The organism is Lysobacter olei, from assembly GCF_054777355.1.
Map to the genome: position 1 here is coordinate 259,564 of NZ_BAAHAT010000005.1, position 56,650 is coordinate 316,213.

General features: G+C 66.5%; 49 protein-coding genes and 4 tRNA genes (2 of these 53 running past the window's edge). 29 read left to right on the forward strand and 24 right to left on the reverse strand.

All coding sequences use genetic code 11. The annotated features are described in order from the left end of the window. On the reverse strand, positions 1–1,920 hold the 5' portion of the coding sequence (gene ppsA / locus ACYVBS_RS09545) for a phosphoenolpyruvate synthase (protein WP_460823299.1). It extends 456 nt beyond the left edge of the window; 1,920 of the gene's 2,376 nt are visible here — the first part of the coding sequence; it begins with the start codon at positions 1,918–1,920; the stop codon falls past the left edge of the window. Between the two features lie 155 nt (positions 1,921–2,075). On the opposite strand from ppsA, the gene ppsR reads away from it, so the two are divergent. The 6 genes from ppsR (at position 2,076) to ACYVBS_RS09575 (ending at position 4,061) form a co-directional block, all read left to right on the forward strand. After that, positions 2,076–2,897, forward strand: a complete 822-nt coding sequence (gene ppsR / locus ACYVBS_RS09550) for a posphoenolpyruvate synthetase regulatory kinase/phosphorylase PpsR (RefSeq protein ID WP_460823300.1) — start codon at positions 2,076–2,078, stop codon at positions 2,895–2,897. A gap of 110 nt (positions 2,898–3,007) precedes the next feature. Then, positions 3,008–3,505: a DUF1249 domain-containing protein gene (locus tag ACYVBS_RS09555; protein ID WP_460823301.1), complete on the forward strand. Its 498-nt coding sequence runs from the start codon at positions 3,008–3,010 to the stop codon at positions 3,503–3,505. A gap of 45 nt (positions 3,506–3,550) precedes the next feature. After that, positions 3,551–3,626: transfer RNA gene (locus ACYVBS_RS09560), tRNA-Ala, on the forward strand. Positions 3,627–3,673: 47 nt separating this feature from the next. Beyond that, positions 3,674–3,749, forward strand: a tRNA-Glu gene (locus tag ACYVBS_RS09565). Positions 3,750–3,875: 126 nt separating this feature from the next. Then, positions 3,876–3,951, forward strand: a tRNA-Ala gene (locus ACYVBS_RS09570). Between the two features lie 34 nt (positions 3,952–3,985). Then, positions 3,986–4,061 (forward strand) — tRNA-Glu (locus ACYVBS_RS09575). A 214-nt stretch (positions 4,062–4,275) separates the two neighbouring features. Here the strand turns inward: ACYVBS_RS09575 and ACYVBS_RS09580 are convergent. The 7 genes from ACYVBS_RS09580 to ACYVBS_RS09610 all read right to left on the reverse strand — a co-directional run bounded on the left by ACYVBS_RS09580 (position 4,276) and on the right by ACYVBS_RS09610 (position 13,935). After that, positions 4,276–5,640, reverse strand: a complete 1,365-nt coding sequence (locus tag ACYVBS_RS09580) for a hypothetical protein (RefSeq protein WP_460823303.1) — start codon at positions 5,638–5,640, stop codon at positions 4,276–4,278. Positions 5,641–5,769: 129 nt separating this feature from the next. Continuing rightward, positions 5,770–6,132, reverse strand: a complete 363-nt coding sequence (locus ACYVBS_RS09585; RefSeq protein WP_460823305.1) for a hypothetical protein — start codon at positions 6,130–6,132, stop codon at positions 5,770–5,772. Between the two features lie 246 nt (positions 6,133–6,378). After that, positions 6,379–6,915, reverse strand: coding sequence for an outer membrane beta-barrel protein (locus ACYVBS_RS09590; protein ID WP_460823306.1), 537 nt, complete (start codon positions 6,913–6,915; stop codon positions 6,379–6,381). Positions 6,916–7,123: 208 nt separating this feature from the next. Continuing rightward, positions 7,124–8,320 (reverse strand): Wadjet anti-phage system protein JetD domain-containing protein, encoded by a 1,197-nt coding sequence (locus ACYVBS_RS09595; protein WP_460823307.1) that lies wholly within the window; start codon positions 8,318–8,320, stop codon positions 7,124–7,126. Further along, entirely contained in the window at positions 8,317–11,745 is a 3,429-nt protein-coding gene (locus ACYVBS_RS09600) for an SbcC/MukB-like Walker B domain-containing protein (RefSeq protein WP_460823309.1), read from the reverse strand. The genes ACYVBS_RS09595 and ACYVBS_RS09600 overlap by 4 nt, the downstream gene beginning before the upstream one ends. Further along, on the reverse strand, positions 11,732–12,499 hold the full coding sequence (locus ACYVBS_RS09605; protein WP_460823311.1) for a DUF4194 domain-containing protein: 768 nt from the start codon (positions 12,497–12,499) through the stop codon (positions 11,732–11,734). The genes ACYVBS_RS09600 and ACYVBS_RS09605 overlap by 14 nt, the downstream gene beginning before the upstream one ends. Next, positions 12,496–13,935 (reverse strand): Wadjet anti-phage system protein JetA family protein, encoded by a 1,440-nt coding sequence (locus tag ACYVBS_RS09610; protein ID WP_460823312.1) that lies wholly within the window; start codon positions 13,933–13,935, stop codon positions 12,496–12,498. The genes ACYVBS_RS09605 and ACYVBS_RS09610 overlap by 4 nt, the downstream gene beginning before the upstream one ends. Before the next feature lie 190 nt (positions 13,936–14,125). On the opposite strand from ACYVBS_RS09610, the gene ACYVBS_RS09615 reads away from it, so the two are divergent. Next, positions 14,126–14,551 carry an HU family DNA-binding protein gene (locus tag ACYVBS_RS09615; RefSeq protein ID WP_460823313.1) on the forward strand — a complete coding sequence of 142 codons (426 nt, stop codon included), beginning with the start codon at positions 14,126–14,128 and terminating at the stop codon, positions 14,549–14,551. A 151-nt stretch (positions 14,552–14,702) separates the two neighbouring features. On the opposite strand, the gene ACYVBS_RS09620 is transcribed toward ACYVBS_RS09615, so the two are convergent. From ACYVBS_RS09620 to ACYVBS_RS09640, 5 genes are all read right to left on the reverse strand, one after another. Then, entirely contained in the window at positions 14,703–18,035 is a 3,333-nt protein-coding gene (locus ACYVBS_RS09620) for an error-prone DNA polymerase (RefSeq protein WP_460823314.1), read from the reverse strand. Further along, positions 18,032–19,465, reverse strand: coding sequence for a Y-family DNA polymerase (locus tag ACYVBS_RS09625; RefSeq protein ID WP_460823315.1), 1,434 nt, complete (start codon positions 19,463–19,465; stop codon positions 18,032–18,034). Before ACYVBS_RS09625 ends, ACYVBS_RS09620 begins: the two co-directional genes overlap by 4 nt. 12 nt (positions 19,466–19,477) lie before the next feature. Then, entirely contained in the window at positions 19,478–20,212 is a 735-nt protein-coding gene (locus ACYVBS_RS09630; RefSeq protein ID WP_460823316.1) for a translesion DNA synthesis-associated protein ImuA, read from the reverse strand. Between the two features lie 2 nt (positions 20,213–20,214). Further along, entirely contained in the window at positions 20,215–20,832 is a 618-nt protein-coding gene (gene lexA, locus ACYVBS_RS09635) for a transcriptional repressor LexA (protein ID WP_460823317.1), read from the reverse strand. A 120-nt stretch (positions 20,833–20,952) separates the two neighbouring features. Next, a complete protein-coding gene (locus ACYVBS_RS09640; protein ID WP_460823402.1) occupies positions 20,953–21,975 on the reverse strand; it encodes a glycerophosphodiester phosphodiesterase in 1,023 nt (340 codons plus the stop codon). A 170-nt stretch (positions 21,976–22,145) separates the two neighbouring features. On the opposite strand from ACYVBS_RS09640, the gene ACYVBS_RS09645 reads away from it, so the two are divergent. Continuing rightward, a complete protein-coding gene (locus tag ACYVBS_RS09645; RefSeq protein WP_460823318.1) occupies positions 22,146–22,934 on the forward strand; it encodes a dioxygenase family protein in 789 nt (262 codons plus the stop codon). Positions 22,935–23,102: 168 nt separating this feature from the next. After that, the gene (locus ACYVBS_RS09650) at positions 23,103–23,252 is read left to right on the forward strand and encodes a hypothetical protein (protein ID WP_460823319.1); all 150 of its coding nucleotides are present in this window, start codon (positions 23,103–23,105) and stop codon (positions 23,250–23,252) included. A gap of 22 nt (positions 23,253–23,274) precedes the next feature. Here the strand turns inward: ACYVBS_RS09650 and ACYVBS_RS09655 are convergent, their stop codons facing one another. Beyond that, positions 23,275–23,964, reverse strand: coding sequence for a glutathione S-transferase family protein (locus ACYVBS_RS09655; RefSeq protein WP_460823320.1), 690 nt, complete (start codon positions 23,962–23,964; stop codon positions 23,275–23,277). A 188-nt stretch (positions 23,965–24,152) separates the two neighbouring features. On the opposite strand from ACYVBS_RS09655, the gene ACYVBS_RS09660 reads away from it, so the two are divergent. The 4 genes from ACYVBS_RS09660 (at position 24,153) to ACYVBS_RS09675 (ending at position 28,271) form a co-directional block, all read left to right on the forward strand. After that, positions 24,153–24,860 (forward strand): pirin family protein, encoded by a 708-nt coding sequence (locus tag ACYVBS_RS09660; protein WP_460823321.1) that lies wholly within the window; start codon positions 24,153–24,155, stop codon positions 24,858–24,860. A gap of 12 nt (positions 24,861–24,872) precedes the next feature. Continuing rightward, on the forward strand, positions 24,873–25,457 hold the full coding sequence (locus ACYVBS_RS09665; protein ID WP_460823322.1) for a cytochrome b: 585 nt from the start codon (positions 24,873–24,875) through the stop codon (positions 25,455–25,457). 2 nt (positions 25,458–25,459) lie between these two features. After that, positions 25,460–26,020: a YceI family protein gene (locus tag ACYVBS_RS09670; RefSeq protein WP_460823324.1), complete on the forward strand. Its 561-nt coding sequence runs from the start codon at positions 25,460–25,462 to the stop codon at positions 26,018–26,020. A gap of 121 nt (positions 26,021–26,141) precedes the next feature. Next, complete coding sequence (locus ACYVBS_RS09675; protein ID WP_460823325.1) at positions 26,142–28,271, forward strand: catalase; 2,130 nt, start codon at positions 26,142–26,144, stop codon at positions 28,269–28,271. 130 nt (positions 28,272–28,401) lie between these two features. Here ACYVBS_RS09675 and ACYVBS_RS09680 read toward each other — a convergent pair whose 3' ends face one another. The 5 genes from ACYVBS_RS09680 to ACYVBS_RS09700 form a co-directional block, all read right to left on the reverse strand. Continuing rightward, positions 28,402–29,181, reverse strand: coding sequence for a sulfite exporter TauE/SafE family protein (locus ACYVBS_RS09680; protein WP_460823403.1), 780 nt, complete (start codon positions 29,179–29,181; stop codon positions 28,402–28,404). Between the two features lie 46 nt (positions 29,182–29,227). Beyond that, entirely contained in the window at positions 29,228–29,605 is a 378-nt protein-coding gene (locus ACYVBS_RS09685) for a rhodanese-like domain-containing protein (protein ID WP_460823326.1), read from the reverse strand. Between the two features lie 84 nt (positions 29,606–29,689). Continuing rightward, positions 29,690–30,082, reverse strand: a complete 393-nt coding sequence (locus ACYVBS_RS09690; RefSeq protein WP_460823327.1) for a DUF302 domain-containing protein — start codon at positions 30,080–30,082, stop codon at positions 29,690–29,692. Positions 30,083–30,100: 18 nt separating this feature from the next. Continuing rightward, positions 30,101–31,087, reverse strand: coding sequence for a c-type cytochrome (locus ACYVBS_RS09695; RefSeq protein ID WP_460823328.1), 987 nt, complete (start codon positions 31,085–31,087; stop codon positions 30,101–30,103). Then, positions 31,084–31,692: a c-type cytochrome gene (locus ACYVBS_RS09700; protein WP_460823329.1), complete on the reverse strand. Its 609-nt coding sequence runs from the start codon at positions 31,690–31,692 to the stop codon at positions 31,084–31,086. The genes ACYVBS_RS09695 and ACYVBS_RS09700 overlap by 4 nt, the downstream gene beginning before the upstream one ends. A gap of 175 nt (positions 31,693–31,867) precedes the next feature. Here ACYVBS_RS09700 and ACYVBS_RS09705 point away from each other — a divergent pair, with 175 nt between their 5' ends. The 5 genes from ACYVBS_RS09705 (at position 31,868) to ligD (ending at position 37,187) form a co-directional block, all read left to right on the forward strand. After that, the gene (locus ACYVBS_RS09705) at positions 31,868–32,389 is read left to right on the forward strand and encodes a DUF1993 domain-containing protein (protein ID WP_460823330.1); all 522 of its coding nucleotides are present in this window, start codon (positions 31,868–31,870) and stop codon (positions 32,387–32,389) included. A 126-nt stretch (positions 32,390–32,515) separates the two neighbouring features. Then, the gene (locus ACYVBS_RS09710; protein ID WP_460823331.1) at positions 32,516–33,082 is read left to right on the forward strand and encodes a DUF7010 family protein; all 567 of its coding nucleotides are present in this window, start codon (positions 32,516–32,518) and stop codon (positions 33,080–33,082) included. Between the two features lie 244 nt (positions 33,083–33,326). Next, positions 33,327–33,644, forward strand: a complete 318-nt coding sequence (locus tag ACYVBS_RS09715; protein ID WP_460823332.1) for a hypothetical protein — start codon at positions 33,327–33,329, stop codon at positions 33,642–33,644. A 69-nt stretch (positions 33,645–33,713) separates the two neighbouring features. Continuing rightward, on the forward strand, positions 33,714–34,637 hold the full coding sequence (gene ku, locus ACYVBS_RS09720; protein WP_460823334.1) for a non-homologous end joining protein Ku: 924 nt from the start codon (positions 33,714–33,716) through the stop codon (positions 34,635–34,637). A 3-nt stretch (positions 34,638–34,640) separates the two neighbouring features. Beyond that, positions 34,641–37,187, forward strand: a complete 2,547-nt coding sequence (gene ligD, locus ACYVBS_RS09725; RefSeq protein ID WP_460823335.1) for a DNA ligase D — start codon at positions 34,641–34,643, stop codon at positions 37,185–37,187. Here the strand turns inward: ligD and ACYVBS_RS09730 are convergent. Beyond that, on the reverse strand, positions 37,149–37,994 hold the full coding sequence (locus ACYVBS_RS09730) for a ribonuclease H-like domain-containing protein (RefSeq protein WP_460823336.1): 846 nt from the start codon (positions 37,992–37,994) through the stop codon (positions 37,149–37,151). The two genes, ligD and ACYVBS_RS09730, sit on opposite strands and share 39 nt — an antisense overlap. After that, positions 37,991–40,432: a DEAD/DEAH box helicase gene (locus ACYVBS_RS09735; RefSeq protein WP_460823338.1), complete on the reverse strand. Its 2,442-nt coding sequence runs from the start codon at positions 40,430–40,432 to the stop codon at positions 37,991–37,993. The genes ACYVBS_RS09730 and ACYVBS_RS09735 overlap by 4 nt, the downstream gene beginning before the upstream one ends. A gap of 140 nt (positions 40,433–40,572) precedes the next feature. On the opposite strand from ACYVBS_RS09735, the gene ACYVBS_RS09740 reads away from it, so the two are divergent. Next, entirely contained in the window at positions 40,573–41,418 is an 846-nt protein-coding gene (locus ACYVBS_RS09740) for a universal stress protein (RefSeq protein WP_460823340.1), read from the forward strand. Between the two features lie 86 nt (positions 41,419–41,504). On the opposite strand, the gene ACYVBS_RS09745 is transcribed toward ACYVBS_RS09740, so the two are convergent. Next, on the reverse strand, positions 41,505–42,278 hold the full coding sequence (locus ACYVBS_RS09745) for an SDR family NAD(P)-dependent oxidoreductase (protein ID WP_460823342.1): 774 nt from the start codon (positions 42,276–42,278) through the stop codon (positions 41,505–41,507). Positions 42,279–42,409: 131 nt separating this feature from the next. On the opposite strand from ACYVBS_RS09745, the gene ACYVBS_RS09750 reads away from it, so the two are divergent. The 9 genes from ACYVBS_RS09750 to ACYVBS_RS09790 all read left to right on the forward strand — a co-directional run bounded on the left by ACYVBS_RS09750 (position 42,410) and on the right by ACYVBS_RS09790 (position 53,296). After that, the gene (locus tag ACYVBS_RS09750; RefSeq protein ID WP_460823344.1) at positions 42,410–42,805 is read left to right on the forward strand and encodes a hypothetical protein; all 396 of its coding nucleotides are present in this window, start codon (positions 42,410–42,412) and stop codon (positions 42,803–42,805) included. A 60-nt stretch (positions 42,806–42,865) separates the two neighbouring features. After that, the gene (locus tag ACYVBS_RS09755; RefSeq protein ID WP_460823345.1) at positions 42,866–44,161 is read left to right on the forward strand and encodes a TolC family protein; all 1,296 of its coding nucleotides are present in this window, start codon (positions 42,866–42,868) and stop codon (positions 44,159–44,161) included. Next, complete coding sequence (locus ACYVBS_RS09760) at positions 44,158–45,441, forward strand: efflux RND transporter periplasmic adaptor subunit (protein WP_460823347.1); 1,284 nt, start codon at positions 44,158–44,160, stop codon at positions 45,439–45,441. Before ACYVBS_RS09755 ends, ACYVBS_RS09760 begins: the two co-directional genes overlap by 4 nt. A 10-nt stretch (positions 45,442–45,451) precedes the next feature. After that, positions 45,452–48,634, forward strand: coding sequence for an efflux RND transporter permease subunit (locus ACYVBS_RS09765; protein WP_460823348.1), 3,183 nt, complete (start codon positions 45,452–45,454; stop codon positions 48,632–48,634). A gap of 115 nt (positions 48,635–48,749) precedes the next feature. Then, entirely contained in the window at positions 48,750–49,991 is a 1,242-nt protein-coding gene (chrA, locus tag ACYVBS_RS09770; RefSeq protein WP_460823350.1) for a chromate efflux transporter, read from the forward strand. Between the two features lie 14 nt (positions 49,992–50,005). After that, positions 50,006–50,629, forward strand: coding sequence for a cation transporter (locus ACYVBS_RS09775; RefSeq protein WP_460823351.1), 624 nt, complete (start codon positions 50,006–50,008; stop codon positions 50,627–50,629). Positions 50,630–50,689: 60 nt separating this feature from the next. After that, the gene (locus ACYVBS_RS09780) at positions 50,690–51,586 is read left to right on the forward strand and encodes a cation diffusion facilitator family transporter (RefSeq protein WP_460823352.1); all 897 of its coding nucleotides are present in this window, start codon (positions 50,690–50,692) and stop codon (positions 51,584–51,586) included. 36 nt (positions 51,587–51,622) lie between these two features. Next, positions 51,623–51,973, forward strand: a complete 351-nt coding sequence (locus ACYVBS_RS09785) for a DsrE/DsrF/TusD sulfur relay family protein (protein WP_460823353.1) — start codon at positions 51,623–51,625, stop codon at positions 51,971–51,973. Between the two features lie 72 nt (positions 51,974–52,045). Next, positions 52,046–53,296, forward strand: coding sequence for an MFS transporter (locus ACYVBS_RS09790; protein WP_460823354.1), 1,251 nt, complete (start codon positions 52,046–52,048; stop codon positions 53,294–53,296). Positions 53,297–53,346: 50 nt separating this feature from the next. Here ACYVBS_RS09790 and ACYVBS_RS09795 read toward each other — a convergent pair whose 3' ends face one another. Both ACYVBS_RS09795 and ACYVBS_RS09800 read right to left on the reverse strand, forming a co-directional pair. Next, a complete protein-coding gene (locus ACYVBS_RS09795) occupies positions 53,347–54,288 on the reverse strand; it encodes a ribose-phosphate diphosphokinase (protein WP_460823355.1) in 942 nt (313 codons plus the stop codon). Continuing rightward, positions 54,285–55,805 carry a thymidine phosphorylase family protein gene (locus ACYVBS_RS09800; RefSeq protein ID WP_460823357.1) on the reverse strand — a complete coding sequence of 507 codons (1,521 nt, stop codon included), beginning with the start codon at positions 55,803–55,805 and terminating at the stop codon, positions 54,285–54,287. Before ACYVBS_RS09800 ends, ACYVBS_RS09795 begins: the two co-directional genes overlap by 4 nt. Before the next feature lie 31 nt (positions 55,806–55,836). Between ACYVBS_RS09800 and ACYVBS_RS09805 the strand changes: the two genes are divergently transcribed. Next, positions 55,837–56,650, forward strand: the 5' portion of a protein-coding gene (locus tag ACYVBS_RS09805; RefSeq protein ID WP_460823358.1) for a hypothetical protein. 596 nt of this gene lie beyond the right edge of the window; only the first 814 of its 1,410 coding nucleotides appear in the window; the start codon lies at positions 55,837–55,839; its stop codon lies off the right edge, out of view.

The following is a 56,650-nucleotide window of genomic DNA, read 5'->3' on the forward strand; positions in this document are numbered from 1 at the left end:
GACCCAACAGTTGGTCAGGCCCATCTGCTCGCGCACCTTCTTGACCGCGCGGCATTCCAGCGCGAAGCAGTCGGCAAAGGACGGATCGACGTAGCGGCTGGCGCCGCGGAAGCCGATCATCGGGTTCTCTTCATGCGGCTCGTAGCGGTTGCCACCGATGAGGTTGGCGTATTCGTTGGACTTGAAGTCCGACAGGCGCACGATCACCGGGTTGGGCGCGAACGAGGCGGTGATGGTGGCGATGCCTTCTGCCAGGCGGTCGACGTAGAAGTCGACCGGGTTGCCGTAGCCGGCGATGCGCTCGTTGATCTTCGCCTTGGTCTCGGCGTCCTGCTGGTCGAACTCGAGCAGCGCCTTGGGGTGCAGGCCGATGTGGCTGGCGATGATCATTTCCAGGCGCGCCAGGCCCACGCCCGCGTTGGGCAGCATTGCGAAGTCGAAGGCGCGCTCGGGGTTGGCGACGTTCATCATCACCTTCAGCGGTGCTTCCGGCATGCTCTCCAGGTCGGTGACGAAACGCTCGTAGGGCAGGGTGCCGGCGTAGATGAAGCCGGTGTCGCCCTCGGCGCAGCTGACGGTGATCGGCTGGCCATCGACAATCGTGTCCAGCGCGTTGCCGGTGCCGACAACGGCCGGGACGCCCAACTCGCGGGCGATGATGGCGGCGTGGCAGGTGCGACCACCGCGGTTGGTGACGATGGCGGCGGAGCGCTTCATCACCGGCTCCCAGTCGGGGTCGGTCATGTCGGCGACCAGCACGTCGCCGGGCTGCACGCGGTTCATGTCGGCCAGCGAGCGCACCACGCGCGCGACGCCGGTGCCAATCTTGTGGCCGATGGCGCGGCCTTCGCACACCACCTCACCGCGCTGGCCGAGCTGGTAGCGCTCGATCTGCGTGGCGTGGGCGCGCGACTTCACCGTCTCCGGGCGGGCCTGCACGATGAACAGCTTGCCGCTGACACCGTCCTTCGCCCACTCGACGTCCATCGGACGGCCGTAGTGCTGTTCGATAACCAGCGCCTGCTTGGCCAGTTCTTGCACGTCCTCGTCGGAGATGGAGAAGCTGTTGCGCAGTTCGGCCGGGGTGTCCTCGATCTTGACGCGCTCGCCGGGCTTGTCCGAATAGACCATGCGCAGCTGCTTGGCGCCGATGGAGCGGCGCAGGATGGCGTGCTTGCCCTGCTGCAGGGTGGGCTTGTAGACGTAGAACTCGTCGGGGTTGACCGCGCCCTGCACGACCATTTCGCCCAGGCCAAAGCTCGAGGTTACGAACACCACGTCGCGGAAGCCGGACTCGGTGTCCAGAGTGAACAGCACGCCCGAGGCGCCCACGTTGGAGCGGACCATCAGCTGCACGCCGGCGGACAGGAACACGTCCTCGTGCTTGAAGCCGTGGTGCACGCGGTAGGCGATAGCGCGGTCGTTGTACAGGCTGGCGAAGACTTCCTTGACCTTGTGCACGACGTCGTCGGCGCCGGTCACGTTGAGGAAGGTTTCCTGCTGGCCGGCGAATGAGGCGTCCGGCAGGTCTTCGGCGGTGGCCGAGGAGCGCACGGCAACGGCGACATCACCACCGCCATTCTCGGCGCACAGCTGCACGTAGGCCTTGCGGATGTCGGCATCCAGGTCCGGCTGCAGCGGGGCGTCGATCACCCAGCCGCGGATCTCGCCGCCGGCAGCGGTCAGCGCGGGGACGTCTTCGACGTCCAGCGTGGCCAGCTTGTCGTAGATGCGCTGGTGCAGGTTGTTGTGGGCGATGAAGGCCTTGAAGGCCTCTGCCGTGGTCGCGAAGCCGCCCGGGACCGAGACGCCGAGGTTGGCCAGGTTGCCGATCATCTCGCCGAGCGAGGAGTTCTTGCCGCCGACGCGGGCAAGGTCGGACAGGCGCAGCTCGTGCAGCCAGAGGATGTTCTCGTTCAAACGGGCGATCTCCGTGGGGGCGGCGCGACCGGGTGCGTCCGGGCGCACTACAGAAGCTAATATGATCGCAGGGGCGCCGGACCCGTACAAGGTTGATCTGGCGGGCCTTTTCATATTGACACGGCCATTGGGGCCTACTTTGGTTGGAGTAGCAGATGCCAGGCACACGGCCGGTTTTCTATGTTTCTGACGGTACGGGCATCACGGCGGAGACCATCGGCCACAGCCTTTTGACCCAGTTCACCAACACCCGGTTCGAGAGCACCCGCATTTCGTACGTGGACAGCGTGGAACGGGCGGAAATGGCCGCTGCGCGGATCCGGGCGGCGGCGCTGACCCACGGGACCCGGCCCATCGTGATCAATTCCTGCATGGACACGACGGTCAGTGCGGCCTTGGCGGAGAGCGGGGCACTGATGCTGGACGTGTTCGAGCCGTTCATCGGGCCGCTGGAGCGCGAACTGGGCGAGACGCGCGAGCACCGCATCGGCCAGGCCCATGCCATCGTGGACTTTGACCAGTACCACCGCCGCATCAATGCGATGAACTTCGCGTTGACCCACGACGACGGCATGTCTGTCAATTATGACGGCGCGGACGTGATCCTGGTCGCGGTTTCCCGGGCAGGCAAGACGCCCACCTGCGTCTATCTGGCGCTGCAGTACGGTGTGCGCGCGGCCAACTACCCGCTGACCGAGGAAGACCTGGAGCACGACAACCTGCCGGCGCACCTGAAGGCGCACCGGCGCAAGCTGTTCGGCCTGAGCATCGATCCCATTCGACTGCAGCAGATCCGCCAGGAGCGCCGGCCGAACTCGCGCTACGCGCAGTTGGACACCTGCAAGCGGGAAGTGGCGGCGGCGGAGAAGATGTTCCGCGCGGAGCGCATCCCCACGCTCAGTACGACCAACGCCTCGATCGAGGAAATCGCCAGCAAGGTGATGACCACCTTGGGCATCTCGCGCGTGATGTTCTGAGGTGCCGGGGGCAGGGGGGAAAACCCTGCACGTGCCTTCCCAAACGTAGGCTTGATGGACGTGCGCGTCAACGCTGCCGTCGCGGCAGATGGCCGTGTAGGATCGAGCCCATGAATGCAGTGCTTGCCCGCCGCCATACGCGTTTCCCCCGGCTGAGCCGCCTCGGCTGGCTGATGGGCCTGTATGGCGAAAACCACGCCAAGCTGGCCAGTCTGTTTGACGTGCGGGCGCTGGCGTGCGGGCACTACGTGTCCATGGCCGGGGACGGCCTGGAGCTGCACATCGAGGTGATGGAGCAACACCGGTACACGACCGAGCTGCGCCTGTCCTACGCCATGCTGGACCCGGTGACGGGCGAGCCGGATCCGTCGGCGTTTGTGCGCGTGTATCACGATGCGAAGCAGTTGGAGGTCACCCACTGTTACGTGGGGCGCCGCTGGCAGGACGCGATCGGCATGAATCCGGCGCCGGATGCGGTGTTTGGCTACCGATTCCGCATCAATACGTTCATCGGAAAGTGGCTGGATTACCTGTCTGCGCAGGGCCATGGCATGGCGACGCTGCAGGAGTTGCGGCCTGCCGTCATCGAACATTCAAAATCCGCTTGACGGACTGCGGAACGCACCCTAAAGTAGCGGTCTTTCCAGCCCTGTGGGGCCATAGCTCAGCTGGGAGAGCGCCTGCATGGCATGCAGGAGGTCGGCGGTTCGATCCCGCCTGGCTCCACCACTGGTTGCTGGAAATAGCTGTAAAAACAGGCCAAAGCTGTACTCCGCGTCCCCATCGTCTAGAGGCCTAGGACATTACCCTTTCACGGTAGCGACCGGGGTTCGAATCCCCGTGGGGACGCCACTATTCTTCAAGCAGGGCTGCCGAAAGGTGGCCCTGCTTGTTTATGAAACACCCAGAAAACTTCGTGAAAATTTTCTTTGACGAAGTGGAAATGGCTCGATATGATGCGCGCCTTTCCAGCCTCGTGGGGCCATAGCTCAGCTGGGAGAGCGCCTGCATGGCATGCAGGAGGTCGGCGGTTCGATCCCGCCTGGCTCCACCACTCTTCGGACATCGACGTAGTCGGTTTCCACGACGTCCCCATCGTCTAGAGGCCTAGGACATTACCCTTTCACGGTAGCGACCGGGGTTCGAATCCCCGTGGGGACGCCAACTAAAAAGCCTGAGAAATCAGGAACATACGACGAGGCCCGCGAAAGCGGGCCTTTTCGTTTTCTGGACTTCGGAAACGGTTCGGATTCCCCCGGCTCCCCTGCGCGGCGGCTCCGGGAAGAGTGCCGGGGCGACCGGCGAGGCCGGGACGCGCGGAAGTGCGCGAGGGGCGCGGACGGCGCTAGGGATGGCGAAGGCGACCAGCGCGACGACGCTACATCGTCTCGGCAGATTCGGACTCGTCTTCCAACAGGTCGCGGCCTTCGAACATCGCGTTGATGAACGCCATCGGGCGCTGGAAGTGGAAGAGGCATCTAACAAAGATGCCAGCTGCCGGAAAGACCACCTTCCCGTCGCGTTCTAGAACAATAGGCTGCCCCTGAAAGCGAATGGCGTCTTGCCCCCAACCGTTCGTGATCTTCCGTTCGTGCTTGTTCTTCGGGGGGCGCACTGTGATGCCAGTCCTCTCGCATTCCGCAATAAGGGCGGGAATCGAGATGCCCATGCATACGTGGAGACGACCGAACAGCAAGTCCATGATGCGTTCGGGCGTCATCAGCAGGCACGGTAGTGGCAGCGCAAGCGGCTCCACAACACAGTCAATCATCCGAGCTACAGGTGTCTGCTCGCCACCTGAAAACTCCCTCAACCAAAGCCAGAACATGGTCGAGGACATCGGGAAATACTGCTTTGAGTACGCGCCAAGGAAAAGGCAGTTATCCACCATGTTGATCGCCCAGCCTTTCTCCATTGCCTGATCGCAGACAGTGTTGAACTCTTCATCCCACTCATCAATGGGGACGAAGGCTTCTCGGATGAAAACTTCCTTAGACGTGTCGGGGTCGCGAGTCTTCTTGTCACTGAGGGCTTCAGTCACGAATTGCATTCGATCAAGCTGCCTGGCCATCCGATCAAACTGCTTTGCGGTTTGTGGCGACTCGTCCTGTAGAGCACGTTCCTTGAACTGCTCGCAGCCGGATTGCTTGTAAAACATGACCTTGCGCTGAAGTTCTGCGTTCTTCCTGCCTTCTTTAACCTCGGCAATGGTCATCCTTCTCGCAAGAGAATCGAAAATCAGCATGTCCCCAACCTGCACGAAGCTAGTGAGGTCAGTGATGAGCGGGATGCAACTTGGATCTTGCTGCCGCAGTTGGTTTGCAACACGAACTACCGAATCAAGGTTGGAGTGCTTCAAGTTCGGTTGGCGATTTTCCTTGAACAGCCGCCGCGCATAACAAAGCTGCTTCTGGATCATCGTCCATGCAATCGTGTCCATTCCCATGCGGTAAAGGGCTTCTTCGCCTGGCACAAGTGGCTCATCACTATTGAGTCGCGCCAAGAATCGCTCTTGCGCGTTCCACCAGCCCTGATGAGCTAGCCGATAGAACTCCGCGCGATACGCTTCATCCTCCTTGAAGCGTTTGGTGTCCACTGGCCACATTGAACGGCTGCCGCAGCACACCTCGTCAAAGAGCTGCTCTGCGATGGGCTCCAAGTGCGCAGGCATTGCCATCGGCCCGAGGCGGCGTATGCGCTTTGTATCGTCTTCTGTGAGTTTGATGTCGTCGCTGTTGGTCATTGACGGAAAGCACGTCGCATGGCTGTGGAATGGATACCCTCATCTTCCTCCGCCCGGCAATGGGAATTTGCCGCCCTTACCACCGCTGCTTCACCAGCTTCACCTGCGCGCCGCCAGTTCCTGCCGCAATCACCCGTAGCGGATGGCGTCGGCTCCGTGGTCCGGGCCGGTCATGTCCACGTCCTCAATATGCTTCGGGTCGCGGGCCAGCATCGGCACCCTGTCCCAGAAGTACCGGCACCGCCGCGCCACACACAGGCCGGGGCGATCCGGGGACCTAGCATGGGCCAGCAAGTGGCGCATCCGGTTCCACCTGCTCACACGGTCAGCCTTCCGGGCCGGTTCGAAGTACACGCCCTCTAGGTTGGACTCGTCTGCGATGGACACGGCAGTGTGGCCGCCGCGCGCAAAGATCGCGTCATCCGCCACCCCATGCGGCATGACGCCCAAGCGCCGGCACATGCCCTTGATGGCGTCGGAGAGCTGTGGCACGGTCCAGCCCGTCCCTATGTTGAGGTTGCCGGGGCGATGGGTCGCCAGCTCGTTCAGCGCCAGGAGGCTGTCGGACGGACGCTAGTGTCGCTTTGGCTCGAATCCCCGTGGGGACGCCAACTTCAAGATACGAACAAGGCCCGGGAAACCGGGCCTTGTTTCGTTATGGCTCTTCGTTGCGGAGCAAGAGGCTTGTTGCTGCGCAACGATCGGCCGCCGGAGTCCGGCGGCCGATCTTGGTTTACATCAGAAGCTGTAACGCACCTGCAGCTGGGCCACGTCCAGGTCGATGTCCTCGACCTCGAAGCGGTTGTACTCACCGCGCAGCGAGACGGCATCGTTGATCTTGTACTGCGCGCCCAGGCCGTAGGTCGGGTCGGTGCCGTTGTCGTCGGCGGTGTTGGTCAGCGCGGGCAGTTCGGTGTCGAGGTTCCAGCGGCTGAAGCCGGCCTTGGCGTACGCCGAGAACTTGTCGGTGATCGGCACGATGCCCACGGCAGTCAGCGAGACCGCGTCGGCCTCCAACTCGCTGCCAGCCGCTTCGGGCTCGATCTTGCCGAAGTCGGTGTAGGCGCCTTCCAGCGCGATGTAGCGGTTGAACTGGTAGCCGCCGAACACCGAGAACGTGGTGTCTTCGTCGTCGTAGCCGCGCTCGTCGACGAACGACTGGCCGACGCCGGCGCCGGCGTAGAAACCGCTGTCATCGGCTGCGCTGGCAGCGAAGGCGCTGGTGCTGGCGAGTACGGCGAGGAGGGTGGCGCTCAGGACCTTGTTCTTGCTCATTTCTCTGTCTCCTGACACAGCCCGGCGAAATGGGGGGGGGGGAGCCGGTGCTGGGCGGCAGGCTGGGCGGGATGCCGAGGCCGCTGCCGCTGTGGAGACATGATGGGCGTCCTGCTAGAAAAGTTGATCCCGTAGTGCGTGAATCATTGTTCCGCAAATGCAACACTTATCCCCTTGAAACAACTGCTCTCGTCCGGGGGGCCAGTGCTCAATGGGGGAGCGCTGCTGTCAGATGCTCCTGCTCCAGTATCAGCGGCCTCTGTTCAAGCGCCGTAGCCACGCCCTCCCAGCCGGCGCGACGGGCGTGGTACTGCATGGCGCGGACCGTGCTTGTGCTGGGCGGATCAGGTGGCAATTCCGATACGTCGTCAGGCGACATGCGCCACGGCTGCAACTGGCGATCAGCAGCGCGGGCGGAGTCGGCCAATAGGGCAGCGATGCGATACCCGCCCACGTCGATGTCACCCCAGTGGTACACGACCGCGTTGGCAGGAAGGGCATCAAGTGCGAGTGCGTACAACTGGCGCAGCGCTGGTGAAGGCATGCCGGCGGTCCACAACAGCAGCCCCGGCTGCTCGCCCAGTTGCAGGGCGGCTTCGTGGAAGCTTGTGAGGTTCTCGATGGTCAGTAGCCAACGCGCGTCGGTGGTGATCTGGGTGGCGGCACCGGGAGGCAGTCCAATCCAGGGGTGGCAAGCGGCCAGCCAGTCGCCCTCGACGGCAATGCGTGCGCGGCCGGCGAGCAGTAGCGGCTGTGGCATCGGTCGGAGACCCAGCGCCGACCAGATGTCGCGGTCCTCCAGGCCGGTGGCGGTGGTTTCACCGAAGTGCAGTACCTCCAGCCAGCGGGTGAGTTGTTGCAGGCGCTTGCTGTCGCCGAACAGGCGGCGGCTTTCCTTGCGCAGTAGGCGATCGGGGCCGGCGGGTGCGCGCAGGTCAAGCACCGCCTTTGCCGCGTCTGCGAGGTCTGCGGCAGCCAACGGGCCAGAGCCCCGCACGCTTCGGCCCCGTTGCCAGAGGGCCAGGACCTCCTCCAGGGAGGGAAAGCTGGGGAGCAGGTGCGCCAGTGTCTGCCGTGCGGCTGCGACATGCTGGCCCAGCAACGCGATGTCGAGGTGGCCGGCGAGGCTATCAAGGCTGGCAACGCGCAACTGCAGGAGTCGTGCCTCCGCATCGCCGGGACGCTCGCGCTTGACGGTAATCGCGCCGGCGCGCTCGGCCAGCGCGATGCGGGCGTGGAACGCTTCCCGTGCGGCGTGGCTGGGCAACCCACCGTACTCGCGGGCGTCGCGGCCCGTGAAGGTCAAGGGCACGGTTTCGTCGCGGCCGGCGGTGCGGGCGCGCTCACCCTTATGCAGCAGCCGCTGCAGCACCTCGACGGCGGCAGCGCTGCCGTCGCTGCTCACGCGCTGGCCGCCTGTTCGGCACGGATGCGGGCGGCCTCGCGTTCAAGCAGTTCGGGATGTATGGCGAACTGGTCGCTTTCCAGCAACTCACGGCCGGGTTCGCGCACGCGTACCTGTTCCACCTGCAGCATGGGACCGTCACGGAACAGCTCGATGTAGCTGTCCAGCACGCCCGTGAGCGTGCCCTGCGCGGTGTCCGGCGCGGCCAGCACCAGCTGCAGGCCCAGCGAGCGCAGGTAGTGGGTGGTGGCGCGGGCGTTCTGCGCGTCGATCTTGTCGCCGAACTCATCGAGCATGATCACGCCGATGCCGCCCTGCTGGCCTTCGGCCTTGCCGTAGGCGGCGGCCAGCGCGGCGCCTGCGATGACGTACAGCGGGGCGCGGTGCTCGCCGCCCGAGCCGGAGCGCATGCGCTCGCTAAGCGTGCCGATGACGCGGTCTTCCTGGCGGATGTCCACTTCGAAGTGGAAAAAGCGGCGGTAATCGTCCAGCGGCGAGGGCTTGGCAGGACCGGCTTGGTCTTCGATCAGCTCGCGGAAGGCGGTGGGTACCTGGCCGGCGCTGCCGAACAGGTTGTCGCTTTCACCGACTTCGGCGGCGCGCTTGATGAAGGCATGCAGTTCGCGCAGTTCGGGCAGGACTTCGAAGCGGAAGCGGTAGCGCTCGTTGTTGGAGAACGCGGGGCTCCGCGACAAGGTGCGGTTGAGGGTGTCGACCTGATGGCGCAGGCGGGTGAAGTTGTCGTACAGCGCCGAGGCGACGTTGGAGCGGAAGGTGCTGACGGCGGTGTTGTAGGCGTCTTCGGCCGCAGCCTGGTGCTGGACCAGCTCGCTGTTGAGCAGGTGGTCGATGTCCTTGCGCAGCAGCTTGCCAGCGGCGCGCCAGTCCTGCGGTTCCAGGTCGATGGGGATGCCATGGTCGTGGCCGTACTGGCTCAGGCCGCGCCACGCCTCGGGTAGCAGGTTGGCCAGTTCCTGGTCGGCGCCCTGGGCGCGCTTGGCGCACAGGATCAGGCGCTCGACCAGGTCGGGCTGCTTCTCGTCCAGTTCGTCGCGGTGGCGTTCGACGAGGTTGGGATCCACGTCGGGGTCGGCGAAGGCGTCGATGGCGGCGCGGGCGATCGCGTCGGTCTGGGCGTTGAGTTCGTCCAGGGCGGTGAGAGCGCGCTTGGCGGCCTCCTCGGTGCGGGTGACGGCGCGCAGCTGGTCTTCAAGTTGCTGGCGCAGGCTGTCCACGCGCAGGCGGCAGGCCTCCGCGTGTTCGGTCAGGCGCAGCAGGTCGGGGTTGGCGAACGCGGCCTGGCTGTCGCGCAGGCGGTCGAGCCGGTCGATGGCTTCGCGGTGCTCCAGCAGGCGCGTGTGCACGGAAGCGGCGACGTCGTCCGCGTTGCCCAGGCGGGCCATGGCGGCGGCGCAGTCGGCCGCGGGGCGTGCCTGGCGCTGCAGGCGCTCGTGCTCGGCGATGGCGGCTTCGAGGTCGCCGCGCAGCAGGCGCTGGCGTTCGCGGTCGTTGGCGGCGCCGATGCGCAACTCACCCGCAGCGGACAGGCGCAGGCGCTCGACGCCGCCGCCCTTGGCGAGCAGGCCGTCGCGCGAGAGGGCGTGGCGGCTCTGCACGACTTCGGCATCGGTGTCGACGCGGCGCACGTCGCCCAGCTGGCGGCGCAGGTAGGCGACGGCATCGGCATCGTCGCCGTCGAGCAGGGCGGCCACGAGGCCGTCCGCCGGGGTGCCGGCGGCGTTGCGGCGGGCGTGGCTGGCGAGCGCGAGCTTGGCGCCGTAGACCGCGCGGCTGCCGTGCAGGCCGCGCACGAGGCGTACGGCGCGCTCCTCGTGCTCGGGTGGTACCAGCAGGGCTTCGACGTGGGTGCGCAGGTAGGCCTCGATGGCGGGCTGCCAGTCGCGGTCGGTGACGCGCACGAGGTCGCACACGGGGCGGGCGGGGATGCCCTCGTCCTGCAGGTAGTTGAGCAGGCGCAGCACGTCGGGGCGCAGTTCGGCCTTGCCGGCGCCGAGGCGCTCCAGGTTGGCGCGCAGCGACTTCACCCGGTCGTGGGCGGCATCGACGGCATTGTGCTGTTCGCGGTCGAAGGCGGCGACGGCGCGGACCACGGGTTCGGCCAGGCGTAGGGCTTCGTGCAGGCGCGCGTGCAGGGTGTCCGGGTCGTCGGGGATGGCGGCATCGCCGGGCAGGGCGGCGAGGCTTTCGTAGAGCGTTTGCCACGGCGCGGAGGCGCGCTGGAGCAGGCTGGCGTCTAGGTTGGGCAGTTGCAGCCGCGCCGCTGACTGCAGCAGGTCGCGGACCAGCACGGTGTCATGCAGGAGCGACTTCTTCAGGCGGGCCAGTTCCTCGCGGTCGCGGGTGGCCAGACCGTCGAAGCTGGATTGCTCGTTGTAGCCCTGCGTGCCCTGCAGGCGGGCCTTGGCATCGTCCCATTCGGCTTCGGCGGTGCGGAGGCCGCTGCGGGCACCTTCCAGCGCGCGTTGTGCCTGCTGCGACTGGTCGTTGGCCGTCTGCAGGGCCTGTTCGGCGGCATCCACCGCGTCGCCGTGGGCGTCACGACGGTATTCGGCGGCCAGCGCGCGGTAGCTGGCGCTCCGGGTGGCCAGCGCAGCGACCTTGCGGTACTGCGCGTCGACCGCCTCGGCCTCCTCGATGCGGCGGGCGACCTGTTCGATGCGCTCCTTGATCTGGCGGAAGCCGTCGAGCAGCGCACGGAAGCGGCCGATGTCGGTGGGCCGCTCTTCGGCGACCAGCGTGCGGACGAACAGGTCCACGTCATCGACGCGCTGCAGGTTGAGAGCGTTGCGGAAGGCCTTGCGCCACGCGCCGGCATCCAGGTGCGCGGTGGGCGACGGGCGCAGGCGGTGCAGCAGTTCCTTGACGAAACGGTCGCTGCTGGCGTGCAGGTCGGCGGCGGTGCCGTTGTCCTTGCAGCGGCGCGAGATCAGCTCGCGGAACTTGGCCCATTCCAGTGGCAATTCGTGGCCGTCGACCTGTTCCAGGTGGTCCTCAAGCGCTAGGTCGACGTGCGGAAGCAGGTAGAGGCCGTTCACGCGGTGGTCGGGTTCGTCGGCGGAAGCGCCGAGCGCGATGCCGGCGGTGAGCGGCTCACCCGTGGTTTCGTCGCGGAACACCAGGCTGATGTAGGTGGTGGCAGTGCGACGGGCGCGGCCGTCGTCGCCGGTGCGGTACACGCCGAGGCAGTAGTCGCGGATGGTGCGGGCGCGGTGGTTGCCGCCGGCCTGCGCGTTGAAGCGGATCTGGTTGCGGTCGCCGCCGAGGAGCACGATCTGCAGGGCGTCGAGCAGGGCGCTCTTGCCCGCGCCGTTGGGGGCGATCACGGCGGTGGTGCGGTCCAGTTCCAGGGTCTGGGCCTGGAACAGGAAGAACTGGACGAGGTGGACGCGCTCAAGCAGGAACATGCGTGTCTCCGTCGGTCAGGGTGTGCGCGGGCGCGACATCTGCAACTCCAGGACCGGTTGGAAGCGGGGATTCGCCGTCGGGGTCGATGTCGACTTCGCGACGGGAGTGGGCGTCAGTACCAATATCGCCTTCAAGCTGACCGTCTGTGTCGCCGTCGTCGTCCATGCCGTCATCGAGGTTGTGCTGGTCAAGACGCTGCAGCCATTGCGGCCCGATGATTTCGACAATGGCGGGGCGCACCACGATGCGGAACGGTTGCAGGTCGCCGGGCTCGCATTCCTCTTCGCGGCACAGCGCCCATCGGCGGGCGGTACGCAGCAGGTCGCGCAGCGCGCCGAGGTCGGGCATGGGGCGGCCGGTGAGGGCGGGCCAAGCTTCCTGCAGGTCGGGCAGCTCGACGGTCACTTCACCGTGTTCTTCCACTTCGCCGCGGCGCATGGCCTGGTCGTAGCGCTGGCGCAGCACCAGGGCGAGCAGGGTCTCGTTGAGCGAGGCCGCGACGCCTTCGGCATGCGCCGGCAGGGCGACGATGTAGCGGAAGTGCGCGTTGCGCTCCAGGCGGACGCCCAGCGGCTCCAGCGCGGAGGCGAAGTCGCCCAGCCAGGTTTCGACCAGGTGGTAGGCGTTGCGGGAGCGGCGGTCGCTGGCGTAGAGCACCTGTTCGGTGACCAGGCGGTAGGCGGCGCGTTCGAAGTCCTGCGGCGTGTAGGTGCCGCCGGACTGCTGGCTGAGGTGGGCCCAGGATCGTTTCATGCGGTGTGTCTCGTGCGGCGCAGGGTGAAGCGCGGCGTGTCGAGGTGGTGGTTGACCGTGCGCGCGCGGTGGTCGAGTTCAACGTCGAAGCCGCGCAGCATGCGTCGCAGGGGGTCGTCGCGGCGCAGGCCACCATTGCGGTGGCCGCGCAGCGCCATCGTTGTGAGCACCTGGTAGGCGCGCAGGTCGGCGATGCTGTCGATGGCCAACTCGTCGGAGGCGACGCGTTCGCGGCCGCCGAGGTGGCGATCGATGTAGCGCGCGAGGTCTTCGGGCAGCACCTGGCGCACGCGTTTCATCTGCCGCAGCAGGTGCATGCGGGCCAGTTGTTCGGGCGTGGGCGGGGTGGTGACGTTGGCCGTGCGCGGGATGGGGCGCGGGCGTGTACGCGGCGCGCGCAGGCGGCTCTCGTCCAGCAATGGGCCGGGGGCGACGGGCAGGCGCAGCGCGCTTTCGGGTGCGGCGAGGGCGCCGCGGCAGGCGCGCTGCAGCAGCACGTCGAAGCGGTCTGGGGCGCGCAGGCGGTAGTCGAGGAAGGCGAGAGCGCGGCGGTTGGCCTGGCGGATGTCCTCGTCCAGGCGCTCGAGGTATTCGGCGATGCGGTCCAGTTCGCGCAGGCGGCGCAGGCTGCGTTCCAGGCGCCACGCGGCGCGCTCGGCATCGTGGCCGGGCGTGCGTTCCTGGTACCAGTGCAGCAGTCGCTGGCGATGGTCGGAGTGCTCGATGTCGCGCACCAGCTCCAGCACGGCGGTGCGCCGGGCGAGCGGGTGGTCGGCGTTATGCAGCTGCGCGTAGTCGCCGATGAACAACTCGGTGACGTAGCGCTCGAACAGCTGCCGGGCGAACTGCGCGGTACTGCCGGCCTTGATCAACTCCGGCATGAGGTCGCGCACGCGCACGCTGATGGTGGCCACGTGCGACAGCAGGCCGCGGGTCTGGTCGGCGGCTTCGTCCAGCGCATCGCCGCCGGCGGCGTGTTCCACCACCTGGCGCAGCAGCAGTTCCACCGAGCGGATCTTCGCGCCCAGGAACGCAGGGCCGCGCTCGGCGAAATCCCACAGCGTGCCCAGCAGCAGGCCGACCGGTTGGGTCATGGTGGCCATCTCGCGCACCCCCACGCGCTCCTGGCGCAACCAGCCCGCGGCGCGCAGGCGCTCGTAGATGGCATTGGCGCGCACGGTCAGCGGCGTGTCGGGCGATTCGCCCTCGTCGTCTTCCCACGGGTCGTCGCTGAGCAGCCAGCGCTCGATGGCGCTGGTGAGCTCGCGGCGGGGGTAGCCGTCGCTGGGGGGTAACGGGGCGTCGGGGCCGAAATGCTCGGCGTAGAGGCGACCGAGGATGCTCCAGTAATGGAGCCGGTTGGGCGAAGCCAACGGGCCAAACAGGCCGTCGGGCAGATGGGCGAACAGTGCGGGCGTTGGGTCTGAGCCGCTCAATCCGGCCTTCCTCGGTACTTCGTGGAGCCAGAATCATATGCCAGCCGGGGTCCGTGACCGGCCTTCGACGAAAAAAACCGCAAAAAAACGCGTTTACCGCTTGGCGTCGCGCATTTGTTGCCCTACATTCGCAGGGCCAAGGGGTTACTGGCACCAAACAACCTTTTTTTCGAGTCCCATGGGGAACAAGATGGCAACGAAGAAGAAAGCTGCTGCTCCGAAGAAGGCTGCCGCCAAGAAGCCGGCTGCTGCAAAGAAGGCCGCTCCGAAGGCTGCGGCCAAGGCTGCACCGAAGGCACCGAAGTCGATCAAGGAAGTGCTGAGCAAGTCGCAGTTGGTCACCCACCTGTCCGAGGCGACTGGCGTTATCGCCAAGGACGTCCGTCAGATCCTGGGTTCGCTGGAAGAAGTCGTCGCGGCTTCGGTCAGCAAGAAGGGCGCGGGTGCGTTCACCCTGCCGGGCCTGCTGAAGATCACCGTGGTGAAGGTGCCGGCCAAGCCGAAGCGCAAGGGAATCAACCCGTTCACCAAGGAAGAGCAGTGGTTTGCCGCCAAGCCTGCCACCGTCAAGGTGAAGGTGCGTCCGCTGAAGAAGCTGAAGGACGCCGCGGCCTGATGACCGCTGGAAGGGGCCGGATTGCCGGTCCTTTCCGACACTGCGAAACGGCTGCTCCGCGAGGAGTGGCCGTTTTCGTTTCTGGTGGTGGGGCGGCGCGGGATGGGCAGGGGGCGCGTTGCGTCTGGCGTTGGCAATGCAGCCGGAGCGCTCAGTGGAAATCGCGCGAATGGCCCGTTGCCAGTGTGCCGAGCAAGTCGCTGGCGTTCTCCATGCGTTCGGCAATCAGGTGCTGCACGCCGTCCTGTCGTTCCAGCCGGCCTTCGACCACCAGCAGGCGTGATTCCAGCAGCGCACGGCGTTGGCGCTCGGCCACGTGTCGCCAGACGACCACGTTGATGGTGCCGTCCTCGTCTTCCAGTGACATGAAGGTGACGCCGCTGGCGGTCTGCGGGCGCTGGCGCAACGTGACCAGTCCTGCGGTACGCACCCGGCGGCCGTGGGGCAGGGTGTCGAGCTCGGAGGAGCGCTTGCAGCGTCGCCCGGTAAGCGCCTTGCGGATCATGGCCATCGGGTGGCGACCCAGCGTGGTGCCGGTGGTGGCGTAATCCAGCGTCAGGTCTTCGCCGGCGGTGGGCATGGGCAGGGCGATGGCATGCTCGGGTGTGGCGACGGTGTCGGCGAACAGCGGCAATTGCGGCTCCACGCCGGCAATGGCCCATCGGGCGCGATGGCGGTGGCCCGCCAGGGCCTTGAGTGCGCCCGCATCCGCCAGCAGGCTGCGATGACGTTCGTCCAGTGCGGCGCGGCGACACAGGTCATCCACGTCAGCGAAGGGGCGGCGTAGGCGCGCCGCATGCAGCTGGCGCGCCGCGCCTTCGGAGAATCCCTGCACCATGCGCAGGCCCAGACGAATCATGGGCGAGGGTCGGGGCGGAGCACTTTGCATCGCGCAAATGCCCGGAGGATCTGCCTGCAGGGTGGCGCGGAAGGTGGCGCCGTTGGACGCAGCCGACCCGCGATCCGGGAATTCCAGCGTGCAATCCCATTCGCTGTGACGCACGTCTACCGGCAGGACCTGGATGCGGTGGCGACGTGCGTCCTGCAGCAACTGGTCGGCGCTGTAGAAGCCCATCGGCAGGCTGTTGATCAGGCTGCAGGTGAAGGCGGCGGGCTCGTGGCATTTGAGCCAGCTGCTGGCATACGTGAGCAGGGCGAAACTGGCGGCGTGCGACTCGGGGAAGCCGTACTCGCCGAAGCCTTTTATCTGGCTGAAGATGTGCTCGGCGTATTCGCGGGTGAAGCCGTTGCGCAGCATGCCCTGAGTCAGCTTCTCGCGGTGCGGGTCCAGTCCGCCGCGCCGCTTCCAGGCGGCCATGTCGCGTCGCAGCTTGTCCGCCTCGCCACCGGTGTAGCCGGCGCCGACGATGGCCAGTTGCATGACCTGCTCCTGGAACAGCGGCACGCCCAACGTGCGCGCGAATACCTTCTCCAGCTTGGGCGGGTATTCGACGGGTTCCTCGCCCCGGCGGCGGCGCAGGTAAGGGTGCACCATGTCGCCCTGGATGGGGCCGGGGCGCACGATGGCGACCTCGATGACCAGATCGTAGAAACAGCGGGGCTTCAGGCGCGGCAGCATCGCCATCTGCGCACGCGATTCGATCTGGAACACGCCCACCGTGTCGGCGCGCGAGATCATCTCGTAGGTGGGTGTGTCTTCGGCGGGAATGCTGGCGAGGGTGTAGTCGCCGCGGCCGTGGTGGCGCAGCAGGTCCAGTGTCTTGCGGATGGCAGTGAGCATGCCCAGCGCAAGGCAGTCCACCTTCATCAGTTGCATCGTGTCGAGGTCGTTCTTGTCCCACTGGATGACGGTGCGGTCGTCCATGGCGGCGTTTTCCACCGGCACCAGCGTATGCAGCGGGTGTTCGGAGATGACGAAACCGCCGGGGTGCTGCGACAGGTGGCGGGGGAAATCGATCAACTCGGTGGTCAACGCGATGACTCGCTGCATCAGCGGGGAATCGGGGTCGAAGCCGCGTTCGCGCAGGTACTCCGGAATGGGGGCGCGGCCGCCCCAGCGGTCCATGGTGGCGGCCAGTTCGTTGACCTGGTCGGGCGGCAGGCCCAGCACCTTGGCCACGTCGCGGATGGCGCTGCGGCCACGGTAGCTGATGGCCACCGCGGTGAGGGCGGCGCGCTCGCGGCCGTAGCGCTGGAACACGTACTGCAGCACTTCCTCGCGGCGCTCGTGCTCGAAGTCGATGTCGATGTCCGGGGGCTCGTTGCGCTCCACCGAGATGAAGCGCTCGACCAGCATCTGCATGCGCACCGGGTCGATGGCGGTCACGCCCAACGCGTAGCAGACCACCGAGTTGGCGGCCGAGCCGCGGCCTTGGCAGAGGATGCCGCGGCTGCGGGCAAAGCGGACGATGTCGTGCACGGTGAGGAAGTAGGACTCGTACTTCAACTGTGCAATCAATGCCAACTCGCGGTCGATCTGGGCACGGGTCGCGGCATCGGTGCCCGTGGGCCAGCGGTCGCGCGAACCCTGCTCTACCAGGTGTCGCAGCCAGGTGGTGGCGGTGTGTCCGGCGGGGACCAGTTCGTGCGGGTATTCGTAGCTCAGCTGGTCCAGTTGGAAGGTGCAGCGTTCGGCGATACGCAGGGTCTCGTGCAGCAGCGCGGCGGGATAGGTGGCGGCCAGTGCCTCGCGCGTGCGCAGGTGGCGCTCGCCATTGGGGAACAGGTGGGCGCCGGCCTCCGCCAGCGTGCAACCGTGGCGGATGGCGGTGAGGGTGTCCTGCAAGGCACGGCGACGGCGCACGTGCATGTGAACGTCGCCGGTGGCTACGGCGGGCAGGCCGCCGTGCTGGGCCAGGGCGAGCAGGCGTTGCAACCGCGTGGCGTCATCGGGGCCGTGGTGCAGTTCCACCGCCAGCCAGGCACGGCCCGGGAAACGCTCATGGAGCCAGGAGGCGGTGGTGTTGGCAGTCTGGGCATCGGGCCCCATGGCGGTCGCGCCATTCCCCGTGTCCGGCGGGAGAGGCTGGGTGTGGCGGGGGGACTCCAAGGGCGGCAGGTCGGTTTCATCGGGCACCCACAGCGCCAACAGTCCCTCCATGCCGGGGCATTCGAAGTCCTCGCGCAGCAACCGGTATTCGCCTTTGGGCGCACGTCGGCGTGCGGCGGTGATCAGCCCGCACAATGCGATGTAGCCCGCGTGCGTGGCCACCAGCAGCACCAGCTTCGGCCCGCCTTCCACCCGCACCTCGCTGCCCACGATCAGGGGCAGGCCGGCCTCCTTCGCGGCCTCGAAGGCGCGGACGATGCCAGCCAGTGTGCATTCGTCGGTGATGGCGAGTGCGCGGTAGCCCTGTTCCTGCGCCCTTGCGAACAACTCCTTGGCCACCGATGCGCCGCGCTGGAAGCTGAAAGCAGACAGGCAATGCAGTTCGGCATACGCAGGCCAGGCTTGGGTCTCGAGTGCCTGCAGGGCGGGGCTGGACGCAAAGGCGCGGGGCGGTGGCAGCAGGTGCGTGATCATGCGAACCACCCGTGCAGCGTCCACGGCCCATGCGCGCCTGCCGGGCACCACGCCCACGCATGCTGGCCTTGGGCGGTTTCGACGAGGTAGTAATCGCGGCGTGCTTCGCCGTCGTCCCACCAGCCTGACTCGATGCGCTCGGGGCCGGCGAGCAGGCGCAGGCCGTCGTCGGGCAGCGGTTGCGGCAGGGGCAGCAACCAGCCCGGACGTGCGTGGTTGGGCGGTCGCGGGAAAGCGGATGTTTTCCTGGACGCAGGCCCGTCATTGTCCAGGCGGTGCCACGCCCGTTCGGGGCGATGGTCAGCCTGCACCGCCAGTCCATGCACGGCGCCATCGCCCAGCCGCGCACGCAGGCGCTCGCGCAACTGCAACCACGGCACCGCCTGTTGCGGTCGCGCATCGAACAGATCGCGACGCGCAGGCACGAACGGCGGCAGTTCGCGCGCCAGCAGGCGCAGGCCACGGACGGGCGCGGGTACGCGGGCCTGCTCCAGCCGGCCGCGGGCCAGTTCGAACAGCACGGTGGCTTCGCGTTCGGGGGCCAGCAGCCCGATGACGACTTCGCTGTCGGCGCGACGGTCATGTTCCAGTCGCAGCACGAAACGCTGCACGCCGCCGTCGCGGCCGGCAAGGAACGCGGCCAGGTCGGCGGTCAACCGGCGCAGGGGGAACAGCAGGGCCTGGCTGGATTCGACTTCCTGCTCCAGTTCGATGCGCGCATCGAAACGGTCAGGCGGGCGGTAATGGTGGAGGGGCGCTTCGCGCAGACCGCGCAGCGTGTCCAGCCAAGGCAGCAGGTCCTTGGGAAAGCGCCGCGCCAGGCCGTCGCGGGGCAGGACGAATACCTGTCGCAACTGGCGCAGCCCCATGCGTGAGAACGCGGTGGCCACGGCCGGGTCCAGACCGGCACGCTCGACGGGAATGCGGCCCAGCCCCGCCACTAGGTCGTCTTCGTCCAATGCCAGCCCGTCGCCCGCGTTGGCCAGCACGCGCGCCGCCTGCGGGTTGGGCGCCACGCTGATGCGGTGGCGGATGCCCAGCGCGCGCAGTTCCTCACGCAGGCGGGCTTCGAACCGCGACCAGGGGCCGAACAGATTCAGGCTGCCGCCCACTTCCAGCACGATGGCATGCGGCAGGTCGGTGCTGACCTGCGAGCTGAATCCGTAGGCCCAGGCGGCCAGCAGCTGGCGCAGGTGTTCGGTGGCCTCGGGGTCATGCTCGACGGTGGCAAAGCCCGTGCACAACGCCTGCGCCGCGGCCCAGCCCATGCCTGCGCGCAAACCCAGTGCCTTCGCCGCCGGGTTGACCGCATGCAGCACGCGACGTTGCGCAGGGCCCGTGACCAGCGCCAGCGGTTCGTGTGGCGCGGGGTGGCGACGGAGGACGCCATCCAGCGCCAGTTGCGGCAGCAGCAGACAAGCCCAGTGCATGTGCGCCCCGCATCAATGCGCCACGCGCAGGGGAATGGACTGCGTCGGCACGGCGCCGCCGCGGCACTTGAGCACGCGCACGCGGGCCGGTTCGCCTTCCCGCGAACGGCCTTCCAGCACCAGGCGCAGCGCGGCCGGCGAAGGGTTGCGTGCCGCCTCTGGGCCGCGAAAGGCGAAGCCTAGGCACTGTCCGGTTTCGGCGGCCACTTGCAGGCGGCGCAGGGCGCGGTCGTCGGCCTTCTCCGGCCAGCACAACACTGCCGCACACGCCGCCGAGCGCAGGCACTGCTCCGCGGCCCAGAGCGCATCACGGCCTTCGCACCGCACTACCTGCAGGTTGGGCAGGTGCACGCCCGCGGCTTGCCACGCGGGGGCGTAGGGCAGCCACGGTGGGGCCACCACCGCGATGACACGCCCGTCCGCCGTTTGCCACGTGGCTCGGGTGGCGCGTTGGCCCGCCTTCTTGTCCAGTGCATTGTTCGCCCCAGGGCCGGAGGCCGGATGGGCCGCTCCGTCAGTGGGTGCTGACAAGCGTGCCAGCGTGGGCCACAGCAACTGCAACTCGCCCATGCCCGGAGCAGGCAGCAGCAGTTCGGTCAATGCCGCCTCCGGCCAGCCGCCGGTAGGCAGGGCCGCATCCAGCGCGGCATGACCGGTAGGGCAGGTGGACGAGGCCGGCGCATGCGACTGCCCACGCCAGACGCGGCGCGCGTCCAGCAGGGCTTCCAAGGGCATCACGGTGCCCATGTTCACCCCTGGCGCACCAGACCGCAGTAGATGCCTTCAATGGCGAAGTCGGCGCCGGGCGGCACCTCGATGGGTCCGAAGTCCGGATTGCGCGGCAACAGGCGCAGGTGCCCGGTGCGCATCTCCAGCCGCTTGATGGTGATTTCGCCATCGATCCGCGCCACCACCACCTGGCCGTTGCGGGCTTCGCTGGTGCGGTGGACCGCCACCAGGTCGCCGTCGAAGATGCCGTCCTCGCGCATCGAGTCGCCCTTCACCCGCAGCAGGTAGTCAGGGGTAGGGGAGAACAGCACCCGATCGAGCAGGATCTCCGCGTCGCTGCCGATGTCCGCGCCGATGGGCAGGCCGGCCGCCACTTGGCCCAGTACCGGCAGGCGCAACTGCTCGGGGCGGGGCCGCCGCCGCGTCTTTCGCTCCACCAGCCGGATGCCGCGGGCCTGGCCAGGGACGCGCTCGATGACGCCCGCGTCTTCCAGTGCCTTGAGGTGGTAATTGGCCGATTTGTTCTGGCGGAAGCCGAACGCCGCGGCGATCTCCAGTTGGCTGGGCGGCACGCCCTCGGCCTCGATCCGCTGGCGGATGAAGTCGAGGATGGCGCGTTGGGTGTCGGTGAGGCTCATGTGACTAATATTAGTCATAAACGGGCGCGGCTGGGTGAACAGGAGGGCGGCGCAGCCAGCCTGCCGACAAGCGGTCTCAGGGATTGCGACGCGCCATGCGGCGCGGCCGCTCACCCGGTGTCAGTGCCCGTCTACCGCCACGCGCCCCAGCGCGGGATGGTCGGTGAAGAATCCGTCGATGCCGGCGGCCAGGTAAGCGCGAATCTCGGCGATTGAGCCGTCGCGATGGCAGGTGCCTGGATCGTGGCCCTGCCACAGCGCCGGGGGCAGGAAGTGGTTTTCAGGACGGAATGTGTAAGGCAGTACTTGAAGGCAGACGTCGTGCGCATCACGGACCAGCGATGTCGGCGTCCCCAATGCGCCATCGGGGGTCAGGGGAATGATGGCGCGCGCAGGTGGACCGATCGCGTGTGCATAACCGGCGACCGCGCGCAGGCCTTGCGGCGTCGTCATCTGTCGGTAGGTCAGGCGAAAACCGCCCTCGTCCCGCTGGTCGATGGGCCCCTCATCCGGCGCGCCCACCAATTGCAGCAGGCGGATATTGGGGCGTTCCCGCAGCCGGGCGCGCAGGTATCGCAGGTTGTCCACTTCGAATGACTGGACCATCACCGGCGCCGTGCGGGTGTAGGCGTGTGCCTGCAATCGCTCGAGCAGGCGATCCTCAAGGGCGAGGCCCAGTTGCTGGAAATGGGTCGGGTGCTTGAGTTCCGGGATCAGGCCGATGGTGCGCCCCAAGCGACCGGATTCGGTGGCGACCAGTTCGATCACTTCATCCAGCGTGGCAATCGGGAACTGGCCGTCATGGGCGGTGGACCGAAGTCCGGCAAGACGTTCGTGGACGCGCAGCGTCTTCAGTTCGGCGAGGGTGAAGTCTTCGGTAAACCACCCTTCGAGGGATTGGCCGTCGATAACCTGCTGCCGGCGGCGGTGCGCGAACTCGGCCCGCTGAGCTACATCGGTCGTGCTGCTGAGTTCGCTCTCATGTCGGGCGACGAGCACTCCATCACGCGTGGCCACCAAATCGGGCTCGATGAAATCCGCGCCGTCGGCGATGGCTTGGGCATACGCCGCCAACGTGTGCTCCGGACGCAAAGCGCTGGCGCCGCGGTGGGCGATCACGAGCGGGCGCAAGGCCAATGGCATTCGTTGATGGTCGCTCGTCGGTCGTGTCGTGCCGGCCTGGGTGCCGTGATTGTCCACATCGGTGGAACGTAACGTCATCCCTGCCTCCATTTGTTGCCAGTCGGTGTGCACCTAGACTGGATCCCATCATGCCAGCTTGCCACTGGCCCGCTTCCACGGAGAGCCTCCCCATGACTGCTGCGCCATCCCTGTTCGTATCGCATGGATCGCCGATGTTCGCGGTCGAGCCTGGCCAGTTGGGCCCGAGTCTGCGGGCCTTGGGTGCATCGCTGCAGGATGTGCGCGCTGTCCTGGTGGTGTCGCCGCATTGGCAGACCCGCGGCGTGCGGGTCATGACCAGTGCCCGGCCGGAGACGATCCACGATTTCGGCGGATTTCCCCAGGTGCTGTACACCCTGCGCTACGACGTGGAGGGCGCACCGGACGTGGCAATGGAGGCTGCCCGCCGCTTGGGCGATGCGGGCTTTGATGTCACGCTCGACGCGCAGCGCGGCCTGGACCATGGGGCGTGGGTGCCGCTGCGCCACCTGCGGCCGGAGGGTGACCTGCCGGTGTTCCAGGTATCGCTGCCACACGACATCGACGCGGCCGGTGCGCTGCGCTTGGGTGCTGCGCTGGCGCCATTGCGCCAGCAGGGCGTGTTGATCATCGGGTCCGGCAGCCTGACCCACAACCTGTACGAATTCCGCCAGCACATCCGCGATCCCGAGTACGCCCAGCAATTTGCCGACTGGGTGCAGGACGCGGTGGCTCGCCATGACGTGCAGGGACTGGTGGATTACCGCCAGCGCGCCCCGCATGCGCAACGGGCACATCCCACCGAAGAGCACTTCCTGCCGCTGCTGGTGGCCTTGGGCGCGCGCCAGCCCTCGGATGTCGCCCGCTTCATCGAGGGCGGCATGACTTATGAGGTGCTGTCGATGGATTCCTACCTCTGGGGCGACACCGCCGCCGCGTAGCCGTCACGCGGCATCGTTCGCTGCGATTCAGGATGTGCGCAGCCAATGCGATGGGGTTCGCAATTGCACACGCATTGCCCAACGCAATTGCACGGCCTGTGATCCTCATCCCAGACCGCTGCGTGCAACTGGCGTTTCATGGAACCCGAGAAAGAGGGGGACGACACCATGAGCACGCACAGACGCCCCAGTGGGGACCGCTTGGAGCGGGTATTACGCAGCGTGCTCGGGCTGGCATTGGCGGGGGCCGTGGTCTGGGCCTGGGTGAACAGCGGCCCGACGCATCCGTCAGGGCTGGGGGGCGGCTTCCTGCCCTGACCAGCCCGCGGTTTTCTACGTCTTAGGCGGCCGGGCTGCGCAGATCCTGCACGATTCGGCCGGTTTCGCGCAGCTCTTGTTCGTGGGCTTCATCGCGCCATGTTTCGGCCAGAGCGGCTGCATACCAGGACGCCATTGCTGGCAGGGCCAACAGCCGCGCCGCGTAGTCCAGTGACGTCTGCGACAGCGGCAAGGTGTACGTCTGGATGCGGAAGGCGACCGGCGCGAAGAACGCATCCACGGCCGTGAATTCCGCCCCCGCGAGGAACGGACCGCCAAAGCGCGCAAGGCCTTCGTTCCACAGCGCATCGATGCGCGCCAGGTCCGCCTGCGTGCCGGGCGTGATGGCGTCCAGTGCAACCCGAACTCCGCAATTCATGGTGCACTGCGTGCGCAGGTTGCGAAAGCCCGCATGCATTTCCGCCGCGGCGCATCGCGCCCACGCGCGCGCGACGTCGTCCTTCGGCCACACCGTGGGGTGACGCTCGGCCAGATACTCGGTGATGGCCAGCGAATCCCACATCGCACGCCCACTGTGCAGCAGACACGGCACCTGTCCGCTGGGCGAGAACGACCGGAACGGGTTGGGTGCACCCGGAGCGGCGAACGGCGTCAGCGACTCCTCGAACGGAATGCCCAGAACCTGCATCAGCACCCAGGGGCGCAACGACCAGGAGGAGTAGTTCTTGTTGGCGATATGCAAGCGATACATGACGTCGTCCCGGACGGTGAAAGGCGGCCAGTATGGCGTGACCAGAGAGGGTCAGGAACGTGGGTTTTGGATTGACCCATATTTGGAACAATTGGTGTTGTTCTGGGTGATTTATTCTGCATTGGTGCTCAACCAAACTGCCCTCCGTCCCGCGTGGCACGCGCCACGCCCCCCTTCGGAGGTTCGCGATGATTACCCTGCGCCCCGCCAACGAACGCGGCTACGCCAACCACGGCTGGCTGGATTCGTGGCACAGCTTTTCGTTTGCTGGCTACCACGACCCGCGCCACGTGCATTGGGGTCCGTTGCGCGTCATCAATGAGGACCGCGTGCAGGCCGGGCAGGGCTTCGGTACGCACCCGCACCAGGACATGGAGATCATCAGCTACGTACTCGATGGCGCGCTGGCCCACCGCGACTCCATAGGCAACGGCGCGACCATCGTGCCGGGCGAGGTGCAACGCATGAGCGCGGGCACCGGCGTGACCCATTCGGAGTACAACCACGACCAGGAAGGCACCACGCACTTCCTGCAGATCTGGATCATTCCCGCCGTACGCGGCATCAAGCCCAGCTACGAGCAGAAGGCCTACCCGGAAGCGGAGAAGCGGGGTCGCCTGAGACTGGTCGCCAGCCCGGATGGCAGCGAGGGCTCAGTCACGATCCACCAGGATGCGCGGATGTACGCGGGTCTGTTCGATGGAGGCGAGACGGCGTCGCTCACGCTGGCCCCGGCGCGTCTGGCGTACGTGCATCTGGCGCGCGGCAAGGCCGTCGTCAACGGCCACGCGCTGGCGGCAGGCGATGCGCTGCTCTTCGCGGAGGAAACCCGCGTGGAAGTCGAACAGGGCACCGGCGCCGAATTGCTGGTGTTCGACCTGCCACGCTTGCCGTAAGTGGGGCTGCTCATGGCAATGAAGAATCCCTCCAACCGCTGGGGCATGGTCAGCCAGGCCATGCATTGGGCCACGCTTGCGCTGCTGGTATGGATCGCGTGGCTGGGACTGGGCATGGTCGACATGCCCAGCACGCCCGCCAAGATAAGCAACTACGCGTTGCACAAGTCGCTGGGCCTGACCCTCCTGGCATTGGTCCTGTTACGGCTGGCGTGGCGCGCCCATGAGGGTGCGCCCGCCCCACTGGCGACTACGCCGACCTGGCAAGCCCGTGTCGCATCCATGACGCACGTGGCACTGTATGTGTTGATGCTTGCCATTCCATTCAGCGGTTGGCTGTTCAACTCGGCATCGGGTTATCCGCTGCAATGGTTCAAACAGTTCAACCTGCCGGCACTGGCGGGTCGTGATCAAGGCATGGCGGATCTGGCCGCTGGCATCCATGAGTACGGATTCTGGCTGCTGGTGGCACTGGTCGCACTGCACGCGGGCGCGGCGGTTTACCACCACGTGATCCAACGTGACGACACCCTGGCGCGCATGTTGCCCCTTGTGAAGCGTCGCAACACCGTAGCTGTAACCGAACCGGAGTACTGACGATGACGTTCAAGCCTTTCCTGCTGTCCTTCCCCATCGCTGCGGCTCTGCTGGCCGCCGCGCCCGCCGGCGCTGCGGAGTACGTGCAGGCGTCGGGTGCGTTGAGTTTCGCCAGCCAGTACCAGGGTGAGGTGTTCACCGGGCAGTTCCCTGGCTTCCGCACCACGCTCAGTTTTGACCCCGCTGCGCCGAAAGCCGCCAAGCTGGATGTAGTTATCCCGCTGGCAGGTGCCACCACGAGGAACAGCGACCGCGACACCACGCTGCAAAGTGCGGACTTCTTCAACGTCGCCAAGTTTGCCCAGGCCCGTTACACCGCCAACGGCTTCCGCAGCCTGGGTGGCAACAAGTACGCCGCCGACGGGACACTGAGCCTTCGTGGAGTGAGCCGGCCGGCTACACTGACCTTCACGTGGACCCCGGGCGCGAAGCCCGTGCTGACCGGGAAGGCCACGGTCAAACGCCTCGACTTCGGCGTGGGGGGAGGCGACTGGGCCGACACCGAGCTGATCCCCAACGAGGTGGCGATTTCCACCAAGGTGACGTTCACAGCGAAGCCCTGATCCACTTTGACCACGACCGCGCCACACGCGGTCGTGGTCACGCCTCGGCGACACCCGCTAACACACTCCCGTCACGATGCCGGGCGCAGGCTTAAAAGCCCGTCCACAGGAATCGTGAACCATGCCCAGCGGGAAGCAGCCGTCCAAGCGCGCGGCCACCAAATCTTCCGCCTCCACCAAGCAATCGGCCGCAGACCAGACGCGTGCCGCTGGCGGCGAAACCCACCAGCAGGCCACTGCGCGCAGTGGCATCTTGACGACCGCGCAGGGCATTCCGATTGCGGACAACCAGAATTCGCTGCGCGCGTACTCGCGCGGTCCGACATTGCTGGAAGACTTCATTCTGCGCGAAAAGATCACCCACTTTGATCATGAGCGCATCCCTGACCGCATCGTGCATGCCCGTGGCAGCGCCGCGCATGGCTACTTCGAGCTGACCAAGCCGCTGACGAAGTACACGACCGCGAAGTTCCTGACCGAAAAGGGCCGCGTTCCCGTGTTTGTGCGTTTCTCCACCGTGGCCGGCGGTGCGGGCAGCGTGGACACGCCACGTGACGTGCGCGGATTCGCGGTCAAGTTCTATACCCAAGAAGGGAACTTCGACCTGGTGGGCAACAATCTGCCCGTGTTTGCCATCCAGGACGCGATGAAGTTCCCCGATTTCATCCACGCGGTGAAGATGGAGCCGGATCGCGGGTTTCCGCAGGCTGGAAGCGCCCATGACACGTTCTGGGACTTCGTTTCGCTCTCGCCCGAGACCCTCCACATGGTGATGTGGGCGTTGAGCGATCGCGGCATTCCGCGCTCGTTGCGCATGATCGAGGGGTTTGGCATCCACAGCTTCCGCCTGGTCAATTCCGCGGGTGAGTCCACCTTCGTCAAGTTCCACTGGCGGCCCAAGCTGGGCCTGCAGTCCACCCTGTGGGATGAGGCGGTGAAATTGCAGGGCGCGGACAACGACTTCCACCGCCGCGACCTGTTTGAGGCCATCAATGCCGGTCAGTTCCCTGAGTGGGACCTGTGCGTGCAGTTGTTTACGGAGGAGGAGGCCGAAACCTTCCCGTTCGACCACCTTGATGCCACCAAACTCGTGCCGGAAGAACTGGTGCCCCTGCAGGTGGTCGGGCGCATGGTGCTGGACCGCAATCCGGACAACCACTTCGCCGAGAACGACCAGGTGGCGTTCTGCCCGGCCAACCTGGTGCCCGGAATCGACTTCAGTAACGACCCGTTGCTGCAGGGGCGGCTGTTCTCATACCTGGATACCCAGCTATCGCGACTGGGCGGCCCCAACTTCACCCAGATCCCGATCAACGCGCCCAAGTGCCCGTTTGCCAACCACCAGCGCGATGCGCACATGCAGATGCAGGTGCCCAGGGGGCGGGTCGCCTACGAGCCGGCTTCCCTGGACAAGGATGGGTCGGAGCCCAATGGGCGCGAGGTATCGACCGGCTTTCGCAGCTTTGCGGAGAAGGCACCCGACGATGGCAGGAAGGGGCGCCTGCGCGCTGCCTCGTTCGCCGATCACTACAGCCAGCCCCGCATGTTCTGGCGAAGTCAGACGGAATTGGAGCAGGCGCACTTGGCGTCCGCGCTGGTGTTTGAACTGGCAAAGGTTGAGGACGACCCGGTCCGCGAGCGCAGCGTGTCGCAGTTGCGCAACATCGATGAAGGGTTGGCCCAGCGGGTCGCGGATGGCTTGGGCATGGCGAAGCTGCCGCCGGCCGCACCGGCCGCGGCGCCCACGCTGGACCTGCCGGAGTCGCCGGCCGTCACCTTGATCCCCAAGATGAAGGACACATTGGAAGGCCGGAGCATTGGCATCCTGGTGGCCGAGGGTAGCGACGGCAAGCAGGTGGATGCGCTGCGTAAGGCCGCCGAAAAGGCCGGGGCGCAGGTCAAGATCGTCGCGCCAAAGCGCCATGTCACCCTGAAGGATGGCAAGTTGCAGAAGGTGGATGGCCAGTTGGCCGGAACACCATCAGTGCTGTTCGATGCCGTGGCCAGCGTGCTCGACCCGGCCGAGGCGGAAAAGCTTGCACGGGACGGGGCGGCCATCGACTGGTTCCGCGATGCATTCGGCCACCTCAAGGCCATCGCTGCCTGTGGCGGTACGCGTGCTCACCTTCTCAAGGCGGCCAACATCAAGCCTGATGCGGGCGTCGTGGATCCAGCAGACGTAGCTGATTTCATTCGACTGGCGAAGACTCGTCAGTGGAAGCGTGAGCCAAAGCTGCGCACGTTGGCCTGAGCGGGCCATGGGTCAACACCGAGTGGCCGGCTTTGCCGGCCCCGGTGAATCAGCAAGAGCGTTGGCCGCTCTGCGGACTTGGCTGACAAAGGAACCGGATTGACTCAGCGGCAGGGCGGAGGCGTCAGATTCACAGGTATCCCAGTGCGTGCGCACTGCGGTACAGCATGTACACCGCGACCAGAAGGATCATCACCGCGAAGACCGCATTGAGCGCGCCCTTGCGGCCTGACAAGCGTTTGGCCCAGCGGGCGCCCAGCAGCCCACCCAGCACGCCACCGCCGATGAAAACGGCGGCCAGCACCCAGTCTACGTATCCGGAGCGGGCGTAATTGACGGCGGTGGTCAGCCCGAACAGCGTCACCGCGACCAACGACGATCCCACGGCGTAGAGGATCGGCATTCCTGTGGAGGCCATGAGGCCGGGCACCACCAGGAACCCGCCGCCGATGCCGAAGAAGCCGGACAGCAGCCCGGTAGCCGCGCCGGAGCCGACCAGCCGCGGCGCATTGGCGCGGTTCAATACGACCGCCTCGTCGCCCTCACTACCGCGGGCGCGTAGCATCAATGCCGCTACCACCACCATCAAGATCGCGAACAGGGCGAGCAGCTTTTGCCCGTCAAACCCCTTGCCGAGCGTCGAGCCCAACCAGGCGCCGGCCACGCCCGCAGTCGCAAACAGCGCCGCGCAGCGCCATTTGACGTTGCCGACTCGTGCATGGGTGACGAGGTTGATGGCGGCATTGGCCGCCACCGCGACGGCACTGGTGCCGATGGCCACATGCGGGTCGTGGATGCCCACCAGGTAGGCCAAGAGGGGGACGGCGAGGATGGAACCACCGCCCCCCACCATGCCCAGCGACAGTCCCACCAGCACGCCCGCGCCGGCGCCGAGCAGATACTGCACCAGCGTCAAAGTGAGCATGTGTCAGGTCTTGGCAGAGAAGGGCTGTGGATTAGACCGCGCGACCGCTGGGAGTCAGCGGCAGGCCGGCCCGCGCCCACGCCATCACGCCACCCGACAGGTTCCGTGCGCGTTCGCCAAGCGCGGTTTGGAGCGTTGCACATGCATTTCCGCTGCGAGCACCGCTGCGGCAGACCAGAATGACGTCACCCTCGGCAACGTTCACGCCGGCGTCGCTCAGGGCCTGTAGGCCCTGCTGCTGGATGCGGCCCAGCGGCACGTTGATCGCACCGGGGATGGCGCCTGCCTGGAATTCGCCGGGTTCGCGCACGTCCACCAAGGGGGTGCCGTCGGAGATGGCACGCTGCGCCTCCTGCGGAGCGAGTTCGCCGGCCGCGTTGGCCGAGAAAAGGGAACGAATGAAGCTCATGGGGTACCACGCGCACAGGGATAGGATAATCATATATTAGCATTGGCTAATATGCATAACCGATGAACGCGAGGCCCCCATCAGTCAGTCTTGCGCGACCGCCTGCTCGATGATCTTCTCCATGGTCACTTCCACCTCGCGGGCAGCGGACTGGATGCGCGGATCCTGCGAGACCAGTGCCAGCAGCGCCGAGGGGGGCACCATCCCAACGGCGGTGCCGCCATCGTCCTCGTACACCGATATCCGGCAAGGCAGCATCATGTTGAGCGCAACATCCATGCCCAGCACCTCGTGGGCTTGTGCCGGATTGCAGACCTCCAGCACGCGCACCTCCTGGGGCAGGTCGAAACCCTTGCCGGCCAGGATCTGCTTGAAATCGTAGGTATGCAGCACGCCAAAGCCATTGGCCTTTGCGGCGTCCTGCACGCGCTGGAACAGAATTTCGACGGAATGGTCGCTTCGGCGAATGAAGGTCATGGTCACTCCAAAGTGGGTTTAACGGGCGGGCCGGGAACCCAGCAGCCGGCCTTCCACCTCCAGCCCGTACAACGAGTGCGGCGAATCATGGAAGCGCTTGCGGGTGTCTGCCAGGTCGCCGGCGTACCGCGGGTCTTGCGGTCGTTCCTGGGCATTGATGTATTTCGCCACGTCCCAAGCCTCCTGGGCGCTGAGCGTGTTGCCACGGCCGAGGGGCATGTTGGCTTTGATGAAGGCCGCTGCGTTATCCAACTGGTGCATGCCGGCACCCCAGTTGTAGGAGTCGCGACCCCACAGGGGTGGAAAGACATAACGGCCTGCTGCCTTCTGTCCAAGCCCGTCCGGGCCGTGGCACAACGCGCAACTCTTCGTATACACCGCCTTGCCACGCGCGTAGTCAGGATCCTGAGGAGGCTTGAAGTCCTTGGGATATCCGGCACCCTGCATCTTTGCCCCTACCGGAACCCCTTGCGACATCCAGTAGGAATAGACCTCCAATGCCTTGAGTTCCTTGCTGTCAGCGGGGGGCGCGGTGCCGTTCATGCTGTACGTGAAGCAGCCCTGCAGCCGCTCCAGGTAGTTGTTCACCTCGCCCGTTTTGGCCCGATAGGCCGGGTAGCGAACAAATGCGCCCCACAGCGGCGCGGAGTTCGCCAAGCGCCCTGCGTCCAGATGGCAGTTGCCGCAGCTCAGGCCGTTGCCCACGTACTGCGCCGCATGCGTAGGGGTGTCGAGGAAGATCTTCCGGCCCAGCCGAACCAGATCGCCATACTCACCCTCGGGGATGTCATCGAAAGAGGGCGGTGAAAAAGTTGCGGCCGTTTGCACCGCTTCGGGCGACGGCGCTGCGGTGGTGACAGGCGCCTCCTCGGCGGCGATGGCCGGTTTTGCGCGGTAGGCCGTACGCGGGGGACGCACGTTGTCGCATGCCGTGGCGGCGACGACTGTAGCCAGCGCGACGAACGCGATTGCCGCTGCCCCACGATGTTGAATACCGGGCCTCATTTGACGTCCGCCACGTGCGCGGGCTGTTGCGCCAGCCACTCCGAGACCGCCGAGACTTCTTCCTGCGTGAGTTTCTCGGATATCGTCCGCATCAGCTGGAGTGGGTCGTTTTTGCGTGTACCCGACTTCCAGGCGTTGAGCTGGCCGCTGAGATATGCGGCAGGCTGACCTGTTACCGGCGGAAACGCGGTGCCGACGCCGGTGCCGCCGCGCGCGTGGCACTGTTCGCATGCTGGCACGCCCCTGTTCCACGCCCCTTCGCGTGCCAAACGTGCTCCGACACTGCGGTCGCCGGCGGGGGATGGGGTCTTGCGGACCAGTTTGGGCGGTACGGGCATTGCCGCGTAATAGGCGGCCATTGCGGCGCGATCCCGCGGAGCCAACGCTTTTGCCACCGGCTCCATGACGGGATTGAGCCGCGTACCGTTGGCGAAGCTATCCAATTGGTGCTCCAGGTAAGCGGCATTCAATCCCGCCAAACGCGGGAAGGACGCTTGCCCGCCGCCGTCCTGGCCATGGCAGCTGGCGCACGGGGCCTGCCCGTTGCTTCCAGCATTGGCCATGGTGGCCGGATCTGCAGCTCGGGCGGAGAGAGTGGGGCCCATGGCCCAGACCCCTATCAACAGCCACGCAAGCCGATGCGGGCGTGTTTGTTCCATAGCGCGTTGGTCCATGTTCCCAGTGTGATTGGCGGCAGGTGAGGGCCGCGTTGAGGCACACGCGTCGGGTAATCTTCAGTTGGTCGCGCGAATGCGTTCCCCCCTTTCCAAAGAGGACTTCATGGCCAACCGAGAGATCACCGAACTCCAGCGCGTCTTCCTGACCCGCCTCGACACTCTGGATCACATCCTGACGCTGGGTCAGAAACACCTGCCGGAGTTCGACGCCGTGATGCAGGAACGACTGGCGCCGGACATGGTCCCGCTGGGTGGGCAGATCGCGTTTGCCTGCAACCAGCCGCGCGGCTTCGCGCAATGGTGCGCGGGGCAACCCATCGAGAACCTCAAGCCGGAGTTTGCGACCTTGGCCCAGGCCCGCGATGCCATTGCGGGCACCAAGGCGATGGTGCAGGGTATTGGAGCTGACGACTCAAAGCTGGATGAGACCAAACGCATCGGCTTGGGTCCTGGCCGCTACTGCGAATTGCCTGCCCGCCAGTACGTCAGCGAGTACCTCCTGCCGAACCTCTACTTCCATGTCACCACCGCCTACGCGATCCTGCGCTCGCTGGGGGTGCCCGTGGGAAAGGCGGACTTCATGACGTACCTGGCGCCCCATGTCAGGCAGGCGACGGCAGGCTGAGCGCGAGACCGGAGCCTGGGTGCCACGCTGCCGTCATCGACAGCCTGCCGATGCCGACCGTGTTATTCAGCGCCAACGCAACCACGGTCATTGAGCGAACATGGACAACGAATCATTGAGGTCGGCATGAGCACGGCGGGCTCGGGGGCCACAACACTGGCGGTCCGCGACGCCTTGGCGGAGATCACGCTGGGCGGGGTGGGGGCAACCATGTCCGGCGCGTTCTTCTGGGCTGCACTGGCCGGCACGCTGCTCCTGCACGGGCTTTCGGTGGATGCCTTGGCATGGGCGACCGTGCTGGGAGGTGTGGTCGTGTATCCGGTCGGGTTCATCCTCAATCGGCAGTTGGGCGGTGACATGCTCGCGCGCGGCCACCCCTGGGCCAGCTTGATCTGGACGCTTGGCGGCACGCAGCTGCTGGGTTGGGTGACCGTGGCTGTATTGTTCTCGCAAGCGCCCGCGCTGGTACCTTTTGGCCTGGCCACTCTGGTCGGTGCCCACTTCCTGCCATTTGCGTGGCTATACCGATCGAAGCCTTACGCAGTACTCGGTGTTGTGTCGGTGGTGGGTGTCGGGGTGATGCAATTGCTCTGGAGCGAGGCCGCGGCCCTGCCCATCTCGGTGGGCATGACCTTGGCCATGTTGACGGCGGCGACGGTCGAGCGGCGACGGCTGGTCAACAGGCGGCGCTAGTTGCGCTCCAGTCGCCTGCGCCCGTTGAGCGATCGTGACGCACGCGAGAGAATGAGCTCGGAATAGAGCCCGGCAATGAGTGCCGATCAGCGTGGTCATGGACGACATGAGCAATCCCTACCGGCTTTGCCATACGCTCCCCCAATGCGATATGCCTGCCTGGAAAGCATGGCCGTTGATCACATGCCGGTGACGTCGGCACAGGCCCACTGCACTCCAGTTTCCCACTCGGAGTCTGGGCGGCATGGACCCTGCGAAACTTCTGGATTCCTACCTGACGGCGTCGCGGAAGAAGCCGTTTTTGGAAAATGCGCTTGAAGACGCATCCGATGAGCTGCTTGCGGCCCTGCAGGGGCATGCAGTCAAACGCTATGCCAGCAGGACGCTCACCCTCACCGAGCTGAAGCTGTTTGCCCATGATCTGGCAACGGTATGCAGCAAGCCAGCGGCCGAGCAGTTGTACCTCGCCATTGCATCGACCCATTCATGTTGCGTCCGGACTGCCAATCTTCAGGCTCGAGCGCGACTGGACGGGTGGCTGTCAGGGGATGGGCCTGGCTGACGCGGCATGTTCACATGGGTTTCCCGGGGACGTCGCGAAAATCAGGGCGAAACCCCATTGGAGCGCGCCATGGCACGCCCGATCTGGACAGGAACCCTGTCATTCGGTCTGCTGAATATCCCCGTTTCGCTGATGCCGGGCGAGCGCAAGGTTGACCTCAGTTTCCGCATGCTGGACTCGCGGGACAAGAAGCCGATCCGCTTCGAGCGCGTCAACGCCGAGACCGGTGAGGAAGTGCCGTGGAAGGACATCATCAAGGCCTTTGAGTACGACAAGGGCAGCTATGTGGTGGTCGACAAGGAGGACATCGCGTCCGCCGCACCGCAAACCCATGAGTCGGTAGACGTCGAGGCCTTCGTCGACCGGGACGAGATAGGGCTGCGCTTCTACGAGAAACCCTACATCCTGGTGCCAGGCAAGAAGGCTGAGAAAGGCTACGTGCTGCTGCGCGAAACCCTGGCCAGTACTGGGAAAGTGGGCGTGGCGCGGGTGGTGATCCGCACCCGGGAGTACCTGTGTGCGGTGGTGCCAGAGGGCGAGGCGCTGGTCTTGATCATGCTGCGCTACCCGCAGGAGCTGGTGGAGCCGGACGAGTACAAGCTGCCGTCGGGCAAGGCCGCCGACTTCCGCATCACCGCCAAGGAGATCGAAATGGCCAAGAGCCTGATCGAGTCGATGGCGGCGAAGTGGCAACCCGACGATTACCAGGACGAGTTCCGCAAACGGCTGGAATCGATCATCCGGAAGCGGATCAAGGCCAAGGGTGCGACGACGCGCATCGCCGAGACGGCGGCGCCCGAGCACGAGGATGCGGCGACCAACGTGGTCGACTTCATGGCGCTGCTGCAGAAGAGCCTGGACACGAAGAAGCGCACACCGGCCCGGAAGGCCGCAACGGGCAAGGCGGCGTCCGCCAGGAAGGCCCCGGCCCGCAAAGTGGCCAAGAAGGCCCCAACCAAGCGCGCGCCACGGAGCGGCGGGGCGACGAGGTGAAGCATGGGGAGCCTGCAGGACTACCGCCGCAAGCGTCGGTTTGACCGGACGCCGGAGCCCTCGGCGGACCGGCAACGTGCCCCCCGTGGGCGTCCGATCTTCGTGGTGCAGCTGCACCATGCCAGCCACCGTCATTACGACTTCCGCCTGCAGGTGGGCGATACCTTGAAGAGCTGGGCGGTACCCAAAGGCCCAAGCTTTGACCCGACCGTGAAGCGGCTGGCCGCGCAGGTGGAGGACCACCCCGTGGCCTACGCGGACTTCGAGGGCGACATTCCGAAGGGCCAGTATGGCGGCGGGCATGTCGCGACCTTTGATCGTGGCGTATGGACTACAGACGATGACCCGGAAGCGCAGTTGGCCAAAGGGCATCTGCGGTTCGAGTTGTTTGGCGGCAAGTTGAAGGGCGGGTGGCATCTGGTGCGCACGCAGAAGGCGGCCCGTCAGCCCCAATGGCTGCTGTTCAAGGAAGACGACACGTATGCCGGCCCCCGGGAGGCGGACGACCTGTTGCAGGACGGGGCGGCGCCGCCGGGAACCGTGGTGTCGCGGCCGACCCGAAGAGCCACACGCACGCTCAAAGAGGCCGCCGCGCCCCATCGATGGGCGCGACGAGCGGCCAAGCTGGATGGGGCGCGGGCAGGGCACCACCGCCCGGGCTTCCGCGCCCCGCAATTGGCACGACTCCACACGCAGGTGCCGGCGGGTGAGGACTGGTTGCACGAGGTCAAGTGGGACGGCTATCGCCTGATCGCCCAGATGGGTGGCGGCAAGGTGCGTCTGTGGTCGCGCAACGAACGCGAGTGGACCGACAAGCTGCCGGAGATCGTGGAAGCCCTGCAAACCCTGGACTTGGCGGATGCGGTGTTTGACGGCGAGTTGATTGCAGGTGCGGGCCGACAGGAGGACTTCGGACTGCTGCAGGCCACGCTGTCCGGGGAAAGGAACGCGACACTGACTTATGTCCTGTTCGATGTGCTGCAGGTCGATGGCGTAGACGTGTCGCGCAGCCCGCAATACCAGCGCAAGCTCCTGTTGGAGGAAATCCTGAAGCACCCGCCGGCGCGACTGGCCTACAGCTCCCACGTCATCGGCCGTGGCGAGGAAGCGCTTGCCATGGCGCTGGAGCGCCGACTGGAAGGCGTCATTTCCAAACGGACCGACGCGCCGTACCACGCAGGACGCGGCGACACCTGGCGCAAAATCAAGCAACGTCAATCCGACGAGTTCGCCGTGGTGGGCTATACCCTGCCCAAGGGCAGTCGTGAGGGGCTGGGGGCCTTGTTGCTGGCCTCGCCGGATGACGCGCACGGGTGGCGCTATGCCGGCCGGGTCGGAACCGGCATCAGCCATGAGCAGTTGGTGATGTTGTCCAAACGGCTTTCCCGCTCAGCGCGCAAGAAGCCGACGGTCCATGTTGACGTGAGCGATCCGGAACTGGGCAATGCGGTGTGGGTAGCGCCCGCGCAGGTTGCGGAGGTCTTCCACCAAGGCCGTGGCAACCAAGGGCTGTTACGCCAGCCTGTGTTCAAGACCATCCGCCGCGACAAGAGCGCAGAGGACCTGCGGACGAACGGCACGCCGGCGCGGGAACGTACGGCCTCCGCGACGGCGAGGCCGGACCGACGGAAATCCGCACCGCCGCCCATCGAGCTGACCAGCCCCGAGCGCGTGGTCTATCCCGACGTGGGCGTGACCAAAGCCCAGGTGTTCCAGTATTACCGCAGCATGGCGCAGTGGTTGCTCCCGGAGATCCAGGGACGCCCGTTGTCGGTGGTGCGTTGCCCACAGGGCGCTGGTCGTCCGTGCTTCTTCCAGAAACACCACACCGCCGGCATGGCGCACGTGCGGACCGTCTCGCTGAAGGAGGAGGGCGGCAGCCGCGCCGACTACCTGGTGGTGGAAGACGCGGCCGGCTTGCTAGAACTGGTGCAATTCAATGCCCTGGAGTTCCATCCCTGGGGCGCTATGGCCAGCGCCTCCGACCGTGCCGACAGCATCGTGTTTGATCTGGACCCCGGACCGGACGTGCCTTGGTCGCAGGTGGTGGCGGCTGCGCGGCAGGTGCGCAGCCGCCTGCGCGGATTGGGTCTGGCTTCCTACGTGCGCACGTCGGGCGGCAAAGGGCTGCATGTGTTCGTGCCTCTCAAGCCCACGAGCGCCTGGAAGCCGGTGAAGGCCTTTGCGCAGGCGTTTGCCGAGTCGATGGTGGCTGCCGACCCGCTGGCTTTCGTGGCAACGGCCACGAAGAAATTCCGCAAGGGCCGGATCTTCATCGACTACCTGCGCAATGGCCGTGGCGCGACGAGCGTGGCGTCGTTTTCGTTGCGCGCGCGCGACGGGGCCCCCGTGGCCATGCCATTGCGCTGGGAAGAGCTGGGCCGCGTCAAGGGCGGGGACGCCTACTCCCTGAAAACCGCGCCCATGCGGATGGCACGGTTGAAGGCGCACCCGTGGGGGGATTTCCGCAGCACGGCGCAGGGGCTCGAAGCGGTGATGGAGCGTGTGGCGCTACGCAACACTGGCAAGAACACCCACCAGCCGCGATAGCGACACCACATCCTGATGGTTGTGCGCCGCTACGCGTCGTAGTTTGTCGGCGGAGCCGCCGCGCAGGTATTCCAGCCAGGCGGCGGGCGCCTCGGCACCGGGCAGGTCGTCCTCGCGTACCACCCGCAGCACTTCGCGCTCGATGGTGGCGAGCCGGCAGTTCTCCCACACGCCACGCCAGCGTCGTCGGCTGGGAAACAGCAGATCCACGTGCTGCAACGCGGCCAGCGGATTGTGCCGCCGTGCCAAGCGGTAGCGCGTGGCCAGCAATGGGGCGTCGTAACATTTTCCGTTGTAGCTGACCAACGTCGTGGCCGGCGTCAGCCACGTGGCGAATGCATCCAGCATGTCCGCTTCGCCCGCCATGGTGGTGAGGTAGAGCTGGCGCACGCGCAGGCCGGCCTCCACCCAGTCGGCGGCCCCGATCATGAAGGCGCGGGTGCCGGTGCCGCCCGCCAGCCCCGTGGTCTCGGTGTCGAAAAAGAGCAGGTCGCGGGCGCGCAGCGCGTCCTTGCGGTCGAAGGTGCCGTCGAGCCATTCGGAGGGGGCGTCGCAGGGTTGGATGGTCTCGACCAGACGCACGCCGGAAGCGATCTCCGTCCCGGGCACGTCGCGATCGTGATGTCCATGGATGCGCCCGATGCGTGGCGTACGCACGCGCAGCAGCATCCGCAGCCGTTCAAGCGATGCCTCCGCATCCACGTGCGGTGCCGCCGGAGTAACCGGAGGAGGCGGTGCCATAGTCGTGCGACCCTGTTGCCCGCTTTGGCGCTTGAGCTGCTGCAGCTTCGCCAGGCTGATGCTCATGCGCAGGCCAACCCGTCAAGCACGTTCAGGGTCAGCCGTTTGGGCGTGGCCGCCAGCGCCTCATCCGCGGCCAGTACGGGCCCGACGCATGCAGGGCAACCGGCGCGGCAGTCGCAGCCCTGCACCAGTTCCCGTGCCCGTGCTACCAGCTCACGTTGGCGCCGCCACAGTGGCTCACTCAGGCCCACGCCGCCCGGGTAGTTGTCGTACAGGTAAACGGTAGGCGTGAAGGCGTCGTGGGCGTCGGGCGACGTGAGCCCGCCGTCCAGTCCGCGCAACTGGCCACGACCGCGTCCGTCACCACTGACAAACCAAGCACCATCGCCGCTGCCCACGGCTTTCTGCAGGTCGGCCGCATCGGCCATGACTGCCACCTTCGCGACCACATGTAGCGCATATGCTGCCCCCAGGAAACCATCCAAGGCCTCCTGCCGAGAGGCAAAGCGCGCTTCCAGCACCGCCTGCGGCAGTTGCCACCAGACGGAGGTGGTGTGCATTTCCTGGTCGGGCAGGTTGACCGGGCCGTAGCCGATGTTCTCGTGGGTGTAGTAGCGGATCTTCTTGTAGCCGGCCACGCGCCGCACCACGTGCACTTCACCGTGGTGGCTGCTGCCTTCGCCGGCCTTGCCGCCCTCAAAGCGCTCGAGCACCTTCAACTTGGTGTAGTCGATGGCGTCGGTGTAGTAGTCGACAAAGGTCCGGGTGACGTAGGCCTTGCGGCCCTCCCAGTCCAACCGCTCCACCTGATAGGGCGTGGACTGGACCATGTGGATGGCGCCTTCGTACAGCATCAGCGGCGCGGAGCTGTAGTCCACTTCGGCAATGATGGTCTGGCGGCCATCGGTGCGGTCAACCACCACGAAGTTGCCATCGGCCACCGAGCGCAGACTAACGGCATTGGCCGGGTAACTGTCGGCAATCCACTCCCAGCGATCGCCTTCTCCGTGGATGACGCCGTCCTCGGCCAGCAGTTCCAGATACACCTGTGGGTCGACCGCACCGTCGCGGCCCCCAAAATGCTCGCCCTTCAAAAAAGGCAGTTCGAACGCGGCGCAGCGGATGTGGTCCAGCAGGATCACCGGCTGGTCGGCCGCGATACGCGCGTGCTCTGGGGGGTGTGCGCCAAAAAACTCGGGAATACGCACGATGTACTGGTCCAGTGGATCGGAACTGGCCACCAGCACGCCCAGCGAGGGCTGCTGCCGGCGACCGGCGCGACCGAACCGCTGCCAGGTGGCCGCGACGCTGCCGGGGTAGCCATTGAGCACCACGACATCCAGGCTGCCGATGTCCACGCCCAGCTCCAGCGCGGACGTGGACACGATGCCGTCGACGCGGCCGTCGCGCATGGCGCGCTCGGCCTCGCGGCGTTCGGTGGGCAGGTAGCCGCCACGGTAGGCACGGATGCGCGCGGGCTTGCGCGGGTCGTGGTCAAAGACGTCCTTGAGGTACTTGGTCAGCACCTCGACCATGGTCCGCGATTGGGCAAAGACCAGCGTCTTGAGTCGGGCCTTGATGGCCATGCGCGCAATGCGGTTGCTCTGCGAGCGCGCGGAGGCGCGCAGGCCCAGGTCCGGGTTGACCACGGGCGGATTCCACAGCAGCACATGCTTGTCGCCGCTGGGCGCACCGGACTGGGTGATGGCGTGCACATCGTCCTCGACCAGGGCTTCCGCGTGCGCCTGCGGGTTGCCGATGGTGGCCGAGCACAGGATGAACTGCGGGCTGACCCCGTAGAACGCACACACGCGCTTGAGCCTTCGCAGGACATTCGCGAGGTGCGAGCCGAACACGCCGCGGTAGCTGTGGATCTCGTCGATCACCACGTACTGCAGGTTCTCGAAGAACTGCGCCCACTTGGTGTGGTGGGGCAGGATGCCCTGGTGGAGCATGTCCGGGTTGCTGACCACGATGTCGCCGCTCAGGCGAATTGCTTGGCGCTGGTCGCCCGGGGTATCCCCGTCGAAGGTGGCGGCCTTGACGCCCAGGTCGCCGGCCTTGGACAGCTCGATCAGCTCCGCCACCTGATCCTGGGCCAGCGCCTTGGTCGGGAACAGGTACAACGCCTTCGCCCGCCGCTGCATGGCGGCGGTCACCACCGGCAGGGTGTAGCACAGGCTCTTGCCCGAGGCCGTGGGGGTGGCGATGACCACGTGCCGGCCCTGCTGCACCTGCTCCCATGCCTCGGCCTGGTGACGGTACAGCCGGTTGACGCCTCGTTGTGCCAGTGCGGCTGCCAGCGCCGGCGGCAGGGCTTCAGGGAGCGGGGCGTAGTCGCCTTCGCGGCCTGGGACCAACAGCGTGCCGGTGATGCGGTTGGCGTATTTCGCTCCGAGCCGCGCAGCCAGCCGGCCTCCGTCGTGCGCCCCCTCGGTGCGCGGCGTAGTGGGAAAGGCATCAACGGGGGTGGGCGCGGGCAGGGCAGTGGTGCGGGGCATGGGACAAATCCACGGGGCTGGCCGTGTTTGTAAGCCGGCCCCGTCTCACCCGGTGAGATGCGCAGGGAAATTGATCCCGATCAACGCATCGCCCCCGGACTGGCGCGCTAATGATGCGGGCATCCCATGGAACCTAGGTCATGATCAAAGACATTGTCCTGCCCCTGACTGGAACGGCCGGAGACGCCAATGCGGTCGCCGCTGCCTTGGACCTGACGGCCACCGAAGACGCGCACCTCGCCTTGCTGGAGCTGGTCAACCTTCCGGTACCGGTGCCGGGTCCGTGGGGCATGGTGCCCGATGCATCCATGGCCAGCCTGTATGACGAATTGCGCGCCCAATCGGAAACCCGTGCGGCCAAGTGGCGCGACAAGCTGAAGACCGCTGGCGTACTGGGGGAAGTGCGCGTGGTCGAGTCGTTGTTCGTGGAGCCGCCGCGTACCGCCGCCATCAATGCCCGCTATGCCGACATGAGCATCATCACCGGCGCGGCAGCAGGCGACGCGGACAGCGCGGCCCTGATCCACCCGTTCTTCGGGGAACTTCTGATGGAATCGGGCGGTCCGGTGCTGATGATCCCGCCCTCGGCCAAGCCCCGATTCCCGGCCGGCCACGCGGTCGTTGCCTGGCGCCCCACCTCGGAGGCGGCGCGGGCCCTGCGTGACGCACTGCCGCTGCTGCGTCGAGCAGCCACCGTGGACGTGGTGGTGGTGGACCCGCGCAGCGGCGAATCGGGGGACGGTGAGCAGCCCGGCGCGGATATCGCCAACCATCTGGCCCGCCAGGGCCTCAAGGCGAATGTGGTCCAGCTTGAACGCGGCTCCCGCTCGGTGGCGGCGACGCTGCTGGAACAGGCTCGCAGCTCCCGCGCGGACCTGCTCGTGGCCGGCGGCTATGGGCATTCCCGCTTCCGGGAATGGGCATTGGGCGGCGCTACGCGGGAGTTGCTCGAGAACGCGCACCTGCCGGTGCTGTTCTCGCATTGAATGGGTAGTGGGGGAGGTGGAACGGGGCGTCCGATCGGGCGCCCCGTTTCGTTGGTGCTCCAGCCTGGGTCGGCTGGGCAAGCACTTCAGCGGGCCGAGTAGCCGCCGTCGATCACGAGTTCGGAACCAGTCACGAACTTGGACTCGTCCGACGCCAGGTACACCACGCCCCAGGCGATGTCGTCGACGTCGCCCATGTGGCCCAGCGGGTGCAGTCGACCCACCTCGTCACGGGCGGCTGCGATGTCGGTGGCACCGCTGGCCTGAAGGTGATGCTCCACCATCGGCGTCCAGATGTAGCCCGGGTGGACGGAGTTCACGCGAATGCGGTCGGGCGCGTAGATCATCGCGTCGGTCTTGCTCATCAGCCGCACCGCGCCTTTGGACGCGTGGTACGCGGGGACGTCCGGCGCGCCCACCAGACCGTAGATGGACGACAGGTTGATGATGCTGCCCGCGCCCGCACGCTTCATGTGCGGCAGAGCGTGCTTGGTGCAGAACAGCACGCCTTTCACGTTGACTGCCTGCACGAGGTCCCATTCCTCTTCGCTGATCTCGTGGGTCAGCTTGGTGCTGCCTGAAATGCCGGCATTGTTGACCAGCACGTCAACGCTGCCGAAATGATCAGCGACCTCCGTGACGGCCTTGGCCACGTCGGCCTCCCGGGTGACATCCACGTGCCAATAGCGTGCCTTGCCGCCCGCATGGTTGATGGCGTTGGCCAAGGTCTCGCCCTCGGCGTCGAGCCGGTCGAAAATGGCCACTGCCGCGCCTTCCTCTGCCAGGCGGGACACGCAGGCGTGGCCGATGCCGACGGCGCCGCCGGTGACGATGCAGGTCTTGCCTTGGACTCGGTTCATATTGGGCGCTCCAGGTCGGACAGAAGGATGCCATGCTGGCGCCTTGCAAGCAGTCGCGACTTGATCGTCGTCAGATTGGACGGCGTCTGGCCGGATTACCCCGAGTCAGCCGAATCAGGTACCCTTACCCGATGGCTCGCCCCCATCGCCAACGCCTGCTTGTAACGCTTCGCATGCTCGTGCTGGTGTTGTTCGTACTCGGGGGGGCGGCGCAGCAGGTATTTGGCGCCATGGGCGAGCTGCACGAGTTCGCGGTGCATGCCGACTCCGCGCCTGGCCATTCAGACCATTTCGCGCCGCATTCGCCAGGCGAGGGCGAGACGGACTCCGAAAACCGCGACACTCAGGACCCGGCGCATCTGCTGCTGCACTATGCGCATTGCTGCGGGCACCCGGTTGGGCTGCAAGGCAGCGAGCCGCCCCAGTTGGCGACCCAGGTGACGCCTGCCGCGCTGCCTGTGGCCATGACGCGCTCGATCGTGCCATCACCGGCCGCCACGCCTTTCCGACCTCCGATCCTGGCCTGACGTTCGGCCGGCGGCTGCCGGCATGCCGTCTTTTTTGCTGGATTCCCGGAGAATATCCCCATGCATTTGCGACTCGCGGCCTTGGCCGCGTGGGTCGTGCTCGTTGCCGTGGCTGGGCCCACGGCGACTGCGGCCCCCCTGGCGGTAGACCCCCGCCTGACCCTGGACGACGCCATTGCACGCGTCGCCGCCTCCCACCCTGATCTGCGCCTGTTCGCCGCTCGCGGCGACGTTCTGGCGGCCGAACGCGACCGTGCACTGTTACGGCCGGCGCTGGTCGCTGGTGCATCGGTTGAGAACGCCTTCGGCACCGGCGATACCAGTGGCCTGCAGGGTGCGGAACTGACCCTCACGCTGGCCTCGGTGCTGGAGCGTGGCGGCAAGCTCGATGCCCGCCGCACTCTGGCGCAGAGCCGCATCGACGCCTTGGCAGTGGAGCGCGAAACACGTCGCCTGGACCTGCTGGCGGAAGTTGCCCGCCGCTACCTGGCCGTGGTCGCCGCCCGCCAGCAGCGCGGCATTGCCAAGGCTGATATTGCCCAACGGCAGCGTACCGTGGCCGCTGCACGCCATCGTTTGCAGGCCGGCGCATCGCCCGAGTCGGTGGTGTTGACGGCACAGGCCGCGCTTGCCCGCGCGGAGCTGGAGCTGGCCCGTAGTGACCATGCCGAGCGCGCGGCACGCCAGCATCTGGCGGCAATGTGGGGCGAGCGCGAGCCCTCATTCGCGGTCGTGGACACCGATCCGACTGCATTGCCCGCCATCGAGGACGCGACGGCACTCGCCGCGCTGCTGGACGGCACGCCGGAGCTTGCCCAGTTTGCTGACGAGCGCCGCATCCGCGAGGCCCGGCTGCAGTTGGCCCGCGCGGATGCAACCCCGGACCTGGACTGGCAAGTGGGCGTGCGGCGGTTGCAGGCCAGTGACGACACGGCGCTGGTCGGTAGCGTGTCCATGCCCTTGGGCGCGCGTAACCGCGCCATGCCCGGGATCCGCGCGGCCGAGTCCGAGTTGGCCAGCCTGGAGATCGAGCGCGAGGCCAAGGGCCTGTCGCTCTACGCCACGCTGGTCGAAGCCCATGGCCGCTACCGCGTGGCCCAGGCCGAGGCCGAGCGCCTGCGGAGCGACGTACTGCCCAAGCTGGCGCGCGCCGAAACCGCCGCCGAGCGCGCGTACCGCGCCGGTGCCATCACCTATCTGGAATGGGCGCAGTTGCAGGCCGAGCAGAACCTGGCCCGCCGCCAACGCCTTGACGCCACACTGGAAGCCCAGCGCGCCCTGATCGAAATCCAGCGTTTGACCGGCCAGGCGTTCGTCGCCGGCCCCGTCGCCCCCGCACAAGGAAACAACCCGTGAATCTCCGTCAATTGAGCGCGGTTTGCGCGCTGACCCTGCTGTTGGCCGCCTGCGGTGGCAAACCCGAGGCCGAAGCTGGTCATGGCCAGCAAGAAGGTGGCGAGCACGGCCAAGAGGAAGGCGGCGAACACGCCGAGGCCGAAGCCCCCACCAAGGGCCAGCATGGCGGGCGTTTGCTGGAGCAAGGCGACTACGCCGTCGAGTTGGCCATCGCCGAGGACGGCACGCCCCCCAAGTACCAGGCGTGGCTGTACCGCGACGGCAAGCCGCTGCCGGCCACCGCGGGCACGGTCGAAGTGCGCCTCAAGCGCCTGGGCAACATCGCCGAGGACCACGTCCTGAAACCGTTGGATGACGGCAGCCTGATGGCCAGCAGTATCGTCGGCGAACCGCACTCGTTCGATGTCGAGGTAGTGGCCAACATCCAGGACAAGACTGTGCGCTGGGCGTACGACAGTTACGAGGGGCGCACCACGATCGACCCCAAGGTGGCGCAGGACGCCGGCATCCGCGTGGCGCCTGCCGGCCCGGGCGTGATCGCCGACGAGCATGAAGTGCAGGGTCTGCTGACGCCCATGGAAGGCCGGGTGGCCAAGGTGGCGGCGCGCTTCCCGGGGCCGGTACGCCGCCTCGCCGTCAATGCCGGCGACCGCGTACGCGCGGGCCAGGTGCTGGCCGTGGTCGAGAGCAACATCAGCCTGACCAACTACAACGTGACCTCGCCAATCAGCGGCGTGGTGCTGGCCCGCAATGCGGCCGTCGGCACGGTGGCCAGCGAGTCGACGCCGTTGTTTGAAGTGGCCGACCTGTCCTCGTTGTGGGTGGACCTGCACGTGTTTGGTGCGGACGCGCAGCACATCACTGCCGGTGTGCCCGTCACCGTGACCCGCCTGAGCGACGGCGCCACGGCCGAAACCACGCTGGAGCGCGTACTGCCCGGCACTGCCACGGCCAGCCAGAGCACCGTGGCCCGCGCCACCATCATCAACAACGATGGCATGTGGCGCCCGGGCTCGGCGGTCAAGGCGCGGATCACCGTGGAGCAGCAGCAGGCCGCCATGGTCGTACCGCTGGCGGCCCTGCAGACCTTCCGCGACTGGGACGTGGTGTTCATCCGCGTGGGCGACACCTACGAGGTGCGGCCGGTGGAACTGGGCAAGCGTGATGCACAGCGTGTGGAAATCCTCTCCGGGTTGAAGGGCGGCGACCAGGTGGTGGTCGAGCAGAGCTATCTGGTGAAGGCGGACATCGAAAAGTCCGGCGCTTCTCACGATCACTGAGGCCGCCACCATGCTTGAGAAGATAATCCGATTCGCCATCGGCCACCGATGGCTGATGCTGGCGTTGACGCTGGCACTCATCGGCATCGGGGCCTGGAGCTTCACGAAGCTGCCCATCGATGCCACCCCTGACATTACCAACGTCCAGGTGCAGATCAACACTGAGGCGCCCGGGTACTCGCCGCTGGAATCCGAACAGCGCGTGACCTTCACCGTGGAAACCGCAATGGCAGGGTTGCCCGGGCTGGATTACACACGCTCCATCTCCCGCTATGGCCTGTCGCAGGTCACCGTGGTGTTCAAGGACGGCACAGACCTGTACTTCGCGCGCCAGCAGGTAGCCGAACGCCTGCAACAGTCCAGATCGCAGTTGCCGGTGGGGCTGGAGCCCGAGATGGGCCCCATTGCCACGGGCATGGGCGAGATCTTCATGTACACCGTGGAGTCCAAGCCCGATGCCAGGAAAACGGACGGCACGCCGTGGACCGCCACCGACCTGCGCACGCTGCAGGACTGGGTGGTGCGGCCCCAGCTGCGCACCACGCCCGGGGTAACGGAGGTCAACACCATCGGCGGTTTCGCGCGGCAGATCCACATCACGCCGGATCCGGCGCGGCTGGTGGCGCTTGGCTTCACCCTGCATGACGTGGTGCGCGCCGTCGCCGCCAACAACCAGAACGTCGGCGCCGGCTACATCGAACGCAACGGCCAGCAGTTCCTGGTGCGGGCGCCGGGGCAGGTGGCCGACCTGGAGGGCATCCGCGACATCGTGCTGGACCGGCGCGATGGCGTGCCGATCCGAGTGCGCGACGTGGCGCAGGTGGGCGAGGGGCCAGAACTGCGCAACGGCGCGGCCACGCAGAACGGCCGCGAGGTCGTGCTGGGCACGGTGTTCATGCTGATCGGCTCCAACAGCCGCGACGTGGCCCAGGCGGCGGCGACAAAGCTGGCCGAGGCCAACAAGCGCCTGCCGTCCGGCGTGTCGGCCAACCCGGTGTATGACCGCACCTCGCTGGTGGACCGCACCATCAAGACCGTGGCCAAGAACCTGATCGAAGGTGCACTGCTGGTCATTGCAGTGCTGTTCCTGCTGCTGGGCAACTTCCGGGCCGCGCTGATCACCGCGGCGGTGATTCCGCTGGCGATGCTGTTCACCATGACCGGCATGGTGCGTGGCGGCGTATCCGGCAACCTGATGAGCCTGGGTGCGCTGGACTTCGGCCTGATCGTCGACGGCGCGGTCATCATCATCGAGAACTGCCTGCGCCGGTTTGGCGAATTGCAGCACCGCCTCGGGCGCCTGCTGACCGATGAGGAGCGGCTGGAAACTACCGCCGAAGCTACTGCCGAAGTCATCCGGCCCAGCCTGTTCGGCCTGAGCATCATCACCGCCGTGTACTTGCCGATCTTCGCGCTCACCGGCGTGGAAGGGAAAATGTTCCACCCGATGGCTATCACCGTGGTGCTGGCGCTGACCGGCGCGATGATCCTATCGCTGACCTTCGTGCCGGCCGCCATTGCAATGTTCCTGCGTGGCAAGGTGGAGGAGAAGGACACCCGGGTGATGCAGTGGGCACGCAAGGCCTACGCACCCGCGTTGGCATGGGCCCTCCGGCGGCGTCCTTTGGTGATCGGCGGCGCGCTGGCCGGCGTCGCGCTGTGTGGCCTGCTGGCCACCCGGTTGGGCTCGGAATTCGTGCCAAGCCTGGACGAAGGCGACATCGCGATGCACGCGCTGCGCATTCCCGGCACCAGCCTGGACCAGGCCATTAGCATGCAGGCCACGCTGGAGGCCCGGATCAAGCAGTTCCCAGAGGTGGACCGTGTGTTCGGCAAGCTCGGCACGGCCGAAGTGGCCACCGACCCGATGCCGCCCTCGGTGGCCGACACCTTCCTGATGCTGAAGCCGCGCGACCAATGGCCTGACCCCCGCAAATCGAAGGCGGAACTCATCGCCGAGATCGAAAAGGCGGTCAAGCAACTGCCCGGCAACAACTACGAGTTCACGCAGCCCATTCAGATGCGCATGAACGAATTGATCTCAGGTGTGCGTGCCGACGTTGCGATCAAATTGTACGGCGATGACCTGGATCAGTTGGTCGAGGTGGGGCAGCAGATCGAAGCGATTGCCAAGGGTGTGCCGGGCGCGGCGGACGTCAAGCTGGAGCAGTCGACCGGCCTCCCGCTGTTGACGGTGACCCCGGACCGCACTGCACTGGTGCGTTACGGGCTTAACCCGGGCGTGGTTCAGGACACGGTCGCCACGGCCGTCGGTGGCGAAGTGGCCGGCCAGCTGTTCGAGGGCGACCGGCGATTCGACATCGTCATCCGCTTGCCCGAACACCTGCGCCAGGATCCGGCGGCACTCGCCGATCTGCCCATTCCGCTGGACGGTGCGGGCAACGCTGACGAGTCCAGCCGGGCCGCCGCATGGATGTCGGGAACGCCACAGACCGTGCCGCTGCGCGAGGTCGCGAAGATCGCAACCACGCTCGGGCCAAACCAGATCAACCGCGAGAACGGCAAGCGTCGCGTGGTGGTCACCGCCAACGTCCGCGGCCGCGACCTGGGAGGTTTCGTGGCCGACCTGCAGCAGCGCGTGGATGCGGGGGTCAAGGTGCCGTCGGGCTACTGGATCGACTATGGCGGCACGTTCGAGCAGCTGATCTCGGCCAGCCAACGGCTTTCGCTGGTGGTGCCGGTCACGCTGGCGATCATCTTCGCCCTGTTGTTCTGGGCGTTCGGCTCGGCCAAGGATGCGGTGATCGTGTTCAGTGGCGTCCCCTTGGCACTCACCGGCGGCGTGATCGCGCTGGCGCTGCGTGGCATTCCGTTGTCGATCTCCGCGGGCGTCGGCTTCATCGCGCTGTCGGGCGTGGCGGTACTCAACGGCCTGGTGATGATCGCGTTCATCCGCAAACTGCGCGAGCAGGGTGACCCGCTGGAGACCGCGATCGTCGATGGCGCGCTTGGTCGTCTGCGGCCGGTGCTGATGACCGCGCTGGTGGCCTCACTCGGCTTCCTGCCGATGGCGTTCAACGTGGGCGCCGGTTCGGAGGTGCAGCGTCCGCTGGCCACGGTGGTGATCGGCGGCATCGTGTCCTCGACCTTGCTCACGTTGCTGGTGCTGCCGGCGCTATATCGCTGGCTGCATCGCGACAGCGAATCGCGTGAGCAGGTGTTGCACGGCTAGTGCGCTAACCGCGGGCGGAGGCCAACTGCCTTCGTCCGCGGGATTGCTCCTGCCATACTCATGCCGCCATGAAGTCGCTGAACGGCTTTCCTTCACACGCGAGAGCGCCCGCCGCATGCCAGAAGCAGATGCCGTCCCCGCCACGTCACCGACGGGCAACGCGGCCGAGGTGTTCCGCGCATTTCTGAAGCTGGGCCTGACCTCATTCGGCGGCCCCATCGCGCATATCGGCTACCTGCGGGAAGAATTCGTCCGCCGGCGGGGTTGGCTGGATGAAGCGCACTTCGCCCAACTGCTGGCGATGTGTCAGTTCCTGCCGGGGCCGGCCAGCAGCCAGATGGGGTTTGCCCTTGGCCTGCTCCGCGGGGGCTGGCGCGGTGCCTTGGCGGCGTTCGTCGCTTTCACGTTGCCGTCTGCCCTGTTGATGTTCGGGTTTGCGGCGTTGGCGCCACGCCTTGGAGATGGCATTGGCGCGGCCATGGTGCACGGGCTGAAGCTCGTCGCGGTGGTGGTGGTGGCCCACGGTTTGTTCGGCATGGCCAGACAGCTCGCGTTTGACACGCCTCGTGCCTTGATCGCAGCGGGTGCCATGGCGTTGATCGTGCTGACCGGGAATGCCTGGGTGCAACTGCTCGCGATTGCGCTGGGCGGGCTTCTGGGTACTCGCCTATGCCGGGGCGTCGTGACGCCGGCCCTGGTTGCGTTTCGCGTGCGGCACGGCCGTCGCGCTGCCGCGATATTCATGGCGCTGTTCCTTCTGGGCCTGATCGCGGCGCTCTCAGTGCCATCATCGGACGTGCCGAGTGCCGCGGGGTTGGCGGCAGCGTTTTATCAAGCCGGGGCGCTGGTGTTCGGTGGGGGGCACGTGGTGCTGCCGCTGCTGCAACAGGCCGTGGTGGATACGGGCTGGGTAGGGCCGGATGCGTTCCTTGCCGGCTACGGCGCCGCACAGGCGGTACCGGGACCGATGTTCTCGCTGGCGGCCTTCCTGGGAGCCGAAACGCAATGGGGTGCGCATGCCGTAGTGGGCGCATTGATTGCCCTGCTGGCCATATTCCTGCCCGGCTTCCTGCTGCTGCTCGCTGCGTTGCCCGTGTGGGCGCGGCTGGCGCAAAGGCGTTGGGCTGCCAGTGCCATGGCCGGAATAAACGCGGCAGTTGTCGGCTTGCTGGTGGCGGCGTTCTATGACCCGGTATGGACCGAAGGCATCCGCAGCCCCGTGGACTTCGCCATTGCGATGGCCGGAATCGCACTGCTGGCCGTCGTGCGCCTCTCGGCACTCTGGATCGTGCTCTGGTGTGTGGGAGCATCGATTCTCGCGGGTTTGACAGGCATTTGTGATGAGGTGCTCCCGTAACAAGGTCGCGGACAATGGGTGACAACTGCTGCAACAAGGTGATTGAAGTCCAAGGGCTGCGCGCGCGCCAGAAGCAGGTGCTCCGGATGGTGCTGCTGGTCAACCTGGCGACGTTCGTGATGATGGTGTTCGCGGCCTGGTGGTCGCGCTCTTCCTCGTTGCTCTCCGGTGGGCTGGACAACTTGGGTGATACGTTGACCTATGCGTTCAGCCTGGCCGTAGTGGGCGCCAGCACCAAGGCCAAGGCGCAGGTCGCGCTGTTCAAGGGCGCGCTGATCCTGTTGGCGGCACTGGTGGTGGCCGCGCAGATCGCCTGGCGGCTGGCGAATCCCGCTGTCCCGCTGTTTGAGGGCATCGGCGCGGCCGCACTGCTCAACCTGGGGGCGAACCTGCTCTGTCTGCGCCAGCTCACGCCGCATCGACACGGGGACGTCAACATGGCGTCTGCGTGGGAGTGCTCACGCAATGATGTCTGGGAGGGTTTCGCGGTGCTCGCCGCGGCCCTGGGCGTCTGGTTGTTCGATGCCGGCTGGCCTGACCTGGTGATTGCCGCCGGCCTGCTGGTGTTGTTCCTGCGGTCGGCCATGCGCGTGCTCCGCACGTCCTGGACTGCAATGAGGCAGCACCGCACGCCGTGATGCAGGCAACCAGCACCATCGGACGAACGATCGCAGCACATAAAGAACAGGAGGCGACCCATGGCGGCAGGTCACAATCACGGCGCCGGCGAGATCAAGCATGAGAGGCCGCTGTGGTGGGCATTCGGCCTCACCGCGGCATTCCTGGTCGCGGAGGTAGTGGGGGGGCTGGTCACCAACAGCCTGGCGCTGCTGTCGGATGCGGCGCACATGATGACCGACGTGATCGCGTTGGCCATCTCACTGGTTGCGGTGCGTCTGAGTCAGCGGCCGCCGGATGCCAAGCGCACCTATGGCTATGCCCGCATGGAAGCGATTGGCGCCATGATCAACGGTGGCCTGCTGTTCTTGGTGGCGGGCTACATTCTGTGGGAAGCGGTCGGCCGTTTCCGTGAGCCGCCCCACGTCTCATCGACCGGCATGATAGTGATCGCGGTGATCGGCCTGATGGTCAACTTGATCGCGATGCGGCTGCTCAAGGCCGGGAGCGGCAGCAGCCTGAACGTGCGCGGCGCCTATCTGGAAGTCTGGAGTGACATGCTGGGGTCGCTCGGTGTGTTGGTGGCCGCGCTCATCGTGCGTTACACCGGCTGGACGCTGTCCGACCCTATCATCGCCGTGCTGATCGGCCTCTGGGTTTTGCCACGCACTTGGACGTTGCTGCGACAAGCGTGGCATGTATTGATGCAGGGCGTGCCGGCGGGGATGGAGCTGCATGCGATCCGCGCGATGTTGTCCTCGCATCCCGGCGTGCAGGAAGTGCATGACCTGCACGCCTGGTCACTGGGGTCGCAGCAGTCGGTGCTGACCGCCCATATCGTGCTTGCGGGAAAAGACGTTGACGGCGAGCAGCTGAGGAAGCGCCTGGCGGAAGCGCTGGAGGAGAAGTTCAGCATCCACCACACGACGCTGCAGTTCGAATTGACGCCTTGTGGGAATGAGCATGGCCATGCATGATCGTTACGGGTTGCCCTGTGAATCGGAATGGCCGGCATGAGCACCACGCTCTTCATCCTCAATGAAGCGCCCTACGGAAGCGAGCGCGTGTATAACGCACTCAGACTGGCAGGGGCGCTGTCCGCGCGCGAAGGCCAGTACGTGCAGGTGTTTCTGATGGGCGACGCGGTGATGGCTGCGAAGGCGGGCCAAACGGTGCCGACGGGCTTCTACAACGTGGACGTGATGCTTGGCAAGGTCTTGCGCAACGGGTGCGTGGCGCTCTGCGGCACCTGCATGGATGCACGTGGCATGGGCGATGGCGAGATGATCAGTGGCGCCTCGCGTTCAACCTTGGCGCAGTTGACGGACTGGACCGTGGCTGCGGACAAGGTACTGGTGTTCTGAGTACCACGGCGCATGGCAGGGTAGTGGGATTGCCTCGATACTGGTCTGCCTTGCAGCGCTGACGAGCACACGATGACCGCAAGCACGCCAACGCTTGGACTCCGCGAGAACGCCGGCCAGTTTGCACTGCTGGTACTGGTCAACGCCTTCGTTGGCTCCATGGTGGGGATGGAGCGCAGCATCCTGCCGGCCATGGCCGAGCAGGAGTTCCACCTGGCGGCCAAGGCCGCGGTCCTGTCGTTCATCGTGGCGTTCGGCATCGCCAAGGCGCTGACCAACTACATGGCCGGGCGGCTGTCGGACCGGTACGGCCGCAAGCACGTGCTGGTGGCCGGTTGGTGGGTGGCGGCTCCCGTGCCGTTCCTGCTGATGTGGGCGCCGGACTGGAGCTGGGTGCTCTTCGCCAATGTCCTGTTGGGTATCAGCCAAGGGCTGACCTGGTCCACCACGGTCATCATGAAGATCGATCTGGTGGGGCCGCGACAGCGTGGCCTGGCGATGGGACTGAACGAGTTTGCCGGCTATTTCGCCGTCGCGCTGAGCGCGTGGGCCACAGGTTGGGTGGCGTCCCGATATGGGCTGCGTCCAGAGCCGTTCTACCTGGGCGTGGCGTTCGTCGCGATCGGCCTGGTGCTGTCGATGTGGGCGGTGCGCGAAACGCGGCACTTCGTCGCGCACGAGATGGCGACGTCGGCTGCCCACGGCCAGCCACAGGCCGCGCCTGCGCACGGCCATCTGTTCCGTCGGGTGAGCTTTACCGACCGCGAACTCTCCAGCATCGGCCAAGCCGGGCTGGTCAACAACCTCAATGACGGCATGGCGTGGGGCCTGTTTCCGCTGGTGTTTGCCGCGGCGGGGGCCAGCCTTGCACAAATTGGCGTACTCGCCGCGATTTACCCGGCGGTATGGGGGCTTGCCCAGATTGTCACCGGCGCCCTGTCGGACCGCATCGGCCGCAAGGGTCTGATTGTCTGGGGCATGTGGGTGCAGGCGGTCGGCATTGTGGTCACGGCCTGGGGATCGGCGATGCCCGCATTCGTCGGCGGGGCGGTGCTGTTGGGCTTGGGTACGGCGATGGTCTACCCGACGCTGCTGGCCGCCATCGGTGACGTCGCGCAGCCCAGTTGGCGGGCATCGGCGGTGGGCATCTATCGCCTGTGGCGAGACTTGGGGTATGCCGTTGGCGCGATCCTGGCGGGTGTCACCGCGGACCTGTTCGGCTTGCGCGCGGCGGTTTACCTGGTTGCGCTGATCACGTTCGCCTCCGGCACGGTCGTGGCGGTGCGCATGCGCGAGACGTTGGGGGCGCGCGCAGCAACCTAGTCGTGCGCCGCGGTGGCCGCCGCACGACGAGGCGGCGCGAACGTCTGCGGCTAGGACGTCGTGCCGGAGGCCGCACGTAAGGCAAGCACCGCATCCGCCAGCGGCTGTGCCATTCCGATCGCGTTACTGGCATGGGCGATGGTATCGGTACTGACGATCCGCGCAGCGCCCGCGGCGAGCAGCTGCGCATGTGCATCGCCGGCGAACACGGCATGGATGGCGACACACGTGGCCGGCGGGAGGCCCAACCGATGCAGGTGTCCCAGCGTCTCGATGGCCGTGCGCCCGGAAGAGACGATGTCGTCCACGATCACCGGCGTGCGCCCTTGGGCGGCGGCGGCGGCATCGGGCAGGCTCACGCTTACGTCGCGGTCGCCGCGACGCTGCTTTTCCAGCACCTGGAACGGCGCACCGGCTCGCGCGGCGATGTCGCGCACCCATTGCTCGCTTTCACTGTCCGGCCCGATGAGGATGGGACGGTCGACCTCACGCCGGATCCAGTCGGCGACCGCAGGGGCCGCGGCCACTGTCCTGGCGGGAATCCGATACACCTCATCCAGCGCATGGATGCGGTGCAGGTGGGGATCCACGGTGACCAGCCAGTCAACACTTTCGCTGATGAAACGCGCGAACAGCGGCGCGCTGACCGCTTCCCCCGCATGGAAACGCTTGTCCTGCCGCATGTAGGCAAGGTAGGGCGCCACCAAGCCGACTGAGCGGGCGCCGAACTCACGTGCGGTATCGGCCGCAAAGCGCAGCGCCAAGGCCATGACATCGGGGTCGTGCAGGCTGGCCACAATGGCCACGTCCGCGCCCGCAAGCTCGTCGTCGATGGCGACCAGCGATTCGCCATCCGGAAAGCGCCGCCAGTCCAGGCGGCCCACGCGCACAGGCGAAAGCTCACGCGTCGCCGGCGTTGGCATGCGCAACACCTCGGCCATCTGCGCAGCCAAGGTGCGCTGGGAAGGGAAGGGCAGCAGGACAAGGCTCATGCAACGTCCTCGCGAACATCGAAGATGGTCGTGCAGGCGCGGGTGTAGTCGAGCGCATATTCCAGCTGGCCCTTGGATTGCGCGTACACGGTGAACAGCGGCTCACCCGCAACCACTGGATCACCGATGCGGGACCGGGAGACAAGCCCGGCCGCGGCCGAAACCGGCGCACCCGCAAGCTTGGCGACCTTGGACAAGCGGCGGTTGTCGATGGCCATGACCACGCCATCGCGCGGGGCGAGCACGTCGGCGCGGTATGGGGCGAATTGCGGTTCGGTGAAGCCGCCCTGCGCCTCGCAGATGGCCATGAACTTGGCCAGCGCCTGCCCAGAGGCCAGCGCCTGCTCGGCCAGCACCCGGCCGCGGCCAACCACGTTGCCAGGCACCAGGTCGAGCAGGTCGCCCGCCAGGGCGATGGAGCGCTCGCGCAGATCGGCTGGTGCGTAGGGATCGCAGCGCAGCACCTTCAGCACGTCCATGGCTTCAAGCGCTGGACCGATGCCATGCCCCACCGGCTGGCGACCGTCAGAGCGGTTGACGGCAACGCGCAGGCCCAATGCGGTGGCCGTGCCGACCAGGCGACCGGTGAGCGAGTCGGCGGCGGCATCGGAGCGCACCTTTGCCGTCGGGCCGACCGGCATGTCGATCAGCACGTGGTTGGAGCCGGCGGCGACCTTCTTGGATAGGATGCTGGCCACCAGTTGGCCATCGCTGTCGAAGTCCAGGGGACGCTCCACGCGGATCAATACGTCGTCGGCCGGGCTGAGGCGAACGTTGCCGCCCCATACCACGCAACCGCCCTCGCGTTCGACCACGCTGCGCATCGCAGCCAGGTCCAGTTCCACGGGCGCCATCACTTCCATGGTGTCGGCGGTGCCCGCCGGCGAGGTGATGGCGCGCGAGGAGGTCTTGGGAATGCGGTACCCCAGCGAGGCCACGATCGCCACGACGAGCGGTGTGGTGCGATTGCCGGGAAGCCCTCCGACACAATGCTTGTCCAGGACGGGACCTTCGCCCCAGTCGAGCGTGTCACCCACGGCGATCATGGCGCGGGTGAACGCTGTGGTCTCGCCGTGGTCCAGGCGCTCACCGGCGCATGCGGTTACGAAGGCGGCCAGTTCGATGTCCGACAGGCGCTGGTGCACCGTGTCCTGCATCAACGCCAGGTAATCGGCTTCTTCCAGCCGCTGGCCAAACACCTTGGCGCGCAATGCGCCGGCCGAGCGGGGCGGTTCGGGGTGGTAGAAGGTGGCCATAGCGCCCGGCTCGGGCTGGATGGCGTTCCATGCCGCTTCCGACAGGGCGACGGCATCGGCCGGCAACAGGTCACTGACGACCACGTTGAGCGTGGCGATGAGTTCCCGGTGGTCCACGCGCATGCTGACGCGGGTCAGGGCGGCAAAGCCTTCCGATAGGCACACCTCGCAATCGCGATGCATGTAGACCACCGGCTGCTGGTAGGTATCGATGCCGGCACGGATGACCCGGAGCTTGATGCGGTCGGCTTCGCTGTTCATTCGATGGGGTGTTGGGCGGGACCTACCTAGGATGCCGCAATCCAGCCCGCTTGGGATTGACCTGGCGCAATATCCCGCCGGCTACCGACGGGCCGCCCATGCAGGAGTAAAGTGGTGCAAGTTACCTGCCTTCGCTTGGTTGATGACAAAGCCCGCCACCACGTCCGCGTTCTTCGATAGCCGGTGTGCCAACCCGCTGTCGATGGACGCCCTCAACGAATACTGCTTCTGCGTGTCGGTCGACCCTGCTGTGCTGCAGGGCGCCCTGTCGTCGGTCCTGCAGGCCCATGGCGTGTCGTCGGACCTTGCCGATACGCATTCCCACCTGTTCGCCGCGTTGCCGGTGTATGTCTCGCGAGACCACCTTCGTCAGGTGGATGAAGCGGTGGCCACCATCGATTCGGTTACGGGGACGACCACCTGGAGAAATACCGTGTTGGGCTGGGCCCCGAGCATTGCCGCATACGACCCCGGGTCGCCGGGAGGCATGCTTGGGCTCGACTTCCATCTCACGCCGGCCGGTCCAAGGCTGATCGAGATCAACACCAACCCTGGTGGTGCACTGCTCAACACGCTGATGGGCCAGGCCCAGGTGGTGTGCATGCCCAAGGTGGTGACGGCGCCGATCGACGCCGAAGCGGCGGAAAGGGAAATTGTGGAGGTTTTCCAGACCGAGTGGGCATTGCAACGGGGTGAGCTCCCGCTCACGACGATCGCGATCGTGGATGAGTCGCCGCAGGCGCAGTACCTTTACCCGGAGTTTCTGCTGTTCAAGGAACTGTTCTCGCGCCACGGCCTTCGGGCAGTGATCTGCGCCCCGGAGGACCTCGCGCACCGCGACGGCA

Bases quoted from the DNA above. Each gene is read 5' to 3' on its own strand.
- ACYVBS_RS09745 (WP_460823342.1), bottom strand. From the start codon at position 42,278: ATGAACCGAGTCCAAGGCAAGACCTGCATCGTCACCGGCGGCGCCGTC.
- ACYVBS_RS09710 (WP_460823331.1), top strand. From the start codon at position 32,516: ATGAGCACGGCGGGCTCGGGGGCCACAACACTGGCGGTCCGCGACGCC.
- ACYVBS_RS09660 (WP_460823321.1), top strand. From the start codon at position 24,153: ATGATTACCCTGCGCCCCGCCAACGAACGCGGCTACGCCAACCACGGC.
- ACYVBS_RS09675 (WP_460823325.1), top strand. From the start codon at position 26,142: ATGCCCAGCGGGAAGCAGCCGTCCAAGCGCGCGGCCACCAAATCTTCC.
- ACYVBS_RS09600 (WP_460823309.1), bottom strand. From the start codon at position 11,745: ATGTTCCTGCTTGAGCGCGTCCACCTCGTCCAGTTCTTCCTGTTCCAG.
- ACYVBS_RS09765 (WP_460823348.1), top strand. From the start codon at position 45,452: ATGCTTGAGAAGATAATCCGATTCGCCATCGGCCACCGATGGCTGATG.
- ACYVBS_RS09640 (WP_460823402.1), bottom strand. From the start codon at position 21,975: ATGCCATTGGCCTTGCGCCCGCTCGTGATCGCCCACCGCGGCGCCAGC.
- lexA (WP_460823317.1), bottom strand. From the start codon at position 20,832: ATGAGCCTCACCGACACCCAACGCGCCATCCTCGACTTCATCCGCCAG.
- ACYVBS_RS09775 (WP_460823351.1), top strand. From the start codon at position 50,006: ATGGGTGACAACTGCTGCAACAAGGTGATTGAAGTCCAAGGGCTGCGC.
- ACYVBS_RS09690 (WP_460823327.1), bottom strand. From the start codon at position 30,082: ATGACCTTCATTCGCCGAAGCGACCATTCCGTCGAAATTCTGTTCCAG.
- ACYVBS_RS09620 (WP_460823314.1), bottom strand. From the start codon at position 18,035: ATGATCACGCACCTGCTGCCACCGCCCCGCGCCTTTGCGTCCAGCCCC.
- ACYVBS_RS09735 (WP_460823338.1), bottom strand. From the start codon at position 40,432: ATGCCCCGCACCACTGCCCTGCCCGCGCCCACCCCCGTTGATGCCTTT.
- ACYVBS_RS09790 (WP_460823354.1), top strand. From the start codon at position 52,046: ATGACCGCAAGCACGCCAACGCTTGGACTCCGCGAGAACGCCGGCCAG.
- ACYVBS_RS09795 (WP_460823355.1), bottom strand. From the start codon at position 54,288: ATGAGCCTTGTCCTGCTGCCCTTCCCTTCCCAGCGCACCTTGGCTGCG.
- ku (WP_460823334.1), top strand. From the start codon at position 33,714: ATGGCACGCCCGATCTGGACAGGAACCCTGTCATTCGGTCTGCTGAAT.
- ACYVBS_RS09615 (WP_460823313.1), top strand. From the start codon at position 14,126: ATGGCAACGAAGAAGAAAGCTGCTGCTCCGAAGAAGGCTGCCGCCAAG.
- ACYVBS_RS09685 (WP_460823326.1), bottom strand. From the start codon at position 29,605: ATGAGCTTCATTCGTTCCCTTTTCTCGGCCAACGCGGCCGGCGAACTC.
- ppsR (WP_460823300.1), top strand. From the start codon at position 2,076: ATGCCAGGCACACGGCCGGTTTTCTATGTTTCTGACGGTACGGGCATC.
- chrA (WP_460823350.1), top strand. From the start codon at position 48,750: ATGCCAGAAGCAGATGCCGTCCCCGCCACGTCACCGACGGGCAACGCG.
- ACYVBS_RS09655 (WP_460823320.1), bottom strand. From the start codon at position 23,964: ATGTATCGCTTGCATATCGCCAACAAGAACTACTCCTCCTGGTCGTTG.
- ACYVBS_RS09695 (WP_460823328.1), bottom strand. From the start codon at position 31,087: ATGAGGCCCGGTATTCAACATCGTGGGGCAGCGGCAATCGCGTTCGTC.
- ACYVBS_RS09800 (WP_460823357.1), bottom strand. From the start codon at position 55,805: ATGAACAGCGAAGCCGACCGCATCAAGCTCCGGGTCATCCGTGCCGGC.
- ACYVBS_RS09645 (WP_460823318.1), top strand. From the start codon at position 22,146: ATGACTGCTGCGCCATCCCTGTTCGTATCGCATGGATCGCCGATGTTC.
- ACYVBS_RS09670 (WP_460823324.1), top strand. From the start codon at position 25,460: ATGACGTTCAAGCCTTTCCTGCTGTCCTTCCCCATCGCTGCGGCTCTG.
- ACYVBS_RS09555 (WP_460823301.1), top strand. From the start codon at position 3,008: ATGAATGCAGTGCTTGCCCGCCGCCATACGCGTTTCCCCCGGCTGAGC.
- ACYVBS_RS09705 (WP_460823330.1), top strand. From the start codon at position 31,868: ATGGCCAACCGAGAGATCACCGAACTCCAGCGCGTCTTCCTGACCCGC.
- ACYVBS_RS09755 (WP_460823345.1), top strand. From the start codon at position 42,866: ATGCATTTGCGACTCGCGGCCTTGGCCGCGTGGGTCGTGCTCGTTGCC.
- ACYVBS_RS09625 (WP_460823315.1), bottom strand. From the start codon at position 19,465: ATGCACTGGGCTTGTCTGCTGCTGCCGCAACTGGCGCTGGATGGCGTC.
- ACYVBS_RS09750 (WP_460823344.1), top strand. From the start codon at position 42,410: ATGGCTCGCCCCCATCGCCAACGCCTGCTTGTAACGCTTCGCATGCTC.
- ACYVBS_RS09715 (WP_460823332.1), top strand. From the start codon at position 33,327: ATGGACCCTGCGAAACTTCTGGATTCCTACCTGACGGCGTCGCGGAAG.
- ACYVBS_RS09730 (WP_460823336.1), bottom strand. From the start codon at position 37,994: ATGAGCATCAGCCTGGCGAAGCTGCAGCAGCTCAAGCGCCAAAGCGGG.
- ACYVBS_RS09740 (WP_460823340.1), top strand. From the start codon at position 40,573: ATGATCAAAGACATTGTCCTGCCCCTGACTGGAACGGCCGGAGACGCC.
- ACYVBS_RS09590 (WP_460823306.1), bottom strand. From the start codon at position 6,915: ATGAGCAAGAACAAGGTCCTGAGCGCCACCCTCCTCGCCGTACTCGCC.
- ACYVBS_RS09580 (WP_460823303.1), bottom strand. From the start codon at position 5,640: ATGACCAACAGCGACGACATCAAACTCACAGAAGACGATACAAAGCGC.
- ACYVBS_RS09605 (WP_460823311.1), bottom strand. From the start codon at position 12,499: ATGAAACGATCCTGGGCCCACCTCAGCCAGCAGTCCGGCGGCACCTAC.
- ligD (WP_460823335.1), top strand. From the start codon at position 34,641: ATGGGGAGCCTGCAGGACTACCGCCGCAAGCGTCGGTTTGACCGGACG.
- ACYVBS_RS09630 (WP_460823316.1), bottom strand. From the start codon at position 20,212: ATGGGCACCGTGATGCCCTTGGAAGCCCTGCTGGACGCGCGCCGCGTC.
- ACYVBS_RS09780 (WP_460823352.1), top strand. From the start codon at position 50,690: ATGGCGGCAGGTCACAATCACGGCGCCGGCGAGATCAAGCATGAGAGG.
- ACYVBS_RS09665 (WP_460823322.1), top strand. From the start codon at position 24,873: ATGGCAATGAAGAATCCCTCCAACCGCTGGGGCATGGTCAGCCAGGCC.
- ACYVBS_RS09785 (WP_460823353.1), top strand. From the start codon at position 51,623: ATGAGCACCACGCTCTTCATCCTCAATGAAGCGCCCTACGGAAGCGAG.
- ACYVBS_RS09650 (WP_460823319.1), top strand. From the start codon at position 23,103: ATGAGCACGCACAGACGCCCCAGTGGGGACCGCTTGGAGCGGGTATTA.
- ACYVBS_RS09700 (WP_460823329.1), bottom strand. From the start codon at position 31,692: ATGGGCCCCACTCTCTCCGCCCGAGCTGCAGATCCGGCCACCATGGCC.